General features: G+C 36.1%; 53 protein-coding genes and 7 pseudogenes (1 of these 60 running past the window's edge). 12 read left to right on the plus strand and 48 right to left on the minus strand.

What is annotated here, in order from left to right:
* Window positions 1-690: pseudogene (locus WAZ07_RS21130) on the minus strand (CocE/NonD family hydrolase); the annotation flags it as partial.
* A gap of 140 nt (window positions 691-830) precedes the next feature.
* Here WAZ07_RS21130 and WAZ07_RS21135 point away from each other — a divergent pair.
* Window positions 831-1,211: pseudogene (locus tag WAZ07_RS21135) on the plus strand (DDE-type integrase/transposase/recombinase); the annotation flags it as partial.
* A gap of 240 nt (window positions 1,212-1,451) precedes the next feature.
* Here WAZ07_RS21135 and WAZ07_RS21140 read toward each other — a convergent pair.
* From WAZ07_RS21140 to WAZ07_RS26320, 3 genes and pseudogenes are all read right to left on the minus strand, one after another.
* Complete coding sequence (locus WAZ07_RS21140) at window positions 1,452-3,512, minus strand: serine hydrolase domain-containing protein (protein WP_336474015.1); 2,061 nt, start codon at window positions 3,510-3,512, stop codon at window positions 1,452-1,454.
* Between the two features lie 93 nt (window positions 3,513-3,605).
* Window positions 3,606-4,775, minus strand: a complete 1,170-nt coding sequence (locus WAZ07_RS21145) for a serine hydrolase domain-containing protein (RefSeq protein WP_336474016.1) — start codon at window positions 4,773-4,775, stop codon at window positions 3,606-3,608.
* Between the two features lie 96 nt (window positions 4,776-4,871).
* Window positions 4,872-4,996 (minus strand): annotated as a pseudogene (locus WAZ07_RS26320) (ABC transporter ATP-binding protein); the annotation flags it as partial.
* A gap of 639 nt (window positions 4,997-5,635) precedes the next feature.
* Between WAZ07_RS26320 and WAZ07_RS21150 the strand changes: the two are divergent.
* Window positions 5,636-6,055 carry a hypothetical protein gene (locus tag WAZ07_RS21150; protein WP_336474017.1) on the plus strand — a complete coding sequence of 140 codons (420 nt, stop codon included), beginning with the start codon at window positions 5,636-5,638 and terminating at the stop codon, window positions 6,053-6,055.
* Window positions 6,056-6,461: 406 nt separating this feature from the next.
* Here WAZ07_RS21150 and WAZ07_RS21155 read toward each other — a convergent pair whose 3' ends face one another.
* From WAZ07_RS21155 to yqeK, 3 genes and pseudogenes are all read right to left on the minus strand, one after another.
* Window positions 6,462-7,025 (minus strand): GNAT family N-acetyltransferase, encoded by a 564-nt coding sequence (locus WAZ07_RS21155; RefSeq protein WP_336474018.1) that lies wholly within the window; start codon window positions 7,023-7,025, stop codon window positions 6,462-6,464.
* 6 nt (window positions 7,026-7,031) lie between these two features.
* Window positions 7,032-7,271: pseudogene (locus tag WAZ07_RS21160) on the minus strand (aminoglycoside phosphotransferase family protein); the annotation flags it as partial.
* A gap of 116 nt (window positions 7,272-7,387) precedes the next feature.
* Window positions 7,388-7,999: a bis(5'-nucleosyl)-tetraphosphatase (symmetrical) YqeK gene (gene yqeK, locus WAZ07_RS21165; protein ID WP_336474019.1), complete on the minus strand. Its 612-nt coding sequence runs from the start codon at window positions 7,997-7,999 to the stop codon at window positions 7,388-7,390.
* A 274-nt stretch (window positions 8,000-8,273) separates the two neighbouring features.
* On the opposite strand from yqeK, the gene WAZ07_RS21170 reads away from it, so the two are divergent.
* Both WAZ07_RS21170 and WAZ07_RS21175 read left to right on the plus strand, forming a co-directional pair.
* The gene (locus tag WAZ07_RS21170) at window positions 8,274-8,828 is read left to right on the plus strand and encodes an undecaprenyl-diphosphatase (RefSeq protein ID WP_090911390.1); all 555 of its coding nucleotides are present in this window, start codon (window positions 8,274-8,276) and stop codon (window positions 8,826-8,828) included.
* Between the two features lie 407 nt (window positions 8,829-9,235).
* On the plus strand, window positions 9,236-9,742 hold the full coding sequence (locus tag WAZ07_RS21175; protein ID WP_336474020.1) for an SMI1/KNR4 family protein: 507 nt from the start codon (window positions 9,236-9,238) through the stop codon (window positions 9,740-9,742).
* Window positions 9,743-9,849: 107 nt separating this feature from the next.
* Here WAZ07_RS21175 and WAZ07_RS21180 read toward each other — a convergent pair whose 3' ends face one another.
* Window positions 9,850-10,728, minus strand: a complete 879-nt coding sequence (locus WAZ07_RS21180) for an alpha/beta fold hydrolase (protein ID WP_336474021.1) — start codon at window positions 10,726-10,728, stop codon at window positions 9,850-9,852.
* Between the two features lie 149 nt (window positions 10,729-10,877).
* Here WAZ07_RS21180 and WAZ07_RS21185 point away from each other — a divergent pair, with 149 nt between their 5' ends.
* Both WAZ07_RS21185 and WAZ07_RS21190 read left to right on the plus strand, forming a co-directional pair.
* Window positions 10,878-11,588 (plus strand): MerR family transcriptional regulator, encoded by a 711-nt coding sequence (locus tag WAZ07_RS21185; protein ID WP_336474022.1) that lies wholly within the window; start codon window positions 10,878-10,880, stop codon window positions 11,586-11,588.
* Window positions 11,589-12,240: 652 nt separating this feature from the next.
* Window positions 12,241-13,722, plus strand: coding sequence for a C69 family dipeptidase (locus WAZ07_RS21190; protein WP_336474023.1), 1,482 nt, complete (start codon window positions 12,241-12,243; stop codon window positions 13,720-13,722).
* 176 nt (window positions 13,723-13,898) lie between these two features.
* Here WAZ07_RS21190 and WAZ07_RS21195 read toward each other — a convergent pair whose 3' ends face one another.
* The 26 genes from WAZ07_RS21195 to WAZ07_RS21320 all read right to left on the minus strand — a co-directional run bounded on the left by WAZ07_RS21195 (window position 13,899) and on the right by WAZ07_RS21320 (window position 37,840).
* The gene (locus WAZ07_RS21195) at window positions 13,899-14,396 is read right to left on the minus strand and encodes an 8-oxo-dGTP diphosphatase (RefSeq protein WP_336474024.1); all 498 of its coding nucleotides are present in this window, start codon (window positions 14,394-14,396) and stop codon (window positions 13,899-13,901) included.
* A 60-nt stretch (window positions 14,397-14,456) separates the two neighbouring features.
* The gene (locus WAZ07_RS21200) at window positions 14,457-15,245 is read right to left on the minus strand and encodes a class I SAM-dependent DNA methyltransferase (RefSeq protein WP_336474025.1); all 789 of its coding nucleotides are present in this window, start codon (window positions 15,243-15,245) and stop codon (window positions 14,457-14,459) included.
* Window positions 15,229-15,906, minus strand: a complete 678-nt coding sequence (locus WAZ07_RS21205) for a nucleoside deaminase (RefSeq protein ID WP_336474026.1) — start codon at window positions 15,904-15,906, stop codon at window positions 15,229-15,231. The genes WAZ07_RS21200 and WAZ07_RS21205 overlap by 17 nt, the downstream gene beginning before the upstream one ends.
* Window positions 15,907-15,934: 28 nt before the next feature.
* A complete protein-coding gene (locus tag WAZ07_RS21210; protein ID WP_336474027.1) occupies window positions 15,935-16,726 on the minus strand; it encodes a phosphotransferase family protein in 792 nt (263 codons plus the stop codon).
* Window positions 16,727-16,881: 155 nt separating this feature from the next.
* On the minus strand, window positions 16,882-17,598 hold the full coding sequence (locus WAZ07_RS21215) for a histidine phosphatase family protein (RefSeq protein WP_336474028.1): 717 nt from the start codon (window positions 17,596-17,598) through the stop codon (window positions 16,882-16,884).
* Window positions 17,599-18,220: 622 nt separating this feature from the next.
* Window positions 18,221-18,403, minus strand: coding sequence for a small acid-soluble spore protein H (locus tag WAZ07_RS21220; RefSeq protein ID WP_336474094.1), 183 nt, complete (start codon window positions 18,401-18,403; stop codon window positions 18,221-18,223).
* Window positions 18,404-18,546: 143 nt separating this feature from the next.
* A complete protein-coding gene (locus WAZ07_RS21225; protein WP_336474029.1) occupies window positions 18,547-20,490 on the minus strand; it encodes an AMP-binding protein in 1,944 nt (647 codons plus the stop codon).
* Between the two features lie 264 nt (window positions 20,491-20,754).
* Entirely contained in the window at window positions 20,755-22,296 is a 1,542-nt protein-coding gene (locus WAZ07_RS21230) for an acyl-CoA carboxylase subunit beta (protein WP_336474030.1), read from the minus strand.
* A 2-nt stretch (window positions 22,297-22,298) separates the two neighbouring features.
* Window positions 22,299-23,087, minus strand: coding sequence for an enoyl-CoA hydratase (locus WAZ07_RS21235; RefSeq protein WP_336474031.1), 789 nt, complete (start codon window positions 23,085-23,087; stop codon window positions 22,299-22,301).
* A 4-nt stretch (window positions 23,088-23,091) separates the two neighbouring features.
* Complete coding sequence (locus tag WAZ07_RS21240; protein WP_336474032.1) at window positions 23,092-24,003, minus strand: hydroxymethylglutaryl-CoA lyase; 912 nt, start codon at window positions 24,001-24,003, stop codon at window positions 23,092-23,094.
* A 21-nt stretch (window positions 24,004-24,024) separates the two neighbouring features.
* Window positions 24,025-24,240 (minus strand): acetyl-CoA carboxylase biotin carboxyl carrier protein subunit, encoded by a 216-nt coding sequence (locus WAZ07_RS21245; RefSeq protein WP_090911426.1) that lies wholly within the window; start codon window positions 24,238-24,240, stop codon window positions 24,025-24,027.
* Window positions 24,241-24,268: 28 nt separating this feature from the next.
* Window positions 24,269-25,606: an acetyl-CoA carboxylase biotin carboxylase subunit gene (locus tag WAZ07_RS21250; RefSeq protein WP_336474033.1), complete on the minus strand. Its 1,338-nt coding sequence runs from the start codon at window positions 25,604-25,606 to the stop codon at window positions 24,269-24,271.
* A gap of 14 nt (window positions 25,607-25,620) precedes the next feature.
* The gene (locus WAZ07_RS21255) at window positions 25,621-26,766 is read right to left on the minus strand and encodes an acyl-CoA dehydrogenase (protein WP_336474034.1); all 1,146 of its coding nucleotides are present in this window, start codon (window positions 26,764-26,766) and stop codon (window positions 25,621-25,623) included.
* A gap of 212 nt (window positions 26,767-26,978) precedes the next feature.
* A complete protein-coding gene (locus WAZ07_RS21260) occupies window positions 26,979-27,947 on the minus strand; it encodes a YbgA family protein (RefSeq protein ID WP_336474035.1) in 969 nt (322 codons plus the stop codon).
* Window positions 27,948-27,951: 4 nt separating this feature from the next.
* Window positions 27,952-28,605: a TetR/AcrR family transcriptional regulator gene (locus tag WAZ07_RS21265; protein ID WP_336474036.1), complete on the minus strand. Its 654-nt coding sequence runs from the start codon at window positions 28,603-28,605 to the stop codon at window positions 27,952-27,954.
* Window positions 28,606-28,627: 22 nt separating this feature from the next.
* Window positions 28,628-29,647, minus strand: a complete 1,020-nt coding sequence (locus WAZ07_RS21270) for an ABC transporter permease (protein WP_336474037.1) — start codon at window positions 29,645-29,647, stop codon at window positions 28,628-28,630.
* The gene (locus WAZ07_RS21275; RefSeq protein WP_336474038.1) at window positions 29,644-30,375 is read right to left on the minus strand and encodes an ABC transporter ATP-binding protein; all 732 of its coding nucleotides are present in this window, start codon (window positions 30,373-30,375) and stop codon (window positions 29,644-29,646) included. The genes WAZ07_RS21270 and WAZ07_RS21275 overlap by 4 nt, the downstream gene beginning before the upstream one ends.
* A gap of 255 nt (window positions 30,376-30,630) precedes the next feature.
* Window positions 30,631-31,023, minus strand: a complete 393-nt coding sequence (locus WAZ07_RS21280) for a GtrA family protein (RefSeq protein WP_336474039.1) — start codon at window positions 31,021-31,023, stop codon at window positions 30,631-30,633.
* A gap of 485 nt (window positions 31,024-31,508) precedes the next feature.
* Window positions 31,509-31,718 (minus strand): hypothetical protein, encoded by a 210-nt coding sequence (locus WAZ07_RS21285; protein WP_336474040.1) that lies wholly within the window; start codon window positions 31,716-31,718, stop codon window positions 31,509-31,511.
* 118 nt (window positions 31,719-31,836) lie between these two features.
* A complete protein-coding gene (locus WAZ07_RS21290; RefSeq protein ID WP_336474041.1) occupies window positions 31,837-32,430 on the minus strand; it encodes a DUF2441 domain-containing protein in 594 nt (197 codons plus the stop codon).
* 308 nt (window positions 32,431-32,738) lie between these two features.
* Window positions 32,739-34,160 (minus strand): sensor histidine kinase, encoded by a 1,422-nt coding sequence (locus WAZ07_RS21295; protein WP_336474042.1) that lies wholly within the window; start codon window positions 34,158-34,160, stop codon window positions 32,739-32,741.
* Window positions 34,161-34,874 (minus strand): response regulator transcription factor, encoded by a 714-nt coding sequence (locus WAZ07_RS21300; protein WP_336474043.1) that lies wholly within the window; start codon window positions 34,872-34,874, stop codon window positions 34,161-34,163.
* Between the two features lie 182 nt (window positions 34,875-35,056).
* Window positions 35,057-35,407 (minus strand): YxeA family protein, encoded by a 351-nt coding sequence (locus WAZ07_RS21305; protein WP_336474095.1) that lies wholly within the window; start codon window positions 35,405-35,407, stop codon window positions 35,057-35,059.
* A gap of 22 nt (window positions 35,408-35,429) precedes the next feature.
* Window positions 35,430-36,161 carry an ABC transporter permease gene (locus WAZ07_RS21310; protein WP_336474044.1) on the minus strand — a complete coding sequence of 244 codons (732 nt, stop codon included), beginning with the start codon at window positions 36,159-36,161 and terminating at the stop codon, window positions 35,430-35,432.
* A gap of 12 nt (window positions 36,162-36,173) precedes the next feature.
* Window positions 36,174-36,926 (minus strand): ABC transporter permease, encoded by a 753-nt coding sequence (locus tag WAZ07_RS21315; protein ID WP_336474045.1) that lies wholly within the window; start codon window positions 36,924-36,926, stop codon window positions 36,174-36,176.
* On the minus strand, window positions 36,923-37,840 hold the full coding sequence (locus tag WAZ07_RS21320) for an ABC transporter ATP-binding protein (RefSeq protein ID WP_336474046.1): 918 nt from the start codon (window positions 37,838-37,840) through the stop codon (window positions 36,923-36,925). Before WAZ07_RS21320 ends, WAZ07_RS21315 begins: the two co-directional genes overlap by 4 nt.
* A gap of 215 nt (window positions 37,841-38,055) precedes the next feature.
* Here WAZ07_RS21320 and WAZ07_RS21325 point away from each other — a divergent pair.
* Window positions 38,056-38,184, plus strand: a pseudogene (locus tag WAZ07_RS21325) (Tn3 family transposase); the annotation flags it as partial.
* A 413-nt stretch (window positions 38,185-38,597) separates the two neighbouring features.
* Here WAZ07_RS21325 and WAZ07_RS21330 read toward each other — a convergent pair.
* Window positions 38,598-39,047 (minus strand): DUF6376 family protein, encoded by a 450-nt coding sequence (locus tag WAZ07_RS21330; RefSeq protein WP_090911444.1) that lies wholly within the window; start codon window positions 39,045-39,047, stop codon window positions 38,598-38,600.
* Window positions 39,048-39,920: 873 nt separating this feature from the next.
* Here WAZ07_RS21330 and WAZ07_RS21335 point away from each other — a divergent pair.
* Entirely contained in the window at window positions 39,921-40,355 is a 435-nt protein-coding gene (locus WAZ07_RS21335; protein WP_336474047.1) for a hypothetical protein, read from the plus strand.
* A 151-nt stretch (window positions 40,356-40,506) separates the two neighbouring features.
* On the opposite strand, the gene WAZ07_RS21340 is transcribed toward WAZ07_RS21335, so the two are convergent.
* Window positions 40,507-40,641, minus strand: coding sequence for a YuzL family protein (locus WAZ07_RS21340; protein WP_336474048.1), 135 nt, complete (start codon window positions 40,639-40,641; stop codon window positions 40,507-40,509).
* Window positions 40,642-40,824: 183 nt separating this feature from the next.
* Here WAZ07_RS21340 and WAZ07_RS21345 point away from each other — a divergent pair, with 183 nt between their 5' ends.
* Window positions 40,825-41,331: a DinB family protein gene (locus tag WAZ07_RS21345; RefSeq protein WP_336474049.1), complete on the plus strand. Its 507-nt coding sequence runs from the start codon at window positions 40,825-40,827 to the stop codon at window positions 41,329-41,331.
* A 90-nt stretch (window positions 41,332-41,421) separates the two neighbouring features.
* Here the strand turns inward: WAZ07_RS21345 and WAZ07_RS21350 are convergent.
* Window positions 41,422-41,877, minus strand: a pseudogene (locus WAZ07_RS21350) (leucine-rich repeat domain-containing protein); the annotation flags it as partial.
* A 79-nt stretch (window positions 41,878-41,956) separates the two neighbouring features.
* Window positions 41,957-42,679, minus strand: a complete 723-nt coding sequence (locus WAZ07_RS21355) for an SDR family oxidoreductase (RefSeq protein ID WP_336474050.1) — start codon at window positions 42,677-42,679, stop codon at window positions 41,957-41,959.
* 244 nt (window positions 42,680-42,923) lie between these two features.
* On the opposite strand from WAZ07_RS21355, the gene WAZ07_RS21360 reads away from it, so the two are divergent.
* From WAZ07_RS21360 to WAZ07_RS21370, 3 genes are all read left to right on the plus strand, one after another.
* Window positions 42,924-43,685, plus strand: a complete 762-nt coding sequence (locus WAZ07_RS21360) for a M28 family metallopeptidase (protein ID WP_336474051.1) — start codon at window positions 42,924-42,926, stop codon at window positions 43,683-43,685.
* 118 nt (window positions 43,686-43,803) lie between these two features.
* A complete protein-coding gene (locus WAZ07_RS21365; protein ID WP_336474052.1) occupies window positions 43,804-43,995 on the plus strand; it encodes a hypothetical protein in 192 nt (63 codons plus the stop codon).
* Window positions 43,996-44,077: 82 nt separating this feature from the next.
* Complete coding sequence (locus WAZ07_RS21370; protein ID WP_336474053.1) at window positions 44,078-45,019, plus strand: zinc metalloprotease; 942 nt, start codon at window positions 44,078-44,080, stop codon at window positions 45,017-45,019.
* Between the two features lie 294 nt (window positions 45,020-45,313).
* Here WAZ07_RS21370 and WAZ07_RS21375 read toward each other — a convergent pair whose 3' ends face one another.
* The 10 genes and pseudogenes from WAZ07_RS21375 to WAZ07_RS21420 all read right to left on the minus strand — a co-directional run.
* Window positions 45,314-45,928 carry a response regulator transcription factor gene (locus WAZ07_RS21375; RefSeq protein WP_336474054.1) on the minus strand — a complete coding sequence of 205 codons (615 nt, stop codon included), beginning with the start codon at window positions 45,926-45,928 and terminating at the stop codon, window positions 45,314-45,316.
* Entirely contained in the window at window positions 45,897-47,486 is a 1,590-nt protein-coding gene (locus WAZ07_RS21380; RefSeq protein WP_336474055.1) for an ATP-binding protein, read from the minus strand. The genes WAZ07_RS21375 and WAZ07_RS21380 overlap by 32 nt, the downstream gene beginning before the upstream one ends.
* A gap of 181 nt (window positions 47,487-47,667) precedes the next feature.
* The gene (locus WAZ07_RS21385) at window positions 47,668-49,638 is read right to left on the minus strand and encodes an ABC transporter permease (protein WP_336474056.1); all 1,971 of its coding nucleotides are present in this window, start codon (window positions 49,636-49,638) and stop codon (window positions 47,668-47,670) included.
* Window positions 49,639-49,661: 23 nt separating this feature from the next.
* A complete protein-coding gene (locus WAZ07_RS21390) occupies window positions 49,662-50,417 on the minus strand; it encodes an ABC transporter ATP-binding protein (protein WP_336474057.1) in 756 nt (251 codons plus the stop codon).
* A 735-nt stretch (window positions 50,418-51,152) separates the two neighbouring features.
* On the minus strand, window positions 51,153-52,619 hold the full coding sequence (locus WAZ07_RS21395; RefSeq protein WP_336474058.1) for an aminoacyl-histidine dipeptidase: 1,467 nt from the start codon (window positions 52,617-52,619) through the stop codon (window positions 51,153-51,155).
* A gap of 178 nt (window positions 52,620-52,797) precedes the next feature.
* A pseudogene (locus WAZ07_RS21400) lies at window positions 52,798-52,926 on the minus strand (oxalate decarboxylase); the annotation flags it as partial.
* A gap of 292 nt (window positions 52,927-53,218) precedes the next feature.
* Window positions 53,219-53,956 carry a 2,3-diphosphoglycerate-dependent phosphoglycerate mutase gene (gene gpmA / locus WAZ07_RS21405; RefSeq protein ID WP_336474059.1) on the minus strand — a complete coding sequence of 246 codons (738 nt, stop codon included), beginning with the start codon at window positions 53,954-53,956 and terminating at the stop codon, window positions 53,219-53,221.
* A 51-nt stretch (window positions 53,957-54,007) separates the two neighbouring features.
* Window positions 54,008-54,700: a DUF3888 domain-containing protein gene (locus WAZ07_RS21410; RefSeq protein ID WP_336474060.1), complete on the minus strand. Its 693-nt coding sequence runs from the start codon at window positions 54,698-54,700 to the stop codon at window positions 54,008-54,010.
* Window positions 54,701-54,800: 100 nt separating this feature from the next.
* A complete protein-coding gene (locus WAZ07_RS21415; RefSeq protein WP_336474061.1) occupies window positions 54,801-56,123 on the minus strand; it encodes a DEAD/DEAH box helicase in 1,323 nt (440 codons plus the stop codon).
* A 265-nt stretch (window positions 56,124-56,388) separates the two neighbouring features.
* Window positions 56,389-57,671, minus strand: the 3' portion of a protein-coding gene (locus WAZ07_RS21420; protein ID WP_336474062.1) for an endonuclease MutS2. Its footprint extends 613 nt past the window's final position; only the last 1,283 of its 1,896 coding nucleotides appear in the window; the start codon falls outside the window, past its right edge; the stop codon is at window positions 56,389-56,391.

The following is a 57,671-nucleotide window of genomic DNA, read 5'->3' on the forward strand; positions in this document are numbered from 1 at the left end:
GGTGCCATTATATGACACTCCTGTCATCCCAACATTCCCTGTAGACCAATCCGCCTGTATTTCATCACCATATTCATTGAATGCTTTTGCTCTTCCATTCACCCAATCAATAACAGATTTTGTACCGATAATTTCTTGTTGGTCACCAGTGGTTGGACATCCACCTGAATTCCCAGTGCCGATACTTTCGCCTAAAATAACGGCATATCCACGAGGAACATAATAATTTCCATATGAACCGAGGTTAGCTGGTTCTGCATAAGGTTTACCTTCCGTAGAATATAATTCTTCATCTACATTATAAGCTGGTACATTATTTATCCCTAAACGATAAGGACTCATTTCATAAATAACAGGAACTTTCACACCCGGTTCTGTTTTAGGTCACATTACCTTTATCGAAACAAGATCCTTTTTCCAATCTAGGTCACTATCAATCTCAGTTTCTACATATAATTTTTCTACAATTGCTTCATCAATTGAATAAATAGGCTTGGTCATTCCATTTTCCAACTCAATCTTTGTTGATTGAGCTAACGTTTCTGGCACTTTACCATTTAACGGTAGCGAGGAAAATTTTATCGAACTCTCTTCGCTTTTTTCTGCATGTACTGTAATACTAGAGATACTTGATGTAAGTGTTAATGAAAACATTGCTGAAAGTACAATTACAAACTGTTTTTTCTTCAAACTCCTTCCCCCTTTATATTTTTCTATCACTCCTTTCACTATACAACTAAATAACAGAAAATTCAGTCTATATAAAAGAAAAAACTTGAGAAACTTGTAAGATTTAGTTCTGGTGCAAAAACTTCAAAATATCTGGAAGGATTGATTTTCACTTAAGTAAAACTAGAGACCACAAGGTTGCAAAGCGCTTTTTTAAAAAGGCTTTGCGGTCTTTTCATATTTCGAAGCCCTGTGTGATCACAGTAGACAAGAATCCAGCCTATTCTATGGACATTGCTTAGTTAAAGAAAGAGAAAAAGATGCCTGTAGGCATCCAAATAAGACAGATAAAATATCTAAATAACATTGTAGAACAAGATCATCGTTTTATTAAGAAACGTGTTCGCTCTATGTTGGGGTTCAAATCATTTAAAACAGCAATCTCTATATTGAGTGGTGTTGAAGCTATGCATATGATGAAAAAAAGACAACTTCACCGGCAGGTGAAGTTCATACATAAGTTGTTTGGAATTACATCATAATTTGTAATTAAACAGACTGCGTAGGCTCTATGTCTCTATTAAATGATTTTTGCACCAAAACCATCGGTAGCGAAGACAAGGCGGATTCCTAATCTCATAAGGAATTCGCCTTTTTCTTTTTCTATAACTCTATTCATTTTTTATACATTCCTATTCTGTCCTGGGTTTCAGAGTTCCCGTTTGTTATTGAATTGGTCAAAAAACCGCATACAATCTTGTATACTCTTAACGTTATTATAGCTAGTTCAACGTAACTGTAAATTCCGAGTTTGGCGCGCCAGTAAATACAACCGTTCCATTCTTCGGCAGTTTTACCTTGTTATTATTGCTAACAACGGTAAAATTGATGCATACTCCCTTTTCATCATACACCGCGAACGAACTCTTCGATGGCAACTCCACGGTCATCGTTTTCCCTGCTGCCACTTGCGGGATCGTAAACCATTTTGCATGCCCGTTTGCTGACAGTGTAACCTTCGATGATTGGCTTGTGTCAAGGGGTTTTACGTTTGATTCACTTACGTATAAGGAGTTGGCCATCTCCATATATTCATTACCATCCTCTGTATAAAAACGAGCTTCCTTCGTATCACGCCCATCCATCACAGGAATCTGGAGTTGATGTGTCGCCGTATTCGGACCTATAATTTTTTTGCCATCCCAATAGCCTTCCTTGGTAATAATTTGTGTAGTAAGAGGTATTATTTGTACAAGATAGTTCATAGAACTAAATTTCTCGTTAATGAGATAGAACTTGCCGCCCTCCCGCTTTTCCCATGCAGCAGCGGTTCTCTTCGATAGTACATTGTCTTCTAGTTTCTCGGCTAAATAGTGCGTCAGCACATCTTGCCCTAATCCTGGCTTCGAATTATATGTGCTCTCCCTCAAATATGTTCTTCCATTCTTCTCGGTAACGAAATTGAGCTTGGAAGTACCGTTCTCATTAATAAAGCTTCCATCCGCAGTATATACATATTTTTCTTTACGATTAGATGGTAAGAATAGTTCTCCCTTCTTTGTAATTTCTATTTTGAAATGACTGTAGCTATTGCCATAAAAGCCCGCTTGTTTCGCCACGTTTGGAGGCATCTGAGCCTTGACTGGCTTACCAAAAGATTTGTTCGGCTTTATATCCTTAATTGTTCCCTTCTCTTTAAGCGCGGCGAGCAGTAAATTAGTTGCCAGCATTTGATTTGTAATGCTGCTACCGCCGGATGACAACACAGCCGCTGCCATCTTCTGTTCCGGAAGCACAACCAATGTAGCATGTTGCAGTACTGTGTCACCGCCCTTAGACAAGGCCTTTATTCCATATCTATTGAATGGATATAGTTTCACACTATCCCACCCTAGACCATAGTTGAAACTATTATCTCCATCCCCTGGCCACATTCCTTTTTTATATTCAGCCTGCTCCATCGTCTTGATTGCCTTATCAGAGAGAATCCCTTTTCCCTGTCCCATAAATAATTGTGAGAATCGCACCGTATCTTCTGCCGTTGAAGAGATCCCTCCCGAACCAATCACATTCATCGATTCAATGGGAAGCTGCCCTTGGTATGCTGGAAAATAAAGTCCAGCACGCTTTTCGTCCTCCCATTTGTCCTGTGGCGTTTTTGTATGATTTAATTTTAATGGCTCTGTAAACCTTTGATGTAAAAATTCAGTAAAGCTCATACCACTTACTTTTTCTACCAAAATCTCAGCTAGCGTAAAGCCGTCGTTACAGTATACCGAGAACGCGCCAGGGTCCGCTTTTAAGTTTTGGGTAGATAATTGCCGCAACAAGTTATCATGGGCATAGGTATCATTATCTTTAAATAACAATGCTTTATTGAGCGTGGTACCTTGCAAACCGGAGGAATGGTTCAACAGCATACGCGGTGTAATGCGCTTGTACCGCTCATCTTTCATCTTGAAATCAGGAACATAGTGGACAACAGGGACATCCAAATCGACTTTTCCTTCGTCGACCAATTTCATGATAGCCGCAGCTGTATATACTTTACTGGTTGAACCAATCCCATATAGAGTATCTTTAGTCAGCGGTTGTTTCCCTTCCATATCGTTTTTGCCTGTCTGACCCGACAAAATAATCTTGCCATTATCTATTAACGCATACTGCACGCTAGTCGTCTCATAGGATTTCGTAAGTAGTGTAGCTTTCTCTGCCGCAATCTTCTCCAGTTCTGTGCTAGTTACAACCGGAGTCTTATTACTAGAAGACGCTATCGCCCCTGTAGGTAGAGTCATCATTAGAACCAATGTAGCGGTTAACATCCTAGATAGTTTATTTTTCATAAGAGAGGTTCCTCCTTAGATAAATAATCGATTTCATCCCTTATTGTTTAACTATGAAAATATGATAAAATTTTATCCGTTCTTCCTTCTGGCCTACTTGCTAAATTCAGCAAGTAAAATATTTTTAAAAAGATCAGAACTATTAACTTTACCCATGCTGTTCAAACTGATGGCCAACGTATGCTTACCTCCGTGTGTACCTCCAGCAAAAGTATCAAATCCCGGTATGCCACCTGTATGTCCCCATATTAGGACACTGTTTGGAAGTTTAGTTTTATAGATTCCAAGACCATATCCATCGATTCCTTCTATTCCTGTAGGAACTGTAGTAAGCATTTGTTTGAGTTGCTGTTCTTTCAGTAATTTTCCACCGAGCAAGTAAGAGAAGAATTTATTTAAGTCGTCAGCAGTAGAAATCATCTCTCCAGCCGATTGACCCATACTTGGGTTATAATACGTAACATCTTTTAACTCACTTACTCCATCTAGTTTGATATATCCACGGGCATGATTGGTACCTGGAATAACGCTTGAATTGCCAGGTAGGAATGTATTTGACAATTCAAGTGGTTCAATAATCCGATTTTCGATTTCTTCCGCATAGCTGTTTCCCATTACCTTTTCAATAAGGATACCCAGTAATACGTATCCTGTGTTTGAATAAGACCAGCCCTTTCCTGGCGGGAAATCTGGGGGCAGAGAAATCCCCATGTTCACTAGTTCTTCAGCCGTATACGATTTTTTTGTATCCATAAGATTAAAGTCTTTTGACCTTGCGTATTCAGCGATACCACTTGTATGATTCAATATCTGCCGGATAGTAATCTGGTTACCATCATATCTGTTTCCTTGAATGACACCAGGCAACCATTTTTCAATGGAATCGTCTAGATTTAAGCGATTCTCTCCAGCTAATTGAAGTAGAATTGTTGCGGTGAACGTCTTCGTCACGCTGCCAATGCGAAAGCGAAAATCTGTTTTCATTGGTTTCTTGGTTCTCAAATCCGCTATCCCAACGGCATAACTCCACGTTTTTCCACTATCAGAAATTTTAGCGAGTATTCCCGGGTATCCAAGATGCAATGTATCCCGCATTGCTTGCTTGACGGCATTACGATCTCGTTGAGTGCTTGCTTGTAACGAACTAGATACATTTTGAGTAGGCTCTGCTTTTACAATTGAGGTTGGCGTTGTGAATAACAGGGAACTTCCAGCTATTAAAAGGGCCAGACTTGCAAATGTAATTTGACTACGTGTTTTCATAAGGCGTTCCTCTCTTCTATTCATATTGTATAGGTGGTTGCTTGTCGTTTCATACTAACCACACAGCTATCATCTCTACCAATGACAAAATATCATCATTAAGTTTGTAATCAGCTTCATAATGATTATTTTTACAAACACCATTCCGTCCTAACAACGGTAAATCCCTCTTTTTTCACATGTATGTTAACCACAGAAATTACTTCTTTTCCTTGAAACACTCTTGTTAACTGGTTTGTTTTTCATATATACGTCATATCTGTTTCGCCTTTCACGCCTCGTTATATTTTCATCATACACAATAAAACTTTCTTTTTTCTTACCCATTCCTTACAAATTCCTTACGTTCAAAATAGCTTCTACAATAGGGTATAAGGAGGATCTGTGCCGGAAAGAAAATATTTTTCAATAAATATATTAATCAAAAAGAAACACAGAGGTTTTCGCCTCTATGTTTCTTTTTTTCGTCCTTTAAATATTAAAGATTCGGTTTCAAAGTAACTACCCGTAGAAAAAGAAAATGTTCATTTAGGGGGTATATTAAAACCTTAACTTGATAGCGATGGGATACCGCCAGCAAATTGAAAAAACCCCACGCTAAGATTATGTCGAATCAAAAACGATATCTTTAAAAAAGGGAATTTGCAAGGAAAATAGGCCTCTTTGTATAAAGTGAAACTTCCATCAGTAGAGAGTTTTTTCATCTCCCACTGATGGTTAGTTGAACCAATCGGGGTCTTACTGTCCGTTAATGCGGGATAAATAAAATTTATTTTACGAAAGATAAAAAATATATGTGGAATATGTATTCAAGAAGGCTATGAAATCATAATTAAACATCAAGAACTGGAGGGTATTAATTGAAACTTTCAAAGCATTTATTATTTCTTCTCTTAACAACAATTGTATTTTCTAATCCCACCTGTTTCTCTAAAGCATTCGCCAGTGAACTTGAAAGTGTTACAATAAACAAAGTTACTACTTTCCCCTACAGTATTAAAAACGGTTGGATATCCCTCCCTAAAACAGATGGAACTCTAACTGTTAGTATTACAGCTAAAAATGCCAAAAGGATTAAATTTTATTTAATTCCGACAGGAACAGCAACTTATAATCAAAGAAAGTTAATTGGGATTTCTGAGAGTAAGAATGGTAAATTTTCATTTAAGTGGAACTTTAAAGAGGATCAAAATATTTTTCATCATTTCGCAGTGGAAGCAATAAATTCAAAAAATCAAGTAGCTACTACAGGTGTATTATTTAGTGTTACTAATGAATAAAAGGAGGGATTTCCCTCCTTTTATTCATCCGCTTTCTTTGTGAAAATAGGAGGTATTGTGCTTAATAAATCAGGTGGTTCTCCCTCATTTGCAGTGTTTTCCATGTATCAACCATGGATAAGCCTCGAAAATTATTATCCAAAATTCCTTGTCCCTCTTTATTCGCACAATTTAATTGGTCAAAATTATAATCACTAGTAAATTCCCTGTTAATAGACCCTTTCTAGTGTCCTCTAAAAATGTTAATATTTTTTCGCGCTTAAATTGCTCGCTTATACATGCTCAATCAATTGTTGTTACCTTGTACACTCAAAAATTGGACCTCTAGAAAAAATGAATACTCCCATCTAAAATGATATAAATCCAGATTAATGGTGATGTAGCACTACCTCAAAATACACCCTACTCATTTACTAAATATTATTGGCATATCATCAATACATCTTTTCCAAATCATATGATCATACCCATTACCCCAATAATCCTTCATTAAATAATCAGGTTCTCCAAATTTCCCCTTCCATACCTTCTGTGCATTTGTATATCCGCTATCTAAACAAAATTCTTGAATTCCTCTGCTTAATAAGGTAAGAAACATCGTATTTAAAAGTAATTTTCCTATACCACGCCTTTGATAATCTGGATGTACAAACACAGTTCCTATCTCAGGTAAATCTTTTAATACTTTATTTGTGCAGCTGTTAATAAGTTCACTAGCTGGGCCATATTCAATTGTACCGATAACTTTGTTGCAATTTGTATCTGTAGCTATCAAAAAATATCGATTTTTTCCATTGCTATCAAAGTCACATTTCAAATATTCTTTCTTACTTTCAATTTCATTTTCTATATCATCCAGTAGTTCCGATAAACCTTCTCTAGCAAACGTATCTTTAATAGTTGTACTAAAAAATTGATTTAGCTCTTCAATGTCTTTCATTCGCGGTCTTCTTATCTCAACATTGCACATCGAAAGTCACTCCTCAGTTCTCCAAAGTTTTTTCATCGTTTGTCCTATAATAGTCGTTGCTTTTTCTTCATTTTCCATATGCGCAAGTGACATACCGGATTTTATATATTCTAATAATAAAAAGCCATAGTCAGGACCTGAATCAAGGAGTGTCACTACCCCTTCTCCTTGAAAATAACGAAGCGCTTCTATTTCGTTGTCCAATCCCTCATATGGTACACCGAGTTTTAACACAACTTCTTGTCCATTTTTCTTTCGAGCTCTTGAATCGTACTTGGCAGATTTTCAATCCATTGCTGCCCTCGTTCTCCGTGAACATCTTGTATGGTCGTTTTGAAAGATGAAGGTATGTGTAACATCGTTTACTCAACTTCTAGTTTCACTTTTAGATCAAAATAAGCATCCTCCAACCATGGATGAATAACTTTTAAATTCTCTCTTCGCTCCCATAAGTATGAAATGTATGCAAAACAAGCGTGTTCTAATGATTGCTCTAACGCTTCTTTTATTTCTACAATATATGGGGGTGTCCCGTTTTGATCCCATTCAATCTTATCTGCAACAAATAACACCATATCTATAGGTGTCGCATTTTTCCTTAATGTTGTATGACAGCTAATTGCATCTAATATTCCCTCATTGTTCACTTTAAAAATATCTTCTGCAATTCTTCTTGATATTTTCTGATGAATAATCATCGGAAATATTCTTTCTTCTTGTAACACTTCAATTTGCATTTTTTCTGCTACTTGAATACGTTCATCATTTGGGATAATGGCACTAATATCATGGAGATAACCAGCAATCGCTGCTTCTTCTTCATCTAATCCAAATCTCTTGGCAATTCTTTTTGCTTCATTCGCGACCCTAACAGAGTGCTCATATGTGTGAGGTTTATTATATTGTTCTAGCATATGTTGAATATCTAGCTCCCAATCTCCTGTTAAAGAAATAGAGTGTATTATTTGGTTCATTCTATAATCCCCCTTAAAAATGCTTATAATTACTTAGTTTTTATTCTAGAAATATAAAAAAATCCCTTCTCATTACGGTACGTGAAATTTTTAAATAAAAATTATATAAAGCCATATACACACTAGCAAATGTATTTTTCTTTTTATTTGCTACAAAAAATAGAACTCCTATGTCATTTATTTTTACAATCCGTCCTTTAAACAATAATCAGTAATTGATATTATGTAAAAATAGAGAAATGCTTTATCAAATGTTAGGATGTGTTTTTATTCAATGGTTTTACAGTCTATCGATTATGAAATCTTTCAGTGGATCAACTCGTATGTTTATAAATACCCTTTTCTAGATAAAATGATGATTTTTTTCGCCGAGTATGCCCAGTACATTTTAATTGTTGCATTACTCGTTTTATGGATTACAAATAAAGAAAATAGAGTGACAGTATTTCAAGCTTTATTCGCATGCTCCTTAGCATTTACTATAAATAGAGTAATTGAACTGTTTTTCTATCGTGATCGACCATTCGTCTCGCATCATATTAAACAATTAGTTGATCACACTGCAAATTCTTCTTTCCCGAGTGATCATGCTACAGCTGCTTTCGTAATTACTGTAACAATTTGGCTATGTAGTAGAGGAAATACATTTATGTGGATTATTTTTGGAATGGGTATTGCTTTTTCAAGAATTTGGGTTGGTGTACATTATCCTCTAGATGTATTGGCAGGGATAATCCTTGGAGTATGTACTGCACTACTTGTCCACTATCGAATTATGAAAATGAATCTTATAAACAAAATAACGAGTTATTCCTTATTTCAAAAATAGAAGCTGTTAGATTTTCTTTAGTAGTTCCGATAATGTGGTGAAAAAGCTAAATAATAGTTTATTAAATGATATATAATCTAGCGATAAAAATAATGAATTTGCTATATAAGGGGATGTCCCATGAGTCAGTGTAACTGACCTATGGCGCATCCCCTTTTTATTATGTAAAATGTTAAGACCGCTCTTAGAATAAGAAACAGTCTAGCATACCAAATTTTAAGGTGATAACGAACTAGTTACTTACTGGTTCGTTGCATACAACCAACATCTCATGCAACATTTCGTAATAATAGATTATGTAAAACTTACCAGAATAAGATATATGTTCATAATAATTAAAACTAAAGGTTTTATCTAAAAATAATGTAATATATAAAATATCATATTATAACAAAGGGTGAATACATATGAGTCTACAAGTTTTTGATGCAGCTAAATATATGATAGAAAATAGTCTTACATCGGGTAAAATTGCTACTGTAGAAGAAATAGAAGAATTACAGTCTAAGTTAATGAATTTGTTACCAGAATGGTTAACAGATCTAATGCGAACAACTCCTCTTTGTGCCAGTAAAATAATTTGGCAAGAATTTTTACCTTCTGAAGATGATGATGGAATATCTTTAATGTTACTTTTAGATAAAGATGAAATGATAATGGAAACTATTGAAGCTATACCTGGGTATGCTGTATTTGAAAAAGGTTATATTTCTATTGGCTCCTGTCTTATGCATACCGGAAATCCTTATTTTATTTGTATTCATGAAGGAGAAGATCCGCCAGTATATAGATTAGTTCATGATTATGGGGAAGAAACAGACGAAATTATAGAAAATCGAGAATTAGTTGCTGATAAGTTTTCTAATTTATTGTTAGCCTCCAAGGTTGTAGAAAAAGATCCATATAAAGATTAAATTTTTCTTTTAGAAGTGCAGCTAATGCCCATCAAGCTAAGATTTTGAAGTACTCCCTTGTCGTTTTGGAGAACAATGAATTTCTTAACTTGATAGGCATGTGCGCGTTACCCCCTATTAGAATTTTTGACCAACCAAGGTTTTATTAATGACAGAACCGTTACAGGTTGCATAGCTTTGGTATGATTCATGCCGTCTCCTTCCAGTATTTCTACATCCCATCCTAAGTGTTCTAGCACTTGTTTATTTTTTTGTATTGTACCGACAATATCAACTGTTACACTTCCAAAGTTTTCTCCATAAGTAATAATGTCTTTTTCACCAGTAAACACTAGCCTTGGAATAGCTAGTTTGTATTGAATTTCTCGATCATCAAATTCCTTTAAATTCTCATATAACGTTACAAACTGTTTGGTTTGATTCGTGTTAATTTTCACCTTTATGTTATCCCACTCAATCTTTTCTGGACTTTTAGTCTTATCTTGCTCATTAAAGACAGGAGAAGTTTGATTATTCAATGCCTGTTCGTATGTCCTGTTAGTTACAATTAACATTTCCTTGTATGGCCCATCTATTGGCGGAAAACCACCCATTATTAAGCTTTCTAATCTATTTGTCCTAATTGCTAATTGTAGTCCAACTAAAGCTAACCAAGAATATCCATAATAAGTAAATTCCTTAACATTCATCTCGTCAGCAATTAATAATAGATCTTTTACTATATTTTCAGATGTTAAATTCTTCGGATTCGGATGTTTCAAGCGATGTCCTTCATAATCAAAATATAAAACCTGAAACTTATCTTGCAATCCCTCGACAAAGTGTTTTCCAAATTCAGGGTCTACTCCCCACACCTTTAAGTTTTCAGCTTCTTCGCCAAAAACAGATTCTTTAGCTACTGGCAGCATGATTGTTTTAAAATTTGGATTACCAACTAAGCCAACTTTTAATTCTGATTGATCCATAAGTTTTATGAATTTCTCCATTTGCATCACTCCTAAATTGTTTATACTTATATCATATAACATTCATGCAATCTTTCGGATTTGCGCTATTTTTTCTTGATATATTAGAAATTCATTAAAAATATGTTATTGTAGCACTTGAAGGTTTTACTTTAAATAAGGAGTTGAAAATGGAGAGATATACCCCTAAACAAATTGCAAATTCCTTAAATGTTAGTACCACAACCTTGAGAAGATACGAAGAACAAAATCTCATTCCTGATGTACTAAGAACGAAAAATAATCATCGATTCTATACATCTATACACTTTCAAGCATTTACTACCATTAGGACTTTATTAAAAGGGTATGAGATACCCATTGTCTATGAAGTCATGAGAATGACTAAAAACAAAAGCTTTGAACAAGCTCTTTGGTTAGTAAATGAACAACAATTTCATATACAGCTGGAGAAACAAAGGGTGGAAGAAGTACTGACAATGATTCAAAATGCTAATTTTACGAAATATAAAAATAGAAAATTAAGAGAATACATGAGTATTGGAGAGGCTGCAGAAATAGCAGGCGTAAATGCTTCAGCTATTCGCTATTGGGAATATGAAGGGTTAGTCCATTCGGAAAGAAATAAAGAAAACGGCTATAGAATGTTTACAATAACAGAACTACGTAAGATACTGGTCATCAGCAGTTTGAGAAAAACCGTTTATTATATTGAAAATATGAAGAAGCTTTTAAATGAATTAAACACACCAAACTATAATAAAATCGAATGTTCCTTTCAGCTAGCTTTGGAAAATCTAAATGATCAACTATTGCTTCAATTTAAAGGAATCGCGGAGCTAATGAAATATATAAACTTTTACCAACAAATGAACACTTAAAAAAGAGGTAAGCATCGGCTTACCCCTTTCCCCTTTTCCATTACTAATCAAAACTTATAGAATGATAACAGAGAACCTTCCTCAACAATCTGGTCTTTTAATGAAATAGTGTAACTAGAATTTTCAAACATTTTTATTGTAAATGTAACGATTTTATTTGTAATTAAACAACTTTATTTGCAAATAACAGAAATATTCTTAGCTGGACAAAATTCACATCATTTTATGCTGGAGGTACCTCTTTAAGTGCACGCCAAGATTCAACTTTGATGGACCTAGTTGTTGCCTTGAAATAAAGTTTGATTAAATTACTACTAATAACCATGATATAGCGACAAATATAAAGAGCATGTTTTGAAAAAAGATTGATCAAAACATGCTCTTATTTAAGATAATCAATTCGCTTCTTGATAAAAAAGTTTAAACCAGATCGAAGGAAAATCAGGATAGATGCCTGGTAACTCTTCGGTCTTTTTTATGAAGGAAACAGGAAAAAAGCGAGGGATGTAATAGGATAATCCATTCCTCTGAATAAATGATTTTGGACTAACTTTTTTCTATATGAACAATATGTGAAAGCGCTCACAAAATCATTATATTATGTTAGAATAATGATGAAATAAATCCAGAAATGTTAAAGGAGGAAGGCAAAATGAAGTTACATGGTATCAAAAAAGCAGGTGTAGCAGCAGCCATTACTACCTTAATAGTTGGAGGATTTGCTATTCCCGCAAGCGCTTGCACATCGGTTTTTGCAGGAAAAAAAGCAACCGTAGATGATTCGGTCATGGTTGCACGAAATGAGGACGTATCTAGTGCATGGTCGAAACATGTCAAGGTATTCCCTCGTAAAACACATAAATCAGGGGAAAAACTAAAATTTAAAACTGGACTAACAGTAGATCAACCAAAGGTATCCTATAAGTATATTGCAATACCAGACTGGGATCCTTCAAAAGGGCCTTTTGAAGAAGCAGGGATAAATGAATACGGAGTAGCGATTTCTGCTACAAATAGTGCTTATGCAAATAAAAAAGCAGAGGCATCTGACCCATTTGTGAAAAAAGGTGTTAGCGAATCGGTTATTCCAACCTTGATTTTACCACGTGTTAAAACAGCCCGTGAAGGTGCTGAATTACTAGGACAGTACATTGAAAAGTGTGGTTCTGCTGAAGCAAATGGCGTTGCGATCGCAGATAAGAATGAAATTTGGTACTTTGAGGTTGGAACAGGACATCAATGGGTAGCAGAAAGAGTACCTGATGATGCTTATTTAATTGTTGCAAATGGACTAAGAATCGATAATGTGAATCTTTCCGACACGAAAAACTTCATGGGCTCTAAAACATTAATTTCTCATGCAGTTGAAAAAGGCTTAATAACAAACAATGATAAAGATCATAATCAAAAATTTGATTTTGCTGGAACTTACGGTGATGTTGGTCAAAAATACAATACACGTAGAGAATGGTGGGGACAAAAGACATTTACTCCATCTATAAACCAAGGTGCTGAATTAACACGTTATCCATTATTTATGATTCCGGATCAGAAAATTACGCCAAAACAAGTGATGAAATTCTTGGGCTCTCATTATGAAGGTACTCCATATGATCCTTCTACAAGTACAGGTAAAGATGAGCGTGCTGTTGGTGTAGATCGTACAGTTGAATCCCATGTTATTCAACTAAGATCTAATATGCCTGCTGATATTGCCAATGTTATGTGGCTTAGCCTAGCAAACCCGGAATATAGTGTTTATTTACCATTCTATCAAGGAACATATGACACACCAACTGCTTTTAAACTTGGTAATGACAAATATGATGATCAATCAGCTTACTGGGCTTTCCGTGCACCAGCTGCTTTAGCTGCAACAAACCCAGACACACTTGGAGTAGGATTGAAAAACTATTGGGGTAAATACGAAGATCAGTTATTTGCAAAACAAAGTTCGGTTGAAAAAAAGGCTACAGAGCTTTATAAGGAAGACAAACAAAAAGCAATTAAATATTTAAATAAATATAGTAATGACACGGCTACAGATGCATTTACAAAAGCAAAACAATTAAGAAATGAATTAATTACGGATATTTCAAAAAAATCAAAAGACGTCTTCAACCCGGATCTATAATCTATAAGAAATGAAGAAACTTTTGGGTCAGTCCTCACAGCTTTTAAGCTGCGGGGCTGACCCCTTTTTTGATTGATCCATTCAGGCAATTATATAATAAGTTGATTTCCAATATTCACAAATAGGCTATCCCCCATCTTAGAGAGACGCTTAAAATGGGGAGTTTTCATTAAGAATTACACTTCATGCAGTAGCGATTGTTTATAATGTTTTTCCACCCTATTTAAAACAACATCACGCTCTTTGTCCCATACGGAATGCCACTCAAATGTTCCCGGTTCAAAGAATAGCGGAAACCTTTTTCTAAACCAATCTTGCATCGGTAAATGTAACGCATCTTTTCTATCTACCCATACTAATTCTCCTTCAGGCGGCTTTTCAAGTAGCTTTCCTTCAAAAGATGTTGCCAAATAATTAAACACCATATATCGCAACTTCGTGTTTGGCTCACAAAACTCGGTAATTCCTTTAAAGATGATGTCTTTTACGATTAAACCTGTTTCTTCATGTACTTCTCGGATCGCTCCATCTACAATACTTTCTGGAAAGTCGACTTTTCCGCCAGGAGCAATGTATCCTGGAAAACCTAAACGATCTGGTCGATTTATAAGTAAAACTTTATCTCCATCTTGCACCATACACATCGTTAACATTTTGCATTCAAAATGACTCATCAAACATTTCCTCCCTTATGTAGATTCATTGCTGAAAAATGTATTTTAAGAAATCCCTTATTATTTTTTTCTTGCTAAATACAACGCAACAAACTGTGGTTTTTCAATTTCCCCACCATGTTTTTCAATTACGCTATGAATACTATAAAACAATTTTTCTTTTACCTCTTGTGAAAGCAAACGATGGGCAGATTGAGTATGTAATAACGCAATATAATCATCACTTGTATATATATCAGTCCATTGATAGGTTTTTACAACTAAATTTTGAAACAAATTATGCCGTATTGTAAGATTTGTTCGTTCTTCAATTAGCTCTTCTGGCGTTGGTAACTTGTTAGGATGTAAATGCGGTGCATACTTTTCATAGCAATCTTCAATCTCTCGAAAAACATCTGTATCAGGTTGTATGTGATATGTCCAAAAGAAAGCCATTGTTCCATGTTCGCGCAGCAAATTTGCTACTTTCAGATAGCCAATTTCAGGATTAATAAAATGAAACGCTGTTGCTGAGACAGCAAGTGCGTATAATCCGTCCTGCTGATTCCAATTTTCAAAATCTCCTTGATACACATGTATACCATTCTCATTTTGGAATTTAGAAGCTGTAAATTGAGCTAATCGTTCTCCTAGCTCAATACAATCAATCTGCTTATATCCTAACTGGGCGAGTCCTTCCGTTGCTTTACCCGTACCACAACCAATTTCCAGAATTCGATCTTCCTTCTCGATATTTGCATACGTAAACAAATCTTGAAAAAGTTCCTTTGGATATGTAGGTCTTATTTTCTCGTATTCTTCGGCAATATCATCAAAAGTATATTTTCTTTCTTCAAAATTTACATCCACTCGTTTCTTCCACCTCTTTCTTAAAAACTTCTACTTCACTTATAATTTCATCCAAAATAATTGAAATATCTTTCTTTTCTTGTTTCGCTTGTACTAGTTTATTTGACTCATACCATTTTCGACCTATCGCAATTCCAATCGGACAATCTTGCTCCCACGTTTGTAGTAATCGGTCTACAGCATGTCCTCTCCGCAATACAAAATCTGTTTTCAGGACAAATTGTACGATTTCAAGTTCTTTGTACGGACCTAAAACCTTCATATTTTTCCCTTGTAAATAAGCATTTCCATCTTTCAAATTGGTTGCTCCGACCACCTTGTCTCTTGCTGCATAATGAATATTTCTAATCCCAGACATAACAATAGCACCAAAACATAAAGGGCACGGTTCCATCGTAGAATACAATTCATATTCCTTTCGCATAGCGTTCGTTTCTAAATTATTTATTTTTAATATTGCATTAACCTCTGCGTGAGCAATTTTGTTATTACATATTTCATTTGGCACCGCTTCCGTCTCGTACACTGTATTTCTACCTTTTGAAATGATATTCCCACTTTCATCTACAATAACGGCACCAATTGGAAATGAATTGTTACAATACGATAACCATGCTTGATTAAAACATTCTTTCCATGGTTCAGATAATGTTTGCCACATATCAGATTATGCCCTCCCTTTATAAGTTTTAGAGAAAAGATATGACTTGCTTATACAAATCGTGTTTCTCACCTTCAGGTATGCCTTCTATTAATCTTGCTGCCATAATCGGTAAAAACCATAATTCTATGTCTTTCCACGTACCTTTTGATAAAGTTAAATACTCGTTTACGTACTCCTCACAAAATGCATGGCGCAGCGCCATAATACCTTGTTTCACTGGTTCTGGTATACTTGCTGGTAGATGGGCATGTTCTAATATAATAACTGTACGTGCTACATCAGCAAATGGATTCCCAAAGCCTGCTGTCATCCAATCGATAACAATCGGTCCCTGCTCTGAGATTAAAATATTATCAGGATGAAAATCCATATGGCACACTGCTTGATCCGTCGGTAATGTTGCGATATAGGTTGCGATCTTTTCTTTTTGCTCAGATGTAAATCGACTACAAAAATTTACATGCGAAATTAAAGTTTCACATATATCCGAAAATGCACTAGATTTCCGGCTATGAATTTGAAAATGCAATTCAGCAAATCTTTTTGCTTCTTTCCCTACATGCAATGGGTCTTTTGCTAGTAGCTCAGTTAAAGTTACACCATCAATTTTTTCATAAATAATACCCGTTCTATTTTGATAAGATATCTTACCCCCTACTTTAGGAACTGGTAATCCAAGATTTTGAATTTCTTGACTTGCAAGAAATTCTCTTTCAATAAGTGATTCATGAATACTATCATGAAATAGTTTTACAATTTCTTTGTCGTTCCATAAATAAATCTCTGCTGTATTTCCCGCTCCGATTTTTTCTTTCATTGATTCGTCCTACTTTCATTAATTCGTTATATATCTTCTATTTATTTCCTTTTCAAAGGCTGTTTTTCCTTCTTTATTCGACAAAATTCACACAAGAAAAAAGGCGAACCCTTACCCTCTCCGCCTTTTTCTCATTCTATTACTTTATATATCCTTTATACTATTGCACTTTCTTTACCTTTTTCAACATAACTCATATCACCAACAGATTCGATTTTATACTCTCCATCTTTATAGTGAATTTTAGTTACACTTGCATTTTCTAGTCCAAGTTTTATTTTACTATTATCAATCATGTCTACTAATGCTGTGATTGCAATTCCATGAGATACGATTAAAACGTTACCTCCCCCATTTTTGGCAGTCTCTTCACTAATTTTATCAAGTTCTCTTTTTATACGGATAGAAAAGGTTTTCCAATCCTCAGCTTGCTTTGTATTGTCTGCCACTGCAATGAAATTCACAATTTCTTCAATAGATAACTTCATGAATTCCTTTGCTGATTTCACGCCAGCAACAGTTCCAATCATTTTTTGCATATTTTCATTCTTATCGCCTTCAAAAATTCCGAAATTTAATTCACGTATGTCTTTCCTTTGTACAAGTTTTAACTTTGATTGCTCACTATATTTTAATACTAAGTTAGCAGTTTCAATTGCGCGGCCACTATCACTACTGTAAGCAGCAACAAAATGAATATCTTTTAAGCCGTTTCCTAGATTTTCAGCTACTTCAACACCCGTTTCTACTAATGGCGAATCCGCCCAACCTTGCACACGCTCACTAGCATTTAACATGGTTTTCCCATGTCTAGTAATATATAACGTAACTGTATTATCTAGTGTGTTACTACTCTGTTCTATCTTATTCATTACTTTCTCCCCTTTTAGAATATAGCCTATCTGTTTAAATTTCTGGATTTCATAGACCAATAAATTGAAATTCAACTTAATCCTCAATTGCTTAAGGCCTTTTATAATCAGTGCTAACTTGTATTCTTTTACAATTATATCATCCATAGAGTTAGATTTTCCATTCTGTACGCTAACGTGATACAAGCGTTATCATCCTGAGATTTTCTATTGAATTCACGTAGTTATGTTCTTACAACAATAAAAAGAGCGAAACCCTATCTTATCAATACAGGATTTCGCTCTTTTTTATAAAGTGAAACTTCCGTCAGTCAGGGTTTTCTTCATCCCCCACTGACGGAAAGCCCGCCCAATCGGGCTTTTACGGGCAGTTATCCCCCGCCTATCTTCTTTAGAAAAGCGGAAGCGGCTCGCCCAGAATCGCAGGACGTTGGAGCCCGCGACAGAGAGGCGCTTTTTGCCTCGTCCGAGGGGGCGAAACGACCGGAGATTCTAGCCCCTAGAGCTGGACAATGTTTCTCTCTGAATCTTGAGATGGGGGTCTTACTGCCCAAAAATAGCGGGATAAACAATCAGAACTTATTCTAAAGCTACGGCTATTAAAACTTTTCATATAACTTTGTTATGAATGCTCTATTAAGCTGGATACAGAAACCTCTTGTTCATTATTCGGTTCACTGAGCGGATAAATTCTTGCTATTTCGTTCGTTTCATCTACATTTTGAATGTAAATTTGAACCCCGTTGTAGGTTACATTAGCCATAACTGGTGAAGCGGCAATCTCTTGTGCACGTTGTTTATTCATCATTATAACCTCCTTTTTCGTCTAACAATTATAATATTGACTTCCATTCTCTCAAATATTCTTGTTATTTCATATTAAGTAAAGTACTCATAACCACAAACTAAAAAGCAAACTTCCTATATGAAGGAGTTTGCTTTTAAAAATCACCGTTGTTTCTGAGACTGTATCCCTTGAATATATGCCACAACCTCAGGATTCACAAGTGAAGATAAATCTCCAAGTTCTTTTCCTAAATACGCAGCTTTTATAACGCGGCGCATCACTTTTGAGTTACGTGTTTTCGGCAGATCTTCGACAACATGAATATCTTTCGGGCACAATGCTTTCCCAATATGAGAGTTTACTAGACTTAATAACTCTTTTTTCAGTTCTGGTGTAAACACAGTACCCTCACGTAACACAACAAAACAATGACATACTTCGCCTTTCACTTCATCTGGAACTCCAATTGCCCCAGCTTCGATGACATCATGGTGTTTTACAAGAATGGATTCATACTCCGCAGGTCCAATGCGTTTTCCAGCAATATTTAACGTATCATCAGAACGACCTGTGATAATATATTGTTCTCCATCATATAACACCCAGTCACCATGCACCCATTTGTTTTCAAAACGAGACCAGTATGTATTTACATACCGATCGTCTTCTTCCCAGAAGCTCTTCGTCATACCGACCCATGGCTTTTCTAGACATAATTCTCCGACCTCATTTTGAACTGGTACACCGTTTTCATCTAATACAACAGCGGCCATTCCTGGTAGCGATGCATTAAAACTAATTGGCGCGATTGGTTTAATGAGGACATTTCCAAAAATACCACCAGAAATTTCAGTACCACCAGAGTAGTTACAAATTGGGACCCTTCCTTTGCAAACTGTTTCAAAGAGCCACATCCATGGATCTGGATTCCATGGCTCACCTGTTGAACCGATTACTTCCAAACTATGTAAGGAATGCTTCTCCACCCATGAATCGCCTTTTGCCATTAATGAACGAATTAACGTTGGTGAAATACCAAGGTGCGTTACTTCATAACGATCAACCATTTCCCATAAACGATCTGGTTCTGGATAATCAGGAACACCTTCATATATAACCATTGTCGCACCGTTAAGAAGAGAACCAAATAGTAAAAACGGTCCCATCATCCAGCCCATATCAGTAATCCATAACACACGGTCGCCTTGTTTGACATTCATACCAAAACCAGCATCAAATGCTGCTTTTAACGGAAATCCTGCGTGCGTATGCACCGTTCCTTTCGGCTTACCTGTTGTACCAGATGTATAAATAAGCATAAGCGGGTCGTCGCTTTTCATTTCTTCTGCGTGTGTAAATGGTTTGTCTTTTTCAAGAACACTCCATGAAATATCATAATCCTGCGGTGTAAACTCATTCCCCGCATGACGAACAATTACGACTTTTTCAACACTTGGACAATGCTCACATGCTTTATCTACTTCTTCTTTTAAAGAAACTGTTTTACCGCGGCGAGCAAATCCATCTGCGGTAATAATCATTTTAGAGCCTGCTGCTTGTACACGCGTCATCACTGCATCTGAAGCAAATCCTGAGAAAATAGGAGAAATGATTGCGCCAATTTTCATAACAGCTAACATGGCAACTACTGTTTCTGGAATCATTGGCATGTAAATGGTTACACGATCACCTTTTTCGATTCCTAAATGCTTTAAACCGTTTGCAACGCGGCTTACCCAATTGTCTAGTTCCTCATATGTAAATGATTTTGATGTACCGTTTTCACCTTCCCAAATAAGCGCCTGCTTTGTTTTCGTATCATCTTCTGCAATCCAACGAGATAGTGCAGATTCTACAACATTGCAAGTTCCATCCACATACCACTTAGCAAATGGCATACCGTTTGCTAAGTCTAACACTTCTGTATATGGTCGCATCCATTGATAACCTACAGCACGCTCTGCTGCTTCCCAAAACCACGCTGGATCTTCAATAGACTTTTCATAAAATGTTTCATAATCATCATAACCAAGCGATTGCATCCATTGATATAAGCGTGTGTTTGCTTTATATTCCTCGGCCGGAAACCAAACTGCTTGCTTCACGATTTGTCCCTCCTTCTGTTTTGAAAAGGAAAGCCCTTTAACAGGGCGCTCTCACTCATATATAAATCTATTTTGATGTTTCAACATATAAGTCACTGCTATGCAGAATAAAAGTGACCTGCACTTGTTTTCTCTCTTTGTTTTCGCACCGCACGTGGCAGGAAAAGGCCCTGACCGCTCCTATACATAGCCAGTCCCCCCCAGACCATTTAAAAAAATGCTTTTCCGTCTTTTTTATTGAGTGACTGAGTAGTTACTTCATTTTTATACTGGATAAACTGGATGTTTACGATCTGTAAACACTTGATATTTACTCATATACATATCAAAACGTTGCTTTAATTCAGTGCGTAATTGGTTTGGGTGAACAATACCATCAATAACCATTTCTGATGCAAGACGATAAATATCAATATCTTGCTTATACTCTTCACGTTTTTGCGCGATAAAGCCCTGGCGCTCTTCTTCTGGTAGCGCTGCAATTTTGTTTGCATACACTGCGTTTACCGCTGCTTCTGGTCCCATTACCGCAATTGAAGCCGTTGGAAGAGCAAGGCAGCAATCAGGTTCAAACGCAGGGCCTGCCATCGCATATAAACCAGCTCCGTATGCTTTTCGTACAACGATAGAAATTTTTGGCACAGTTGCTTCGCTCATAGCGGAAATCATTTTCGCACCGTGACGAATAATACCAGCTCGCTCTACCTTCGTACCAATCATAAAGCCTGGTACATCAGCTAAGAATAAAAGCGGAATGTGGTAAGCATCGCATAGTGTAATAAATTTCGCTGCTTTATCAGCAGAGTCATGGAATAATACGCCGCCTTTCATACGAGGCTGATTCGCAATAATTCCAATTGGCATGCCATTCATACGTGCAAATCCAGTAATAAGTTCTTGTGCAAATAACTTTTTCACTTCAAAGAAAGAGTCTTCATCAATTACACGTTTAATTAAATCGTGCATATTAAAAGGTGCATTTTGGTTTTCTGGGATAATTTGTTCTAATGTTTTTTCAAATTCTTTCGGTTCTTGAGGTTCTGTCATTGGAGCTTTTTCTAAATAGTTGCTTGGAAAGTAAGAAATATATTGACGTGCTTTTGAAATTGCATCTTCCTCTGTTTTGCAAAGGACATCTCCGCAGCCAGATACAGAGCAGTGCATACGTGCTCCGCCCATTTCTTCTAATGTCACTTTTTCACCGATGACCATTTCAGCCATACGAGGCGAACCAAGATACATAGATGCATTTCCTTCGACCATCATTACAACGTCGCAGAAAGCAGGAATGTATGCACCGCCTGCAGCAGATGGACCAAATAGTAAACAAATTTGCGGCACCTTTCCTGATAATTTCACTTGGTTATAAAAAATGCGCCCTGCCCCGCGTCTGCCTGGAAACATTTCAACTTGATCTGTAATACGTGCGCCAGCGGAATCGACAAGATAAAAAAGTGGTACACGTAATTTTTCAGCTGTTTCTTGAATACGTAAAATTTTTTCTACTGTACGAGACCCCCATGATCCTGCTTTTACAGTAGAATCATTTGCCATTACACAAACAGTGCGTCCATTTACTTTACCAGTTGCAGTAACAACTCCATCCGCAGGCAATCCTTCTTGTTCACAGTTTGCAAATAATGCATCTTCTACGTACTCACCGTTATCAAACAAAAGCGCAAGACGCTCACGAACAAATAGTTTCCCTTTTGCTGTATTTTGCTCATGATATTTCGGTGCACCGCCTTGCTTTATCGTTTCTACACGCTCTTCTAATGTACGAGATTGTTGTTTTTGATCTAGCATATTCATTCCCCCTTATAAATCGGCTTCCGTTTTTCGCGAAATGCTTGTAATCCTTCTAAGCGGTCTTTCGTATGAATAACACCTTCGTACGCTTGCTTTTCCATTTGTAAACCTGTCTGCAAGTCTACTTGCATCCCATTTGTAATTGCTTCTTTCGCACGGCGAACTGCAATTGGACCGTTCGCTGCAATTTGCTTGGCAATTTCAATTGCTTTTTCTTCTAATTCTTCAGCAGAAGTAACATATTCAACAAGTCCGTATTCCTTTGCTTCTACAGCCGAAATACGTCTTGCTGTATAAATTAATTCTTTTGCGCGTCCCATTCCAATTAAACGCGGGAGACGCTGCGTCCCGCCAGCTCCTGGAATAATTGCAAGCGAAGTTTCTGTTAAACCAAGACTTGCTGTTTCCGAAGCGATTCGAATATCACAAGCAAGACTTAATTCTGTACCGCCGCCAAGCGCAATTCCATTGATAACTGCAAGAACAGGTTGTGATAATTCTTCTACCATATCCATAGTAGAGCGAATCATTCCAACTGCATCACGCACTTGTTCTTCGTTCATATTGGCACGTTCTTTTAAATCTGCCCCTGCACAAAATGCTTTTCCCCCTGCCCCTGTAATCATTACGACACGGACATCATTTTCTTCGTTAATACGACTTAGTGTTTCTTGTAGTTCTTCTAAAAGAGCAAGTGATAAAGCATTTGCTTGCCCTTCACGATTTAATGTCACTTTCACGATATGAGGTGTTACGTAATCAACTGAAATATTTTGCAGCTGTAACATGGGATCACCTACTCACTGTTTTATGTTGCAAAGCGCGGTACACATGACTCGGAATCTGCGTACCTAGCTTGCTTTGAATAAATTTTGTTGCTTGTAATAGCTTTTCTTCATTTACATTTGTTTGTACACCCAGTTTATGAAGCATGTGAACTAAATCATTTGTTGCGACGTTTCCAGATGCACCTGGTGCATACGGGCATCCACCAAGACCACCGCATGAACTATCAAAAGTTGTAACACCGCATTCCAATGACTTTACTACATTAGCAAGTGCCATGCCGTACGTGTTATGGAAATGCATCGCAAACTTAGAAGAATCATATTTTGGGAGTAAGTGCTCTAATACACGCTCTACTTGCGCTGGATTTGCCACCCCGATCGTATCCCCAAGTGATACTTCATAAATGCCATATGAAAACAATTTGTTACAAAGTTCATCAACCGTATAAACGTTTACTTCGCCCTCATATGGGCAACCAAATACAGTTGATACGTAACCACGTACCTTTTTTCCAGAAAATAATGATTGTTTCGTTATCTCTTCAATAACAGAAAGTGCTTCATCAATTGATTTATTAATATTTTTCTTATTATGAGTTTCACTAGCAGATAAAAAGACGTTCACCTCATCTACATCTTGCAACAGCGCCCGTTCCAAACCATTTTGATTTGGAACGAGAGCTGCATATGTAACGTGCGGTTTCCGCTCAAGCGCAGCAAACACATTTTGTGCATCGGCTAAAGCAGGAATCCATTTAGGGTGAACGAAAGATGAAACTTCAATATAGGAAAGACCTGCGTCTGCCAGCATATGAATCCATTTCACTTTATCTTTTGTACCAACAATTTTCTTTTCATTTTGCAAACCATCACGCGGCCCGACTTCTTTAATAGAAGCAAAAGAAGGTAATTTCAATCGATTGCACCTCGTTTCTCACTATTCGATTTCTACTAATACATCTCCCTCATTAACAAAATCGCCTTCCTGCACAAGAATTTTCATAACGGTGCCAGCTTCTTCTACAGCGATTGGAATTTCCATTTTCATAGATTCTAAAATGACGACATCTTGATCTTCCTCTACTGTATCTCCTACACCCACTACAATTTTCCAAACGTTTCCTGCCATCGATGCATATACTTTTGTCATCATTTATTTCCCCCTTTAAATTTCGTAACCTTTATTTTTTCACAAGCTGCTTCGTTACAAAGCTTGTTGTGTAAATACCACTCTGGAATACTTCATCTTCTAAGACTTGCAGAAGCATCGGCGTATTTGTTTTAATACCCTCTACTTTTAGTTCTTCTAATGCTGTTTGTAGCTTTTGGATTGCTTCTCCTCGCGTTTCCCCATGTGCAATTACTTTTGCAATCATCGGATCATAAAACGGAGTAATTGCTACACCATCTTCTAAGAAATGATCAATGCGCACTGATGTTGGAAGAGACAGAGATGTAATTTTCCCTGGTGACGGGAAAAACGTTTTTGGATCTTCAGCATAAATGCGTGCTTCAATGGCATGACCACTACGCTTTACTTCATCTTGTGTAAACGAAAGGGTTTCGCCTGATGCGATTCGCAATTGCTGCTCAACTAAATCAAGACCGGTAATTTCTTCTGTTACCGGATGTTCTACTTGTAATCTCGTATTCATTTCTAAGAAATAGAAATTTTTCTCATCATCAACAAGAAATTCAATCGTTCCTGCATTTGTATAACCGAGTGCTTTCGCAGCTTTTACTGCAACCTCACCCATTTCTATGCGCGCTGCTTCATCTAAAAATGGAGATGGCGCTTCTTCAATTACTTTTTGATTACGGCGCTGCACCGAACATTCACGTTCCCACAAATACACCGTATTCCCTTGTTTATCAGCAAGCACTTGAATCTCAATATGATGCGCATTTGTAATCAATCGTTCCATATACATTTCCCCGTTGCCGAAGAAATTCTTTGCACGCGTTTGATTACTTTCAAATGCTTGAGTGAGCGCTTGTTCAGTTTCTATTACTTGCATACCAATGCCCCCGCCGCCAGCGGATGCCTTTAACATAAGTGGATAACCAATTTGGCCTGCAATTTCTTTTGCTTCTTCAACAGTTGGAATGCTAGATGAAATACCAGGTACAATAGGAACTTCAGCCGCTAACATTGCTTTGCGAGACTCAATTTTGCTTCCCATCTTTGCAATCACATCTTTGGAAGGACCGATAAAGACAATTCCTTCTTCTTCACAACGCAATGCAAATGTTGTATTTTCTGACAACAATCCATAGCCTGGATGAATTGCCTCTACTTTTGTTTCTTTCGCAATTTCAATGATCTTTTCAAGATTTAAATAGCTTTCTTGAACACGCGGACCGCCGACAAGATGTGCTTCACTTGCCATTTTCACATGTAGGGCAGATTCATCAGCTTCTGAATAAATTGCCACTGTTTGAATTCCTAGTTTTTCACACGTCTTTATAATACGAACAGCAATTTCACCACGGTTAGCAATTAATATTTTTCGAAACATATTGAACCCTCCTCTTAGCGACATCCTAAATGCCTTGAAATAACGAGACGTTGAATTTCAGAAGTACCCTCACCAATTTCTAATAACTTTGCATCACGAATATGACGCTCTACTTCATACTCACGCATATATCCGTAACCACCATGAATTTGCACAGCTTGGTTAGATACACGGCTTGCTGTTTCAGATGCAAAAAGTTTTGCCATCGCAGCTTCTTTTCCGAATGGTTTATCATTGTCTTTTAACCAAGCAGCTTTATGTACCATATTGCGTGCTAATTCAATTTCTGTTGCCATATCTGCTAATTTAAATTGAATTGCTTGGAAGTTTGATAGGGAACGACCAAATTGTTTGCGCTCCTTCGCATATTGCAGTGCACGCTCAAATGCAGATTGAGCAATCCCTACTGCTAATGAAGCAATGGAAATGCGACCACCATCTAACGTATATAAAAATTGCTTAAATCCTTTATTTATATCTCCAAGAATATTTTCCTTCGGTACACGAACGTCATCTAAAACAATTTCACATGTATTAGAAGCACGAACGCCCATTTTGTCGTACGGACTAGAAATTGTTAATCCTTCGCTATTTGTCGGTACGATAAAAGCAGAAATACGTTTTTTACCGCTTTCCTCAACACCATTGATAGCGGTTACAATAATTGTATTTGCATACTCGGCATTTGTAATCCAGCACTTCTCACCGCTAATTACATATTCATCACCGTCTAATACGGCTTTCGTTTGTGTGCCGCCAGCATCAGATCCAGCATTTGGCTCCGTTAATCCAAATGCACCAAGTGTCTTACCAGATGCCATTGGAACTAAATATTTTTGTTTTTGTTCTTCTGTACCAAAATAATAAATAGGAGAAGCACCTAATGAAATTGTCGCCGCATAACTTAACCCTGTACCACCACAAGCGCGGCCAATTTCTTCAACTGCTAGTGCATACGATAACGTATCGCCGCCAGAACCACCGTATTCTTCAGGGAATGGGATTCCTAACAAACCAAGTTCGCCCATCTTTTGAAACGTTTCATATGGGAATTCTGCCGTTTTATCATAATACACAGCCTTTGGAGCGATTTCCTTTTCAGCAAAGTCGCGCACCATTTCTTTAATCATTTGTTTTTCTCTAGTAAGAGTAAATTCCATTTGTCACACCCCTTATCGAATTCGTTATTTCGACAGCGCGTGCGTATATAGTACAAACATTACTCTAAAGAAGAATGAATAATAGTAAGATAATTGCTACAATTCTGTCACAATTTAATTGTAAAACAGAATCTGTACTATTGCACAAAAAAATTCCTACATTGTTCTACAACAACATAGGAATAAAAAAGTCGAATTATGAAATTTTTTGTTTAATAATCTCGCCCTTTTCCAGAATCTGTAATTTCAACTAACATTTCTGGATACGGTTCAAAATATGTTTGTTTCAGTAAATATATTTCTTCAAATCGGATTGCCCAAGATTTTAAAATGGTAAGTAAGCTGCTTAATGGTATTTTCTTTTCAGCATACTTACTGAGTAAAGACAGAAAATGATCTTTTTCTTCTTTCTTTAATTTATTTTTAAAATACCCGAAAATATGCTGACATACGTTGATATTTGATGTATACCGCGGTGTACGATTTAACAATTCATGCAATATTTCCTCATACATTGCAAATACTTCATTAATCGGTCGCTTTTCCTTATTCGCAATGACGCGCCCTAATTCTTTTTGCTTTGTTTGATTATATGCCATGAATAAATACTTATGATCAGATTGAAATTCAACTAATGCTTTCATGTTTTTATTTTTCTTTAACGTTTTAAAATGTGCAATTGTAAATAGCTGCGTCAAAAAATGTTCGCGAATGATAAAATTCGACAGTCTTCCTTCTTCCTCAATCGCTAAATGTGCAAATCCTGCTAAGACTGCACTACCAAATAACCCGGCGCCCTTTCCTTTTGTGGGTGCCTTTCCTAATCCAGCATATATTTTCACATCACGCGTTCCGCAGCTTGGTGACCTATTTTTCAAAATGAAACCATCCACATCTGGTAAGGAAGATAAAAATACATTTGAAAATTGCTGCATTTTTTCCGTTAAGTCGGCACCTGTAGATGGCTGCACTAATTTTTGCGTCCCATCTTGGTCGACAATACGAATCGTTTCTCTTGGAATGCCAAGTCCAATCTCCACTTCTGGGCAAACTGGAATGAATTCTACATACGGCTGTAAATTACGTACTGTTGCATCAGAAAGCTTATCACCGTTATAACGACATGCTTCAAATTCTAAACATTTACTTACGACAACTGTTGGTTTTACAAATTGCCTCATACAATTACCTCCGAGGTGTTAGTCCGTATAAAATGAATTGAACGGTAGACTCGATTTCAGCCTCATCATCCCACTTTTCTTCTGGTAGTAATAAAAAACGAGTTAAAATTAAGCCAATAACAGCTGATATGGTAAATCGTAATACTCCTGGTGTTGGAATTTCAATAATTTGTCCTTGCTCCTGAAAATGATTCGCAATTTTTTCAAAACGAGAGTAAATTTCCTTTGCGAATAGTTGTTGGATTTCATCTTTCAGTTCAGGTTGAAATGGTACTTCTTGAATTAAAATTTTCAGCATCGGAAAATGCTTCCTCGCAAATTCAAAGCGATTCCGAATAACCGTACGTAAAAAGTTTTCATATGAATCATACGTATTGTCAAATATTTCTTTCACAAAAGTTTGCACAAAAAATGGTGCAGCAAATTTTGTTAACGTTGGCATCACAACCGCAAACAACAAATCTTTTTTCGTTTTATAGTAGCGGAAAATCGTTCCTTCTGCTACACCGGCACGCTTCGCAATTTCACTCGTTGAAGTTGCTGAATATCCTTTTTCACTAAACATGTCTACTGCTGCTTCTAAAATACGCATTTGCCGTTCATTGCGCTTATCTGTCCCTGTAGCGGCAATTAATTCTTCTAACCAATCCTCTTTCATGATAGGCTCCTTTTTTCTTCCATTATATTCTTCTATGCTTCTTCAAAGCAAACACGTTACCGAATGTAAACACAATCGCAAATAATAATAAAACACCAAGATCACCAGCAATTTCGCTAAATCCTTGATTTCGAATCATAACTTGTCGCATCGCATCTGCACCGTATGTTAATGGAAATAACTTTCCTAATAGCTGTAACCACTTATTCATAGACTCAATCGGAAATAAACCTGAAAAGAAAATTTGCGGTACGATAACCAATGGGATAAACTGAATCATTTGAAACTCATTGTTTGCATACGCTGATAAAAATGTTCCAAGCGTTAATGCTGTTAATGAAAGCATACATGTAATAAATAACGTCAGCCACGGTGAACCTGCAACATATAAATCAAGAACATACACAGAAAAACTAACAATTAGGATGGATTGGAAAAACGCAAAAATACCAAATCCAATAATATAACCCGCAACAATCTCCCAGCGCCGAATTGGGGTTGATAATAATCGTTCCAAAGTACCGCTTAAACGCTCCCTGACAAATGAAACTCCTGATAAAATAAAGACAAAGAAGAATGTAAAGAAACCAATTAATACCGGACCTAATCCATCAAACATCGTAAAATTAGCTGAGCCGTGTAAATAAGAAACATCTGGTTTCATCACTGCCGATTCTGGTTTTTCCATACTCTTTTGCAAAACTTGCATAACCGCACGATTTTTCGATGAATCACTGCCTTCTAACGTTACTTTCATCTTTCCATGATCTACAGTAACCATCGCATCAATTGCTTGATCTTCTAATTTTCTATGTGCCTTATCTTTATCGTACTCATAAATAGAAGCATCTTGTTTTTTCATTGCGTCTACAATTGGTGCCGGTACATCAACTAAAGCAATATGAGGTTTGTAGTCTTTTTGTGTAAATACAAGTGAAAGAAGCCAAAGAAGTAGCATCGGTGCTCCGAACATAAGCGCAAGCGATCGTTTATCTCGGAAAAATTGACGAATAATACGGATAACAACTCCAAATACTCTCATCGTTCCATCGCTCCTTCCAATAAAAAGACATCTTCAATACGTCCAGATGTTGTTCGTTGTTTTAGTTCTGCTGGAGAACCAGTTGCAATCAACTTCCCTTCACGAATTAAGCCAAGACGTTCACAAAACTCTGCTTCATCCATAATGTGCGTTGTAACAATAATTGTTGTTCCTTGTTTTTTCAGCTCATAAAACTTATCCCAAATCGATTTTCGTAAAACAGGATCGATACCGACAGTCGGTTCATCCAAAATAAGAAGCTTTGGTTCATGCAAAAGTGACATAGCAAGTGATAAACGCTTCTTCATTCCACCTGAAAAATGTTGCACTTGCTTTTTGGCATCCTCAGATAACTGCACAAGCTCAAAAACTTCAGATATACGTTCTCTCTTTTGTTTTCCCTTTAATCCATACATTGTCGCAATAAAATCAGCATTTTCATAAGCGGATAGTTCATCATACAATGCATCAGCTTGCGCCATATATCCAATTTGTTTCATTCCATTCAAATTTGGCATAACCGTTTGCAGTGCAGTTACTTCCCCTGATGTTGCTTCGCTAATACCAGCAATCATTTTAATAAGTGTTGTCTTCCCTGAACCAGACGGACCGACTAAACCAAAAATTTCAGCTTCGCGGACAGAAAATGAAATATCTTGAATCACTTGTTTCTTTCCAAAGTACTTGGAAACATGATTAAGCGTTACAGCCTCGTTTATTAGAGACATAAACTTTCCTCCTCTTCACTTTAATGAGTGAGTACTCACTTTTATTTTAAACTGATATTAATATATGTCAAACGTTTCTTTTTGTTGTTCGTTACAAACACCTTTTCTTTAATGCTTGTTCTCTTCAACAAGAAAACTCAACAAAATAAAAAACGAGATGAATTTCCATTAGAATCCAAGAAATGCAGAATAAAGAACCGCTTTAAAATAAAAAAATTCCTCAACATAAATGCTGAAGAATTTTTTATAATAGTTTTACATAGCAGCTTCTTTTTTTGTAACTAATATTTTTTTTGATATTGCAAATGTAAAAGGAATTGCAATTACAGATGAAATCAAAGGTGCGATGTCCTTATTCAAGTTCAATATATCAACTAAAACATAAATACTAATTGTCGTAATGATAAAGTTTATAATGTAAGTTAACGGAAACTGGAAAAACTTCTTTAATGTTACTTTTGTTCTATACGTAAAGTATGTATTCATAAAAAAAGAACCAATCATACTTACGATAAAAGCTATACTATGTGCTGTTAAAGTATGAAAATGAAAAGCATGAGTAAATAATAAATAAAGTAGCCAATAGTTTAATGTATTCATACATCCTACCAAAACAAATCTAGCTATTTGTTTGTAATTATTGTTCATTGTCACCCTCCCTACGCGCAAACTGAACCATATTATACCATATAAAGAGATTTCTAACATACAAAAGTTACAGTCGTACAGATTGCGTGCTTAATACAAGGTTATCGTAATCCAATATGTATCGAGAGTGCACGGGAGAACTTTTTAATTTTAATAAGCCATTGGAATAAATAAGCATAATTCCAATGGCTTTTTTACTTTACTACGTTACATAGCAAACTCATGAAACAATAAGATTAACTACGTTTTTGCTTCTTATTTGATGGCTTCTAATTCTATATAAATCTAAATTAAAAAACTAACATAAAACCATTTTTTTAGATGGTCGAGAGCATCTGGTCATGCGTAGAAGCGGTCAGGGCCTTTTTCTGCCACATGCGCAGTGAAAACCAGAGATAGCAAGCGAGTACAGTTTCCTTTTTCTCTGCATAGCAGCAACCTATATGTCGAAAAATTAAAGTGGATTTATATAAATTTTCCCCATACTATTTTTCTCCTCTTAAAATAGCTTTTTTTAAAATAAAATAAGTAATAGAAAATAGTAAACAAGTAGCTATTGTACCAAAAGTTGCAATCGAAATTTTACCCGCCATTGTTTCGTTTGGATCTAATGCATTTGGTAAAATTGTACCAAATACAGCAAGACAAGCCATTAGAATCATAATGTATTTTAAGATTTTTATTTTCCGATTCATATTGATTCACTCCTCTATTCCTAAACAGCAATTTCTAAAGATTCTCCTAATGTCCAAAGAGATACCAATCTCTAACTTGTAATTTTTTACAAATAAATATATGAGACTTTTCTAGAATCTAAGCTGAGAAATCAGTAATAATTTCTACCACTTCAATTGTTCCGTTAATCAAAAGCTCGGGAAGCTCATTTTTCACATTACCCTTCCAATATTCTCTAGCTTGTTCAATTTTTTGAGAGAAAGGAGCCCCATCTTCCTTTGGTAAAAGATTTCCATCTCCCTCAAAAGAATTCCCAATAACTCGAAGTTTAACAATCTGCAAAACTTTCCGATTGTAAGAATCAAATAATTCTTTCCATTTCAAAGCGTCTTCATAGCTTTTCGCAGCGTATAAACAAGACAACCTTGAAGGATACTCCGGATATTCTTGCAGTCTAACCATTTCTACTATTACTTCTCTAATCGCTCTGATTGTTTGGTCTACATATTTAATAGCTACTTCGGTATTTTCTTTATTCAAGTTCAAGCCTTTATCTGTATAATGACTTTGTAAAATCTGAATGAAGTCCTCACCTTTAGAATTCAATTGTTCCCTCTCAAAAAAGAAGCGATATAAGGTATTGTTTTGGTTCTTGTTAAAGTTAATAATCTGCCCAAGGCTCATTTTTTTCCTAGTAACAATGTGATAAACATACAAGTCGTTCTCTTTCATGGCCTGCCTCCTATTGGTGTTCATTGTGTTGGTTATATCATACAATACACCATATTATACCAACGAATAGGGGCGATAAGGGAGAATTTTCCGCTTAATGGGGTAGCTCAAGTTAAGATTTTGAAGCCCTTCTATAAAAAAGCTGCACAGCAAAATTATTAAAATAAGCGGCTTGTCTAAATTATGTATACTTCAAAGCATTTCACCATATATAACCTTTTTAACGTATTTCCAAAAGAAGTTCCCATCTCTAAACGCGTGACGGGCAAGAGCCCAGCAGTAAGGTGTGGTGGGTAGTTGACTCGTTTCTATTCACTTCCAGGTGCTTTTTTATTGTTTTCTATTTTAGAATGTACAGGGAATTCCATGACAGCTTTTAGACCTCTTTGGTCCTTGTCGCTTGCAAGAATAAGACGGCCGTGATGGGCCTGCACAATCCTTGCCACCATCGGAATCCCCAGACCGTGACCTTGCTGAACAGTTCGCTTTCTCCTTGATGAATAAGGTAATTCGGTAATCTCCGTCAATTTCTCCTTCGGGATTCCCCGTCCATTATCCCTTACGATAAGGCGATATTGGGAACGGTCCTTGGATAGAGAGGTTTCTAGTATGATTTCACAGCCCTGCGGGTTATGAAACACACTGTTTTGGACGAGATTAATGATTGCCCGAAGCAGCAATTTCTCGTCCCCAATAATTTGAACTGCTTCAACAGTCAGGTTTAAATCAATGTCATACTGGTCATCCAATCCATTATTCAAAAAATCGGTGGCAACTTGTCTCGCCAAAACTGATAGCCGGATGTACTTCAAATGCAAAGGCTGCATTTCATACTCGAGCATGGAGACTAGGTTTAGGTCGCTTACAAGTGAGCGCAACTTCTCACCCTGATGCCGGATGATACCAGCCCGATGCCTCTGCTCCTCCGGCAAATCCAAATTATCCTCCATTTCGCTTGCATAGCCGAGAACAATCGAAAGTGGAGTCCGGATATCATGAGAAATCCCGGCAATCCAGTTAGAACGTGCTTCATCTCGTGCCTTTAACGCGGCCGTCTTATTTTGAAGCTTAGCCGACGCGGCATTCATGCTCTGAGCCAAATCACCGAATATACCTTTGGAATCCAACTGAACTGCTTCCTCTCTAGCAAGATTGTGGACTCCTGACACAAGAGGACGTATCCCTCTTATGAGACGCATGCCAATCACGACAGAAATTAGCAAAGTCACCCCAAAATTAAAGAGCAGCAGCAGCACGAGCCGCAGGGGCATCGATCTTAACCAATCAGAAAGAAAATCGAATTGATACTTCCAGTGGCTTTCCTTTGGATACCCCACTACGATTAGGCCGTCCTCATGTTCCAAAATATAGACAGGATATTTCAAAAGATAATAACGTGAGAACTTGGCTACATCGACTAGATTGTAGGACCTTGGAACATCGTTAGGCAGATGGTAATCCCATTGCACATGGCCATCTGCATCGAGTAGCATGGCCCATGCATGGTTGTGCTGCAGAAGCTTGGCAGCGTGCTCGTCCAGACGATAGCCGGTGTCCTGCTTCCCCAATCCTTGAGCCACTTGCTTAAGCACACCTTCCGGGGACGGGCGTTGATTAATTTCCTTGAATACCAGCGTGCCTAGCAGTACGAAATTAAAAATAAGCAGAAATATCGAAATAAAGATGGTCGTCGTGGCAAACCGGCGTAATATACGAATAATTCCTTCCACTCAATGATTCTCCTTCACCAGCAGTTTATATCCCAGTCCCCTGACGGTGAGAAGATGGATTGGTTTGGAAGGATCCATCTCGATTTTTTCACGGATCCGCCTAATATGAACCATCAAAGTATTTTCATAACCGTAGCTGTCATCTCCCCAAACGGCCTGACATAGGGCATCGCTTGTAACGATTCGCCCCTGATTTTCATACAACTTCACAAGAATGGCATGCTCCTTTGCCGTTAATGGCATCTCCTTCTGATTCCTGTGCACGACAGCGCTTTCTAGATCAATGATCTGTTCTCCTAATCGGAAGACAGATAGACACTCCGCCACGGAAGAGGAGTAGACCCGCTTCAGAATTGCCATGAGCCGCAATACCAGCTCACGCGGCAGGAACGGCTTCACAATGTAATCATCTGCCCCCAAACCTAGTCCGAGCAACCGGTCTTCATCCTCACCCCGTGCGGAGAGAAAAAGGACTGGCATGTCCGAGAACTGCCTGATGGAAGACAGAAGTGAAAATCCGTCACCATCTGGCAGCATGACATCAAGAATCACGATATCTGGCTTGCCGGTGTGGCAGAATGACAGAGCTGAAGCGCAGTCGGCGGCAGTGTAAATGCGGAAAAAGCCCTCTTTTCTTAAAAATCTTTCAATCATTATTCTGATTTCCGGTTCATCATCTACAATTAATATTTTTTTGTCTTTTAAATTTTCCATCCTGCATCACCTAATTTTATTATACATGAAAAAGGAAATTATTTACGTTTCATTTCATACTCACCTGAACTTTTAATACAGGCTGACGCACAACCTTGACACCCTATTTTAAAGCCTGTAAAGTTACATTATTTTCTTAACTTGATGGCTATGGGACGTCTCCTTCTTCTTTCAGATCCTTATTATTTCCGATACTGCTGTTGCACCGCCTTAGGTAGCTTTATGAAGTTAACCTCTTCCCAGTGCGTGACGCCCCGAAGCAGTGTATAATATAGCTGGACGTAAGCCCCCTCTCTCAATTGCTTTCCGGCCGAAAAACTAAGTTTTTTCTTCTTCCCTTTCTCATCGTAGGCAGTCAACTCATAGTCATAACGCCCATTCTCCTTCTGAACGCCGGCGCCAGTTATCTCTGTGTAGTAGAGGGTTTTTCCTGCATGATTGTCAGGTGTAAGCTTCTCCGGGGTGAAGAAGAACATCCACAAGCATGCCCCAATCACGATGATGAACCCAAGTACTAACAATATTTTTTTCATCATAAATTCCTCCTAAGCTCAATCAGGATGAGACAATGTCTTTATTCTTCAACCGTCGGATTGACATCAACAAAAAAATAATAACGAAAGCCATATTGATCACCCAAAACAGAAAGTTCTGTATGTTAGTCAACTTATTCTGGCTCATTACACTCATGCCAATGTTGAGTAGTGAGAACGGAAAAAATGCTCCCAGCTTGGCAATGTACATACCCAGACCGATAAAAACCCCGCACAGACTGATACCGATAGGCGTAGCAAAGCTGCGGATCCGCAGCGACAGTCCCAATTGCAAAGCACTAATGGACAAAGAAGCATACCATCCACGTATCGCCCATCCTATAGTCTCTATAGGGAATGGTCCAGGTATAAAGAACAGGGTACCTGTAAGCCAGTAGAGTCCTATGAATAGCCCTTGCGCAAACAAGATTAAAATGCTAACGATAATCAATTTGGAAATAAACACACTGGCAACCGATACAGGAGAGGTCATAATCATATTCCAATTTCGGTTTAAATGTTCCAGTCTACATATGTAGGAACAACAGATGGCAATTAGAATAGGTAGAAAAAAAACACCGTAAAACAGGCTGACCTGGGTCCACAAGCTGTACCAACCATTTTGCAGGACGTCCTGGTTCATATAATAATTCGCACAGCCAATCAGCAGACTTATAATAGGAAGTACAGCAAGTACAAGACCAATCCGGGAATGGCGCAGTTTGAGCCATTCAACAGAAATACTTCGTTTCATCAACTTCCCTCCTCAGATTTCCTGCCGGGTTACATGGATGCTTCCGGCGAAGTAGAACAGAACGGTCATAATCAGCGCAGCCACTACAATTCCCAAGCTTACCGGTTGTACCATATAGGTGCTTGCAGACTCAGCGTATAGATAAGTAACCGGGCTGAGATCCAAATAATAAGACCAAATAAAAATATGTCTAGTAACAGCTGGGAATAATCCAGCAGTCATTCCTATGAAGCCACCCAGCATGCCAAAGCATAACGCAAAGGCCTGGTTTTTGATGGAAAAAGAAATCCATTGCTGAAGTGCTGTAACAGCGAGAGTCGTCAGTAGGGTACCCCCAATGAACCGGATTAGCAATTCGATAGGAGGAGCACCGGGAAAACCCTTTATTAGTCCAAACCCAATCATGAATACGGTCTGTGCAAAGATACCGTACAGAAGCAGACTATTGGCGCATATATACTTTACTGCGTAGAGATGCCCGCGTCTCACATTGGTAGCAACAAGCATTTTCCAAGTCGCCCCCTTATGCTCCATATCACAAATACGTGAGACAACAATGGCTGAAATAATCGGCATAAAAAGCCCATTCATGGAGGATATACTAAAAAAAACCGATTCCCAAACGGCGTTATCCGGATTGCTAGCAATTGCCCGGCTAATAGACATAAAGGCCCACAGCATCTCCACGACAAGGAATAATATAATCATGAGCCATATTTTTTTGCGACGGATTTTGAAGTATTCCAGTCCTAATATTTTGATCACAAGCTCCGCTCCTTTCCTGTCAACTCTAGGAAAATATCCTCCAAACTTTTCTTCTGCTCCTCGATCCGAATGACAGAGATTTTTTGTTCAACAAGCAATCTGTTCATTTCCGCCACTTCCGTATCCCGAAGATTGTCGAATTCAAGCCTGCTGCTGCTTTGGAGCGGACTGTAACCTTGAGTGAAAAGTAGTTGCTCGGCTTTGGCATTGTCTCCGGTTTTTATACAAATGGTGTTTCTATTCTTTTGCCGCAAGCTTTCCATACTACCCTGGAACAGCAGATTTCCTTCACTGATAATACCTACTGAAGTAGCAATCTGTTCTATCTCCGAGAGTAGGTGGCTGGAAAGCAATATGGTTATTCCATAACGTGCGGGTAATGATTTGATAAGCTCCCGGATTTCACCAATGCCCGCGGGATCAAGACCGTTCGTCGGCTCATCGAGAATCAGTAGCTTTGGAAATGCGAGCAGAGCCATTGCGATTCCCAGCCGTTGCTTCATTCCTAGTGAATATTGTTCAGCTTTTTTGTTTTTCTGATTTTCTAGTCGTACGATACGAAGCGCTTCATGTACATTTTTATCTGGTACGTTCCGCAAGCGCTGCATGACCTTCATATTCTCAAGCCCTGTCAGATGCCCGTAGTAGGAGGGAGATTCAATCAACGATCCGGTACGTTGTAGAATGGATGAGCGATGTTTGCTTAGGCTTTCCCCGAAAATTTTAATTGTCCCTTCAGAAGGCTTGATGAGTCCTAGCAGCATTTTTAGCGTGGTTGTTTTCCCCGCTCCGTTTGGACCCAGAAACCCATAGATTTCTCCTTCCTGAACATAAAGATCCACTTTATTTACACGATTAATAGCCCCATACATTTTGGATAGGTTTTGCGTTTGCACAATAGCCGAAGCACTCATATGAAAAGTCAGCTCCATTCAAAATTTTTAGATGTTTCTCTTCGCTTTCAACTGTAATGCGTCCACCTTTCCACAGTCTAAAGAGAACCTTACATCAACCTTAAATCACTTACTTTGTATTAAATTCTTAACTAGTTGTTGATTTAAAATAAAGTTTGATGACGTACTCCGTTTACCCCATTCTATTCGAAAGTGAAAAGTGTCTGGGGCGCGAATCCTATGGAAGGCAAAATAAATTAGCTGCTGCTTTACGTGAAATGAGAAGAATTGAAAGGACCAATTTTATTTTTGATTACATATCTAGTAAAGTCTTACAGTGTCGTATTCAACAAGGATTAAGTAAAGTGAAACTTCCGTCAGTGGGGGTTTTCTTTATCCCCCCTATCTTCTTTGCTTCCCTCTGAATCTTGAGGTAGGGGTCTTACTGCCCACGAATAGCGGGATAAAAGTGAAGCAATGAATGGTCTTACCAAAGCTCTATTCTTTTGGGGACGAGGCGAATTACGAGATAGAGGATTGCAAAGTTAGATTCACTCAAACCACTTAGCCAATGAATGAAAGCCGATTCTTCCTTAGCCTAGGAAAAATCGGCTTTTTTCATGTCCAAATTTACTTAGAGTATGTTTTTTGGAATTCATTAACAGAACCCCTATTTGGAGTATCGTTTTTTATATACAATAATTGGTGAATAACTGATTGTTATACCTTCAAACTAAAAAATTCCGTTATACATAACGGAATTTTTTTCATACTATATTTACTGACCTAAATTTTGAATCTTATCTTTTAAGTCTTGAACTTGTTGAATTGTCTGCATAAGATCCGAGTTTTTGAATTGTTCTACATCCATTTTTCCTTCTTCTACCTTTTTCATAGTTGTATCAATTAATTCATTTAACTTTTCATTATATCCAACAATTTGCTGATGCATATCCTTTGCTACATCAGGAGGTGTCAATTCATTAAAAGCTGGAATATCCTTTTGGATTTCTCTGAGTCTAGTTTCTAATTCTTTGCGGGCAGCACCATCGTTGATTGCTTTTTCTACTAATCCCGGCGCTTCATTTGCAAACGTACTCACTTCATTAACATAGTCTATTGCCTTTTGAGCATAGTTAATTGAATTCTTACCTTCTTCAATCATAGAGCAGCCTGTTAAACCAATTACCAGCATACACATGAATAACAAAGCTTTTTTTATCGACATCTCTTCATCTCCTCTAAATTCGTACAAATCCACCTATTTATTGTTAACATTTAGAAAGTAAACGTCAAGTAACTTCAAAAAGTATAAATGACAATTTTAAAATCATCTTACAATTATCTCATTCTATTATATTTTTTCTAGGTGTGTATTTCTTATGCTTTCATTATCACATCGAAATAGTATATAAACTATCTAATAACCTTACATCAATATGACAGTTTTGTAAGGTTTTATAAGTAAAAATATAAAAAGAGCTTATATACAGAGGTAGTATCACATGCCCAGAAATAAAGTTTAATTAAAAGAATGTCATTAAACCTTATTTGTCTTTTCTTGTGAATGTTTATAAAATTCCTATAAGAAATCTCGGTCCTTTCTATGATTCATATGTCACTAAAGCACCCATTCGTTAAAAAAGGCTGGAACTATCGCCACCATTCGTTAACGGTAATTCTATGTGATTTCCCATTTTTATCTATAATCTCTACAAGACAATCATTTTTTCTTTCTTAATAATAACCTGCAGCACAAAAGATACTTCCCTTCCCACACCTTCTGCTCTATATGTTACTTTGGAATAAAGTTTGATTAAAACAAGTTCTTCTTCAACAAACCTACATTCGATTTATCCCATTCACTTAAATTGGGATATTATCCTTGATGGGATAAGCTATCCCTTATTAATCAAGAGTTTTCAATTTAGGGCTCTTCGATGCTTCATTAAAATAGTCTCTGTGTTTACTGCGTATAATGTTATTTTAACTGGAAATACATATAACATACATCTGTAAGCTTGCCGTGTGCCAAGGGTACAAGCAAAAATATAACATATTCATATAATATAACAATTTAAAAGAAAAGAGGTGCTTATGATTGGCTAAAAAGGATATTCTATTTGCTTTCGCTGAAAAAAGTAATATACAACTTAATTTACCACAAAATGGCGGATTAACTGTTCTTACAATCCCGGCTTTTGATGCATCAGGGTTTACTGTTAAGTTAGAAGCGATGGCAGAGGTAGTAGTTCAGAATGCAACTCCTGATTACACCGTTGCTATGGATATAGTTTTACTTCGTAATGGAATTGACATAGCTCGAACAAGTGAGGTCAATGTAGGTAACGGTCTACAATATATTACAACTCCTAATATAACTTGGGTTGATATACCTCCACCTGGAACTCACACTTATGAACTTTTTATAACGATAAGTACTAATCCGTTTGTGGATGAAAGATTTGTTCTCACTCGTGCATTAACTGCGACTCTATTCCCACCTGATAATGTTCTTCCTTCGGTATCAAATTGAATCTAAAGAAAAGACGATTGTATACGAACAATCGTCTTTTCAGACTACAACTATTTTTTAACATCTAAAAAAGGCATTGGGATTAATAAACATAATTCCAATGCCTTTTTCACTTTACTACGTTACAGAGTAAACCCATGAGAAATTATAATTAACTACGTTTTTGCTTCTTATTTGATGAAGGAACTTTAGCGGAACCTGTTTCGCGCGTAGTCGTTCCTTGCCCTTCAACTTGTGAAGAGCCAAGACCTGCTCTAGAAGGATCCTGTTTAACTTTTCGACCCACTTTGCTCACCTCCAACGTTACTTTTTGCTTAGATGCGTGAAACTATGCAGAATAAGGTAATAGACTCCCTTTCCTTTTCATAAACTGCTTTTTCATAGTTTCTAACAGGAAACTCATAAACCTTGGTTGTATATATAACATAAGCTTATATTTTAAAGGCAAATGAAACGGGAGGAATTTTCAATGAAACATCCTGTCTTACAAGTTTATGATTATCACGTTTGGGCAAACAAAAAACTCTTTGAACACTTAAAGACATTACCAGCAGACGTTTGGTCTACAAAAATACAAAGTGTCTTCCCTTCTATTTCGCAAACATTTATGCATATGTATATTGCTGATACAATCTGGCTAGGTACTTTATTAGGCAAACCTTTTGATGAAGTGAAGACATCTGCAATACACCTTTCAGAAAAGATAAAAGATACAACTATCAAGGAAATGGAACAACTATTTTTAACTTTATTCGAAGATTATCAAGAGTTTTTCGCCCATGAAGAAAACTTAGAGAAAGTCATTTCACCTGAACATCCTCACTTTGGACGATTAGACACGAATGTCTTTGAATTGGTTCAACATGTTGTGAATCATGGAACATATCATCGCGGGAATATAACGGCTATGTTAAGACAGTTAAGTTATACAGGAACTTCGACTGATTATATTTTTTATTTGTATGCAATGAAATAATAAAAAAACAATTATAAATGGTCTGTTTATAAGTAAAGTGTTTCATTCTCTACTCATAAACAGACCATTTTAGTTGAACGTAACGAAAATCTATTTAGGATTTTTTATGTACATAGCAGCTTTATATTTCTCTTGAAACGCTTTAAATTGCTCATCATATTTCTCAAGTTTTTTAATATCTAGAATTGCGTTTAAAAATGGTTTACGTTTACCAATTACCATAATATCTTTTCCATCAATTGAATCATTTAATTTTACATAGGGATGAAAATAATCACATTTAGTTTCAGGTAATGCAACAGATAACTTTGCATATTCCTCTGTAGGAAATTGATTAGATATTTTTATTTCCAGTAAATTTTTTAAACATGTTACAGGCTCTAAAGATCCATCTTTGACCCGTATATTAGTTAAACTTAAATATTTAAGATTAACCAATTGTTTAAGAGGATCAAGTGTATTAATTTTTAAAGCGTTCCCTATACCACCTGATAGTTCTAATTTGTTCAGTGTTTGACAATATTGTAAAGGCTCAATATCATTTAACAAGTTTCTAAATGGTACATTATTCTTTAATAAAGCTCTATATGTTATAGAAGAGTTTTTTGTCACTCTATGCAACTTCTTATTCATTAGCACCACTCATTACTTTAGGACAAGTAAGCGACTTCCCATTATCATTAGATGTAATGCTAAGCATATACGGTACAGCGACATGTGACCAATCCTCAGCTGTTGGAGAACTCGATACATACTCTGGTGCACATGATTGTAACATTGAAGTATGAATGCCTCCGCCTGGATCTAGCGCCACTACTGCCAGTTCTTTTGGTAATTCTAGTGCCATGGATTGAGTCAACCCCTCTAGCGCAAACTTGGAAGCACAGTACGGTGCAAGTTTAGCTTCGCCAGATCGTCCCCAACTAGAGCTAATGTTGATAATGATACCTCGTTTATTATGAATCATAGCTGGAACAAATGACTGTATCACATTGACTGCACCATTCACATTGATATTCATAACATTTGCAAACTCTTCTGAATAAATAGTCCAAAGATCCGCATTTTTATTCACAATAGAAGCATTATTAATAAGTAAATCTGGCGTACCGTATCGCTGAAGTATATGCGCTCCCCAAGCACTAACAGCTTGATTATCTGAAATATCTACAGATTGAAAATCATGTTTGCTGTCAAATTGGCTCCTAATTTGCTCAATTTTATCTTTAGAACGACCACATCCAGCAATGAACCAGCCTAGTTCAGAAAAACGATCAATTAATGATCGACCTAATCCTTGAGTCATTCCAGTGATTACTACAAGTTTTTTATTTTTTTCTCTAATCATTTGATCCCCCTCGCTTTCTGAAAACTTAGCTATTTAAACTTATTTTACACTTTTTTAATAACGGATACTTGCTACATATTGACTAAACTTTTTACAACTTTAGTAGTAAATTACTCGGCTCTATTTTTTAATAAAGAAATATTTTTTCCAAATAATGTTTGCATAAGCGAATAATCGTGTAGACAAAATAGAATTTGAACAATTGCTTTTTGAGAAACGCATATAGAAGGAGGTGAAATATAAAGTGGTAGTCACTGCACATGCTAATCGTAACAATCACTCCTCAACTGCTGCTCCTATACAGTCCCTAGTAAATCAGGTAAGTGAAAATCAATTCCAAGCATATTTAACTCATTTGGTTTCTTATCCAACAAGATTTTCTACCAGTTCTTTTTATAAAGATGCAGCAACATGGGCTCGTGAGAAATTGAATGAAATGGGATATACAACTAGTAGTGAAACTATACCTATAAATGATAAAAATAGCCAAAATATTATTGCTGACAAAATGGGAACAAATAATGGTACAAAAAATCTGATTATTATCACTGCACATCTTGATTCAGTCAACCATGCTGGTGGTCCTTCATCTAATGCTCCTGGAGCTGATGATAATGGAAGTGGTAGTGCTGGACTCCTTGAAATTGCTCGTGTATTTAAGGACTTACCAATACAGCATGATCTTCGTTTTATCCTTTTTGGAGGAGAAGAACAAGGTTTACTAGGTAGTAAACAATATGTTGAGAATCTCACTACTCTTGATAAAAATCGAATTCAAGCTGTTATCAATATGGATATGATTGGTACATTAAACACGTCACCACCGACAGTTCTAATTGAGGGTTCACCGTTATCAAAAGAGACGATTGATGGATTAAATAATGCTGCATCTCTATATACAAAAATTAATGTGGAAATATCTCTTAATCCTTTTGATAGTGATCATGTTTCTTTTCTTAATAAGGGAATCCCCGCTGTCTTAACTATATGCCTTAAACCCCAATGAGCACACAGCAAACGATACCCTTGAGCATATTCATTATCCACTTGCACTAGATATTCTACGAATGAATGTAGCTTTTATTGCTTCTCGAATTACAAATATATGATGAAGGAGATTTTTTATGGACGATTATACCAAAGACAAAAAAGCGAACATTTCAATAGAAGAATCAAAAGAAAATCCACCTATGAGACGCACTTGTGCAACTATGGATATGCACAATAAATTATTAGAAGAGTCGGAAGAGTACAGAAAAGAAAGAGAAAATATTGAAAATATGACTGAAGAGTATATTAAAAATAAAAATAAATAAACACTTCTATCTTATTTTTGATATATAAATATCTGCTATATGATTACTTAGACCTATAATACTAATTAAAGGAGAATTTATTATGACAAATCATACGAACTCATCTGAAAGAACAAATACACCTGCTACCCGCAAATGCGCAACTATTGAGATTCACCATAAATTACTTGAAGAGTCAGAACAATATAGAAATGCACGTATTGAAATTGAAAGTATGACTAATGAATATTTTAATAGTCTGCGCTTAGAAGCAGAAAGAGCAGTTGTGAAAATTCCTGTTGTAGTTCACGTGGTATGGAATACAGATGAACAAAATATTTCTGATGAACAAATTCATAGTCAAATTGATGTTTTGAACCGTGATTTTCGTGCAACTAATCCTGATATAACAAACGTGCCCTCTGCATTTAAAAATTTTGTAAGCGATGCTAAAATCGAATTCTTTCTTGCTACAAAAGACCCTAATGGAAACCAAACAACCGGTATTACTCGTACACATACAACTGAGCAATCATTTTCTGCAGATGATAATTCTGTTAAATCAGAAAGTACCGGTGGAATAAATGCATGGCCTACCGATAAATACTTAAACTTATGGGTATGTAAGCTAAGCGGGGGTGTTTTAGGATATGCACAATTTCCTGGTGGTCCATCTGAAACAGATGGAGTTGTTATCACATACACAGCATTTGGCACCACAGGTACTGCGACAGAACCTTTCCATTTAGGACGAACATCTACTCATGAAATTGGACATTGGTTCAACCTATTTCATATTTGGGGAGATGATAATGGCGCTTGTACTGGTTCAGACAGAGTTGCTGATACACCTAATCAAGGAGACCATAATTTCGGAAAGCCAAAATTCCCTAACATCTCTTGTAATAACGGGCCAGATGGTGATATGTTTATGAACTATATGGATTATGTTGATGATGATACTATGGTAATGTTTACAAAAGATCAAGTAGATCGTATGGATGCATGTCTTGCAGGACCTCGTTCATCTTTTCTTAAGAGTTAAGACAGGTATACAACTTATTAGCCTTACAGTTATGATATTTAATTATTAGAAAACTGAGTTCGTGGCGCAAAATACAAGCATTCATTTCTTATAGCTATGAACTAAATATGACAGGAACTGTATGAACTGCGTTAGCGATTTGCACTTGAAATCGCTAACGCAGTTCAATTCTCTAAGTTTGTTGTAAGTCATCGTGCTGATGAATAGAGTAACCAAAATGCGAACGTAACTTTCTCCTTTGTGATTGTCACATCCGTTTTTGGGGCTTAAAGCTATAAATTTAACTAACTTTTTTTAATAATTAGGCTGAATATATCCTAATTTTATTCCCTTTGTTACAGCTTCTAACGAAGATGAAACATCCAGCTTATCAAATATGTGTTGAATATGGTTTGAAATGGTGCGTTCACTAGCATATAAGATAGAAGCAATTTCTTTACGCTTACATCCATCACATAGTAATTGTAGAATTTGTTTTTCACTATCAGTTAATTCCTCAACATGATCCGTAGACATTGGAAAATAATAAGTACCCTTATTAACCTCAATTAAAATTTGCAACAACTTATCTGGCATAATGTTTTTATTAATAAAACCACTTACACCGATTTTTTGAGCTTCATACCGATAAACAGGTAAATCATAGCCTGTTAATATAACTATTTTCGTGTCACATTTGCTATCTAAAATATTTTTTGCTACGCCTAAACCATCTTCATTACTAATATTCCTTAAATTAATATCGATTAATGTAATATCTGGCTTACACTCATTGATGAATGCAGTAACCTGTTCAATACTTTGTAATGAGTAAAAATGATCTATTTCAGGATAATCTTCCAAGGCTATCTCTAAACTTTTTGCAAATAAAGCGTGATCATCTATTAATAAAATATTCATAGGAATCATCTCCTTTCATTGGGATAAGAATTGTAATGCACAAACCAGAAGGATTACATTCTGAAATGGTCATTTTACCGTTTAATAAAAACAGTTGTTCTTTAATAGAATTCAATCCTCTGTGATCATTACGAACGTACTTTTCATTATCCACTAAGCCTATACCATTATCTTTTACTATAAGTTCTATTTCGTCATTTTCTTGTTTTAAACTCACAACTAGCTTTGAACATTTAGAATGTTTGAATGCATTTGTTACCAATTCCTTTAACATTCTGTATATAACAAGCTGATAGGGTTCAACTAAAAATAAATTTTCACTACAATTAAAAGATATATCAATATTTTTCATTCCATATTTTTGCTGTATCATTTCAAGCAAATTACTATAATTTTCTTGAAATGTAAGTGTTTTTAATAGTGTTGGATAGTACTCTTCCATTTGTACTCGTATAGACAAATTTAAGTGATCCAACGTTTTTACTATAATTTCATGAATCTCCTCTTTGTTAGATTTATTCATCATATTTTTAACAGCTAAAACATCTTGCAAAATTTCATCATGCAAATAATTAGAAAAATCACGTTTCAACTTTTCCTCTTTCGCTATCTGTACGAGATTATAAGCATAAGAGCTGTCTGACATAATTTTTGGTTCTTCTGTATCTGAATTAACAATCGTTTTTTTTATGTCTTTATATAATAACGTGAAATGAAGCAAAACAAACCAAAAAAGCGTATGTATAATGATGAAATAGGCAATCATATTAAACCTAAACAATATCCCAAGGGAAATCATACAAACAAGAATAAGGAAAAGTATCAGTCCCCTTTTACCTTCCTTTAAAAGAAAATACTTCTTCATAAATATATGGTTTTTAAAAGCAACAGCATGAATACTAAATAAAGGGAAAAGAATCATGATATACCACCCTAGATTGCTTAAATATTCGGGGTTTTCTGCAAAGAAGGCAGCATATCCAATAAAGAAAAAAATAAGAACAGCAACAGATCTAAGTAGATGCTTTTTTTCACTTTTTAAGATAAACATGATTCGTCTTCGATGTTTCAAAAATAAGAAAGCAATACAAATAAAACTTAAAACGAATTGACATAAAAATAGAATGGCAAACATTTTATCGTTTATCAATTTCGCAACCAATGTTAATAAACATATAATCTGTAAAATCCAGTCTTTTTCTTTTTTATACATATAAGTAGAATCTTGAAAAAAGAAAAAGAGAAAAAACTGTGCTGTCTGATATAAAATCACTACACTAAGCAGCGTACTTAATGTATAAAAAATTTGTATTTCACTAAGTGTGAATAAAAACTGCCATGAAGCAAGCATTAGCAAATTAGAAAACTTCCATAAAGTTATATTTTCTTTCATGTTTACAAAACCAATGTAAGCTCCGTAAATAACCATAATCGTTATAATTGCTAATGGAAGCAACTTTGCTGTTCCTACAATATTATGTTGCGAAAATTCATAGCATAAAAAAATAATTATACAAAGTTGGTTAATTAAAAGGATAATTTGTTTTTGCTCATAGTACTTTTTCATAAACTCACTTACCTTTACTAGCTTAAATACATATAAAGCTAATGCTAGTTTACTATCATTAGCCTTATATATATCGATTTTAATTTTCCGACATATAAGTCGCTGCTATGCAGAATACAACATAACCGCTACTTGCATGTCTAAAATGCCGTTTTTAAAATTTGTATTTATATAAGAATTTTTATTTTTTATTGTCAAAGATAATTTTATAGCATGCTCGCTTTGTTAACAAATAATAAATCATATATACCAAAGTGAAAATAATTACCGCAAAAAGAATAGGGAATATAAAGGCACTGCTTTTTCCTAATAAGTCATCCATTAAAGCCGTTTTGTAAGCTATCAGTGCAAAAATACTATGCGCTAACCCTAATACGTATGGGATGCTAAATAACGTAAGAATCTCTTTACTTATTATTCTTTTTATCTTTTTCTTGTTATACCCCATTCTTTTTAAAGTGATAAATTCATTTTTGTTTGACATCATACTCGAAAGATTATGGAAGTAGAGAATACTCCCCGTTGCAATAAAGAAAATGATAGTAACAAAACTAATGAGCAAGAATGTTGAACTATTCTGCTGAATAATGTAATCATTTTTTTGATAACTACTTGTAAAATAAATATTATTTTTAAATAGTGGAGCTAGATTCTCATAAACTGTCTTATTATCTCTCATATCAACTCCATTAAAACTCATCATCGTTGTTTCTTTATGCCCTAAGGTTTTTATCTCTTTATATAGTTGATCTGAAATGACAAGGGTTCCTACACTATTTGCAAAACCAATTGGATTGAGTAATGTAGTGTCTTTTACTTTTATATCCATGTTATTTGTAGTTGTTAAGTTCAAAGTATATAATTTCCCTTTATCTAGCTTTTCTTTTTCAGGGCGATATTTTACTAAGATACTTTCACTTTTAGTTAAATTCTCAAAGTCTACATTTTTACCTTGCATATTTATTAATTCTTTATAATCCGACTCGGACATAAGATCAAATCCATGTTCTTTCTTTGCACTATATTCTTTAGGTAAATTTTCAGAAGAGGCTGTTACATGAATAATAGTTGTTTCTTTATATTTCATATTTTCTTTACCAACAGTATCTTGTACAATTTTAATTGCTTTAGCGGCCAATTGTTTATCTTCCACTGGAAACTCGATAGCTGACGGTATGATTCGTTCCGTAGCAGCAACAGGATAGTAGAGAGTTAGTAAAGTAGAACCGAATATAGCCAAAGTTCCTGCAACTAATAAAGTTAACAAAATTAAAGTTTTTGCCTTCGAACGGATTTTAAATATAAAATTTGGAATAACAATAATATTGGCTTCCTTATAAAACCAGCTTTTCTTTTTCTTCAATTTTTGAATAGCATATGGTAAAAAAGAGTGAATAAAGAAAATTGTGCCTAGTATTACACTTAACATTGTTAAAAGTGCAATTGGTGAAAATCCTATTGTTTTCCAGAATGATTTCGTTCCTCTTGTAATATCGATAGCAAAGAAATAACCAATTAAAATCAAGAATAATCCAAGGAATGAGAAAGCTGTATTGATTCTCACCTTCTTTTCTTCCTTTTTTTCCATACGTACCAAAGCCAGTAAGGAACTTTTCCGAAGAATGATCCAGTTAGATAAAAATAAAGCAAGCAAAACAGCAAATATAAAAACAAAAGTGAATAGTACCGCACCAGAATTAATAAGTGGCACTTCAGAAGTATCAATTTGTAATTTTAGTACTCTGACTATCACTTCGACAATTCCTTTATGAGCAATCGCACCAAAAGCAATTCCTACAATTAGAGCAGCAAAACAAATTATACTATTTTCAAAAGTTAATAATTTTAGCATTGTTGATTTTCGATACCCTAAGAGCGAATAAATTCCAAGTTCTTTCATTCTTTTTTTCATAAAGAAAGTATTGGAGTATGACATATAGAATAGTACAAATGTCATAACAAAGATTGCCACCGTTCTCGACATGATTTCTACTCTACCATCAGACGAAATCTTTTCCATGATCATATCGTTCATGGAAAAAGAAATAAAGGAGAAAAACACTATCAGCACAAAAGCTACTGAAACGAAATAGAACGAATAGAAGGAAAAGTTATTCTTCAGATTCTTTTTTGCTATTGTTAATAATCCCACAATCATGCCTTCCTTTCATACTCTTATTTATATCGATTTTCATCAATTTTAGCGATTTCCTTTACTATCTCTTCAAAAAATTCTTTTCTCCCCTGTCCATTTCTTCTCAATTCTTTTATGATATTTCCATCTTTAAATATTAGAATTCTACTTGAAAAACTTGCTGCATAAGCATCATGGGTTACCATTAAAATCGTTGTATGAAGTTCCTCATTTACTTCTCTTAATTTTTGAAGTAGCTCCGTTGCAGAGTTTGAGTCTAATGCTCCTGTCGGTTCATCTGCAAATAAAATACTAGGCTGTTTCGCAATTGCTCTTGCTGCTGCAACCCTTTGTTTTTGTCCCCCTGAAAGTTGACTAGGGTACTTAGATAATTGTTCGAATATCCCAAAACGCTTTGCTAAACTATTTATAGATGATTCAATTTCTTCTGGAGATTTATGTAATAAAGTAAGTGGTACAGCAATATTTTCCTGTACTGTTAAACTATCGAGCAAGAAATACTCTTGAAAAATAAAGCCTAAATGCTCTTTCCGAAAATCTGCAGATTTATTATCATTAAGTTTTTTAATATCGATGCCCTTTATCAAAACATCTCCATCTGTAGGCGTATCGATGGTTGATAGGATATTTAATAAAGTTGTCTTTCCAGATCCAGAGGCTCCCATAATACCAACAAACTCCCCAGACTCAATATCAAAAGATACTTTATTAAGTCCAGGTAATTGATTCTTGTTGTATATCTTTGTCACATTTTTTGCAGATAATAGTGCATTCATTTTATTTGCTCCTTTCAATTTGTTTACATGTTAAGTTTATTCTTTAATATATAAAAAAACATGAGTAAAAAACGCAATCTTCTATTCATACACCTGTATGTTTTTTAAAAGATTGTAAAAGGACGCAATTTAAAAAGTCGACATACCCCTTTTTTTAGGCGGACGAGAGCATCTGGCCATGTATAGAATCAGTCAGGGCCTTTTTCTGCCACATGCAAGGTTTAAAACAAAAGGAGAAAGCAAGTAGAGATCATGTTGTATTCTGTATAGCAACGACTTATATATTAAAAAAACTAAAATAGTTATATATAGCTAAAATAAAGTGAAACTTCCGTCAGTGGGGGTTTTCTTCATCCCTCACTGACGGAAAGCCCGCCCAATCGGGCTTTTACGGGCAGTTGTCCCCGACCTATCTTCTTTAGAAAAGCGGAAGCGGCTCGCCCAGAATCGCAGGACGTTGGAGCCCGCGACAGAGAGGCGCTTTTTGCCTCGTCCGAGGGGGCGAAACGACCGGAGATTCTAGCCGCTAGAGCTGGACAATACTTCTCTCTGAATCTTGAGGTGGGGGTCTTACTGCCCGTTAATGCGGGATAAAATTAGGATCAAAACAAAAATACAGTATTCAACAGATTACAGAAGCTAACAAAAGTAGTTGAATTGTTACTCATAAAAAAGGGCTGTCCACAAGCCAGTTACACTGACTTATGAGACAACCCTTTTTCATCTCAAACATATTTAAATCAACGACTTCGTTTCCCGCAATACTTCAATAAAATACTCCCAGTTATTCACTACAGAAGGAATGCTTACATGCTCATCTGGTGTGTGAACATGAAACATATCTGGTCCGAGTGAAATCGCATCTAGTCCTGGAATTTTCTCCATAAATACACCGCACTCAATTCCTGCATGAACCGCAAAAACCTCTGCATCTGTACCATATTTTTCTTTATGCACTTTTTCAAATAAACTGCGAATTGAAGAATTTGGATTGTATGGCCATTCTGGATACTCAGATTCTTTTTCAAACTGAGCTCCCACTACTTCTGCGATATGCTTAATTTCATTTACAATATGTTGTTTTAAGCTTTTCACAGAACTTCTTACTTCATTTCTTAATTTAATTTCATTATGTAACATTTCAACAACACCTAAGTTTGTAGAGCTTTCCACTAGTCCTTTTATTTCCATGCTCATACTTTGAATGCCGTTAGGGATTAAAAATAATGAAGAAATAAGTTGTTTTTGCGTTTCTTTTGCAAATACATTTTCAATTGTTTCTTCTAATTTTGTAAGAGAAACATATACGTCCGGGTCCACAGCGCGTAGTTCTTCTTGTAAAATGCTTGTCCACTCTTTCACTTTCTCTTCTACTTTTTGCTCATCACTTTCAGAAAATAAAATCGTTGCTGCACTTTCACGCGGGATTGCATTTGTTTTTAATCCACCATGAACACCGCTCATAGAAAACGGAATTTCATTGGATAAATCATAAAGGACTCTGCCTAAAATTTTATTGGCATTTCCTCTTTCTTTATCAATTTCCATGCCAGAATGTCCACCTTTTAATCCACCTACAAAAAGACGATATGGTAATACGTTAGCTGGCGTTTCTTCCCAAACAATAGATATTGTTTCAACTGCTTTTGCACCGCCCGCACTACTTACTAACAATTTATGGTCTTCTTCTGAATCAATGTTAATAAAGATTTTACCGCTAAAATGGCTAGGGTCAACTGCAAAAGCGCCGCCCATCGTTGTCTCTTCTTCTGTTGTAATCACAACTTCAAGAGCAGGATGGGGAATATCAGTTGCATCTAATAAAGATAATGCATATGCAACTGCAATCCCATTATCCGCACCTAACGTTGTATGATTTGCATACAGCATATCTTCAACAATTCGCAATTGAATTGGATCTTTCTCAAAATCATGAACAGTTGATTGATTTTTCTCACATACCATATCCATATGCCCTTGAATAATAATCGTTGGCACATTTTCATATCCAGCTGTCGCTGGCTTCTTTATAATGACATTTAATGCATGATCTTGTACAACTTCTAAATTTCTCTCTTGTGCAAATTTTACTAAGTAATCACTAATTTCTTTCTCATTTCCCGATCCTCTTGGGATTTTTGAAATTTCTGCAAAATGATAAAATACAGGGTGCTTAACTAATTCCGCTAAATTGTTATACATCTGCTTCTCCTCTTTCCATTAAAATAAAATGAAGTTTTGATTTTCCCTACACCTTATTACTATATAACAAGGTGTAAGTTTATATAAGTATTGTATCATTTTCAAATGTTATATGACCCGTTTGTACTTCTTACAAATTTCGTAATTTCGTGTATTAACTTTTATAATTTGTACACTATTTCATATTCCCAACCGTACCACTGTCTGTATCTGGCGGAGCTAACATATCAGGATTTTGACGGTCAAGTTCAATATTACGTGGAATTTTAACAGTAGCTCCTTTATCTCCTCTGATTGGTTGTGGAATCTTTCGCTCTTCACTCTTCCCTTAAAACTCCCCTTTTTTTACGAAAACCCTCACCCTTTTCCTCCTCCGGGTTCTGAAGTGGAGTTTTCTTCTGTTCTCTTTCAATAGATGCTTAGCACGAGTGAAAGAGAAACTTCCAAATAACACAATGCCTCTATTCCATCAATAAGAGTCTCAAGAACTACTTTTTTCAATATACGATAAGAAACACGCACTATATGACTCATCTAAAAAAACCAAAGTAGATGTGCCTTATGACACATCTATTTTGGTTTTTCTATTCATTTTTATATTAGAGTTGTATATGCTTCGGAATTTCTCCTTCTGGTACTTCTCCATCCATGCTCAAATAATAATGCCGAATTGGTTTTAAGTTATCATCTAATTCATAAACAAGCGGAATGCTCGTAGGAATATTTAATGTAACAACGCCATCATCGGATAAATGATCTAAATATTTTACAAGCGAACGGATTGTATTCCCATGCGATGAAATAATTACTTTCTCGCCCTTTTGTAATACTGGCGCAATTTCTTCATGCCAATACGTCAGAACTCGTTTTGTTGTATCTTCTAGACACTCTGTAAGAGGAAATTCTCCTTCTTTTAAATGTTTATATCTAGGGTCTGAAATTTCATAACGCGGATCGTTTTTCGTAAGTGCTGGCGGTCTTACATTTGTACTTCTGCGCCATATATGTACTTGTTCTTCTCCGTACTTCTTCGTCGTTTCATCCTTATTTAAGCCTTGCAGTGCACCGTAATGACGTTCGTTTAAATGCCATGATTTATAGACAGGTACCCAGGCAAGATCCATCTCATGAAGAATAATCCAAAGCGTTCGAATTGCTCGTTTTAATACAGAAGTGTATGCTACGTCAAACGTATAGCCATTCGCCTTTAAAATTTGTCCTGCTTCTCTCGCTTCCTGTAATCCATTTTTAGACATATCAACATCGGTCCATCCAGTAAACCTATTTTCCACATTCCATACACTTTGACCGTGACGAAGAAGCACAAGCTTAATCATAACAATATCTCCTCCAAGCAATAAAATGTTTACATCTATCATGTACGACTCTTATATTGTTCTTAGTTTCAATTTAGATAATTCAGTTTCAGAAATGTCGCGATGTTTGTATTTCATGAGTTGAACCTCGCCCCCACCTTTTACTCGAAATGTCATCGTCTCTTCTCCATACGGCGGATTATGGGCACCTTTAAACGTAATAACTTGAACGATAACATAAAATTTAAATTCCGCCTCATCTTTCTCAATACTTAATATCTTTTCGCTTCCTCTGTACCATAGTCTACCTTCACCATAATAATCTTTTACAGCACCTCCGATATACTCGACAAGCCGTTCAATAAGAACTTCCTTTAGCAGTTCTTTTGGAACAGGTACTCTATTTATAACTTTCTTTTCTTCTCGTAAAATCGTCCAATTCTCATGTATCTTCTTTATATGATAAAGAACATTCACACCATTTTGTTTTACAATATGAACATACCCCAAATTCCCTTTTACATACACTCTCGGTTCAAATACCCATTGTTGTTCTCTCCGTAAAATTTCAAAAAATATTTTTGTTAGGGAAGTAACTTTTCCCTCATTTATCAATTCGACAAAATCGTCTAGAACGTACACACGATATCCGTTTATATTCACATCAAAGTAATCTTGTATGTTTTTCTTTTCTTCACCATGTACGAGGCTAGTTAAAGAAAACATAAATAAAGCGAAAACAATGATTGTAACAAACTTCTTCATCAAATCACCTCGCCTGTAGTATGTCCTAAAGTTTTTACACACATAAAAAAACATGAGTCCTCTTTTCAGAAGGTACTCATGTTCAATCATTACTATATTTCTATCGTCCGCGCTTTTTCTGCCCCGGCTTTGCGCTGCGCTTCTTTTTGCTCGGTTGACCAAAATGAGATTTCTCTGTTTTCGGTCCTTCTTTTCTATCACGACGTCCAGATTGACCAAATTGTTTCTTCTCTTTAAATGGTTTCTTTTCTCTTGGTTTTTGCGACCTTTGTTCTTTTTTCTCAGGCTCTTGTTTGTTAGGTTGCTCTACTACTTGTCGTTGCAATGATGCGTTAATTCCTTTTTCAATTTGCTGTAAATACATTTTATCTTTTGGCGCAACTAATGTAATCGCAAGTCCACTTCCACCAGCACGGCCTGTCCGCCCGATGCGGTGAATATAACTTTCGACATCTTCTGGGATGTCGTAGTTAAATACATGCGTAACACCTTCTACATCAAGTCCTCTTGCCGCTACATCTGTTGCAATTAAATATTGAATTTCAGCATCTCGAAAACGCTTCATAACACGCTCGCGTTTTGCTTGTGATAAATCACCGTGAAGTTCATCACAGTTATAGCCGTATCCTTTCAGCGCTTCATACAATTTTGTAACTCTGCGTTTCGTGCGGCAGAAGATAACCGCTAAAAACGGTTGATCTCGTTCCATAAGTTGACGCAGCGTATCTTGTTTTGCCCTGTCTGTCGTTTCAACGACGCGCTGTGTAATATTATTTACTGTAACCTCTGCACTTTGAATTTTTATAATTTCAGGTTTTCTCATATAACGTTTTGCAAGAGATTGAATTTGCTTAGCCATCGTTGCAGAAAACAACATCGTTTGTCTCTCCGCAGGTGTTTGTTCAATAATTTCTTCTACCTCTGGTAAAAAGCCAAAATGCAGCATTTGATCCGCTTCATCTAAAACGAGCATAGATACATGCGATAATTCAATTGTCCCGCGGCGTAAATGATCTAATAATCGGCCAGGTGTCGCGACAACGATATGTGTATTTCCTTGTAATTTCTTCATTTGCTGTGAAACATCTTGCCCGCCATAAACCGCAAGCACATGAATATCCTTTACATGCACAGTCATTTTTTGAATTTCGTTTGTGATTTGCAATGCTAACTCTCGCGTCGGTGCTACAATTAACGCCTGTACATGACTAGACTGCGGGTTTACTTTTTCTAATATCGGCAAAATAAATGCTAATGTTTTTCCTGTTCCTGTTTTCGCTTGTCCAATAATATCTTTTCCTGCTAGAACTACTGGGATTGCTTTTTCTTGAATCGGAGTCGATTCTGCAATTCCATTTTCTCTTAATGTATCATTTAACGTTGTGCTAATTCCTAATTCTAAAAAATCTTTCAAATCGATCACTTCTTTTCACTATTTTTCATATCAAATATTGATTGTACCATTTATTTTGCTAAATATGAAAAATAAGATTACATTTATTCTTATTTTAAATATGTAAAACAAACCCTCTCTTCAAAACGTGCTAATGTTTAAGTGAGGGCTTGCTGGCAATTGAATTATCTTTTCGGTTGTCCCGCTTTAACGAGCAGTAAGACCCTCACCTCAAGATGCAAAGAAAAACTAGTGGCCTAAGTGGGGGATATCCCCCACTGATGGAAGTTTCACTTTATTTTTTTCTCATATCTTTTTGTATTTTTCTTAATGCTTTTTTAGAGCCTCGATCTATATCATGTTGCAGCTTTCTTTCTTTATAACTTACAAACAAAGTATTTAAATCATAGCCTTCTGGATACAACTCTGCTGCTTTCAATTCCAAAATAACGCGCTTACAATTCACCTCAATAAACTCTTCTTTGTATAGTACTACAATATTATTGAAACTATCTTTTTTCTTGTATACAATACCAGAATCATTGTGATCTAATAATGTTACTTTGTCTCCAATTTCATACTCATAAGTTTCTTTCGTTTTCACCGCGTTCACTTCAGGCTTCTTTATTTTATTTTCTTTTACAAGCTCTAAGCTATAATCTTTATTTTCCATATAACACTGTGCTCGCTCCAAAACATGTTCCCGTACATTCATCTTTCTAGAAATCCAAAGTGCGTTACTGTCTCCAGATTCCCCAATCATTAACTTATACATCGGCTCTAATGTTTCATTATTAAATTGCATAGCCGCATTCATAAAGTCGCTGTGAATTTCTGAGAATCGTTTAATTTCACCATAATGAGTCGTCGCAACTGTGATACACCCCGTATGATAAAACTCTTCTAAAATGGCGATCGCAAGGGCAGCACCTTCATTCGGTTCTGTACCACTACCAATTTCATCAAATAACAACAACGTATTATTGTTAGATATCCTCATAATTTCTGAAATATTTTTCATATGTGAAGAAAAAGTACTTAAAGCATTTTCAATACTTTGATTATCACCTATATCTACAAAAATAGAATCAAAAAGGGCAATTTCAGTCTCTTCATCACCATGAATATGAAACCCTGACATTGTTGCTAAAGTTAATAATCCAATTGTTTTCAAGACAATTGTTTTTCCTCCGGCATTTGGTCCCGTAATGACTAAACTACGATATTCTTTTCCAATCTCAAAATTTAATGGAACAATCTCACCTTGTAAAAGAGGATGTTTACATTCAACTAGTTTTATATATCCATGACTATTTAGTTTCGGTGCGATACCATCAATACTCTTACTAAATTTAGCTTTCGCGAAAATCATATCGTATTGACTGATAAGCTCAATATTAATGTTTATATCACTAACATTCTCAAAAATCATTCCTGATAAAGTCGCTAATATTTGATACTCCTCTATCGCCTCTTCCGCTTTTAAACTGGCTAACTCTCCGCTTAATTTTGAAATAACAGCAGGTTCCATAAATACTGTTGAACCTTTAGAAGACACCTCTACAATTGTTCCCGCAA

The organism is Bacillus bruguierae (assembly GCF_037104725.1).
GTDB lineage: Bacteria > Bacillota > Bacilli > Bacillales > Bacillaceae_G > Bacillus_A > Bacillus_A bruguierae.

Excerpts from the sequence above, each read along its gene's own strand:
- gpmA (WP_336474059.1), bottom strand. The coding sequence starts at position 53,956 with ATGATTAAGCTTGTGCTTCTTCGTCACGGTCAAAGTGTATGGAATGTG.
- WAZ07_RS21250 (WP_336474033.1), bottom strand. The coding sequence starts at position 25,606 with ATGTTTCGAAAAATATTAATTGCTAACCGTGGTGAAATTGCTGTTCGT.
- WAZ07_RS21365 (WP_336474052.1), top strand. The coding sequence starts at position 43,804 with ATGGACGATTATACCAAAGACAAAAAAGCGAACATTTCAATAGAAGAA.
- WAZ07_RS21220 (WP_336474094.1), bottom strand. The coding sequence starts at position 18,403 with ATGAATAAACAACGTGCACAAGAGATTGCCGCTTCACCAGTTATGGCT.
- WAZ07_RS21380 (WP_336474055.1), bottom strand. The coding sequence starts at position 47,486 with ATGAAAAAGTACTATGAGCAAAAACAAATTATCCTTTTAATTAACCAA.
- WAZ07_RS21410 (WP_336474060.1), bottom strand. The coding sequence starts at position 54,700 with ATGAAGAAGTTTGTTACAATCATTGTTTTCGCTTTATTTATGTTTTCT.
- WAZ07_RS21270 (WP_336474037.1), bottom strand. The coding sequence starts at position 29,647 with ATGAGAGTATTTGGAGTTGTTATCCGTATTATTCGTCAATTTTTCCGA.
- WAZ07_RS21355 (WP_336474050.1), bottom strand. The coding sequence starts at position 42,679 with ATGATTAGAGAAAAAAATAAAAAACTTGTAGTAATCACTGGAATGACT.
- WAZ07_RS21195 (WP_336474024.1), bottom strand. The coding sequence starts at position 14,396 with ATGAGTCATTTTGAATGCAAAATGTTAACGATGTGTATGGTGCAAGAT.
- WAZ07_RS21375 (WP_336474054.1), bottom strand. The coding sequence starts at position 45,928 with ATGATTCCTATGAATATTTTATTAATAGATGATCACGCTTTATTTGCA.
- WAZ07_RS21260 (WP_336474035.1), bottom strand. The coding sequence starts at position 27,947 with ATGAGGCAATTTGTAAAACCAACAGTTGTCGTAAGTAAATGTTTAGAA.
- WAZ07_RS21175 (WP_336474020.1), top strand. The coding sequence starts at position 9,236 with ATGAGTCTACAAGTTTTTGATGCAGCTAAATATATGATAGAAAATAGT.
- WAZ07_RS21230 (WP_336474030.1), bottom strand. The coding sequence starts at position 22,296 with ATGCTAGATCAAAAACAACAATCTCGTACATTAGAAGAGCGTGTAGAA.
- WAZ07_RS21320 (WP_336474046.1), bottom strand. The coding sequence starts at position 37,840 with ATGAGTGCTTCGGCTATTGTGCAAACGCAAAACCTATCCAAAATGTAT.
- WAZ07_RS21190 (WP_336474023.1), top strand. The coding sequence starts at position 12,241 with ATGAAGTTACATGGTATCAAAAAAGCAGGTGTAGCAGCAGCCATTACT.
- yqeK (WP_336474019.1), bottom strand. The coding sequence starts at position 7,999 with ATGAACCAAATAATACACTCTATTTCTTTAACAGGAGATTGGGAGCTA.
- WAZ07_RS21205 (WP_336474026.1), bottom strand. The coding sequence starts at position 15,906 with ATGTGGCAAACATTATCTGAACCATGGAAAGAATGTTTTAATCAAGCA.
- WAZ07_RS21235 (WP_336474031.1), bottom strand. The coding sequence starts at position 23,087 with ATGTTACAGCTGCAAAATATTTCAGTTGATTACGTAACACCTCATATC.
- WAZ07_RS21300 (WP_336474043.1), bottom strand. The coding sequence starts at position 34,874 with ATGGAAAATTTAAAAGACAAAAAAATATTAATTGTAGATGATGAACCG.
- WAZ07_RS21285 (WP_336474040.1), bottom strand. The coding sequence starts at position 31,718 with ATGAATCGGAAAATAAAAATCTTAAAATACATTATGATTCTAATGGCT.
- WAZ07_RS21215 (WP_336474028.1), bottom strand. The coding sequence starts at position 17,598 with ATGAATAAGATAGAACAGAGTAGTAACACACTAGATAATACAGTTACG.
- WAZ07_RS21390 (WP_336474057.1), bottom strand. The coding sequence starts at position 50,417 with ATGAATGCACTATTATCTGCAAAAAATGTGACAAAGATATACAACAAG.
- WAZ07_RS21145 (WP_336474016.1), bottom strand. The coding sequence starts at position 4,775 with ATGAAAACACGTAGTCAAATTACATTTGCAAGTCTGGCCCTTTTAATA.
- WAZ07_RS21185 (WP_336474022.1), top strand. The coding sequence starts at position 10,878 with ATGGAGAGATATACCCCTAAACAAATTGCAAATTCCTTAAATGTTAGT.
- WAZ07_RS21210 (WP_336474027.1), bottom strand. The coding sequence starts at position 16,726 with ATGAAAGAAAAAATCGGAGCGGGAAATACAGCAGAGATTTATTTATGG.
- WAZ07_RS21305 (WP_336474095.1), bottom strand. The coding sequence starts at position 35,407 with ATGAAAAAAATATTGTTAGTACTTGGGTTCATCATCGTGATTGGGGCA.
- WAZ07_RS21310 (WP_336474044.1), bottom strand. The coding sequence starts at position 36,161 with ATGAAACGAAGTATTTCTGTTGAATGGCTCAAACTGCGCCATTCCCGG.
- WAZ07_RS21180 (WP_336474021.1), bottom strand. The coding sequence starts at position 10,728 with ATGGAGAAATTCATAAAACTTATGGATCAATCAGAATTAAAAGTTGGC.
- WAZ07_RS21155 (WP_336474018.1), bottom strand. The coding sequence starts at position 7,025 with ATGTGCAATGTTGAGATAAGAAGACCGCGAATGAAAGACATTGAAGAG.
- WAZ07_RS21170 (WP_090911390.1), top strand. The coding sequence starts at position 8,274 with ATGGTTTTACAGTCTATCGATTATGAAATCTTTCAGTGGATCAACTCG.
- WAZ07_RS21330 (WP_090911444.1), bottom strand. The coding sequence starts at position 39,047 with ATGTCGATAAAAAAAGCTTTGTTATTCATGTGTATGCTGGTAATTGGT.
- WAZ07_RS21370 (WP_336474053.1), top strand. The coding sequence starts at position 44,078 with ATGACAAATCATACGAACTCATCTGAAAGAACAAATACACCTGCTACC.
- WAZ07_RS21395 (WP_336474058.1), bottom strand. The coding sequence starts at position 52,619 with ATGTATAACAATTTAGCGGAATTAGTTAAGCACCCTGTATTTTATCAT.
- WAZ07_RS21140 (WP_336474015.1), bottom strand. The coding sequence starts at position 3,512 with ATGAAAAATAAACTATCTAGGATGTTAACCGCTACATTGGTTCTAATG.
- WAZ07_RS21245 (WP_090911426.1), bottom strand. The coding sequence starts at position 24,240 with ATGATGACAAAAGTATATGCATCGATGGCAGGAAACGTTTGGAAAATT.
- WAZ07_RS21275 (WP_336474038.1), bottom strand. The coding sequence starts at position 30,375 with ATGTCTCTAATAAACGAGGCTGTAACGCTTAATCATGTTTCCAAGTAC.
- WAZ07_RS21345 (WP_336474049.1), top strand. The coding sequence starts at position 40,825 with ATGAAACATCCTGTCTTACAAGTTTATGATTATCACGTTTGGGCAAAC.
- WAZ07_RS21290 (WP_336474041.1), bottom strand. The coding sequence starts at position 32,430 with ATGAAAGAGAACGACTTGTATGTTTATCACATTGTTACTAGGAAAAAA.
- WAZ07_RS21255 (WP_336474034.1), bottom strand. The coding sequence starts at position 26,766 with ATGGAATTTACTCTTACTAGAGAAAAACAAATGATTAAAGAAATGGTG.
- WAZ07_RS21280 (WP_336474039.1), bottom strand. The coding sequence starts at position 31,023 with ATGAACAATAATTACAAACAAATAGCTAGATTTGTTTTGGTAGGATGT.
- WAZ07_RS21265 (WP_336474036.1), bottom strand. The coding sequence starts at position 28,605 with ATGAAAGAGGATTGGTTAGAAGAATTAATTGCCGCTACAGGGACAGAT.